The organism is Geodermatophilus marinus (assembly GCF_003428645.1).
GTDB lineage: Bacteria > Actinomycetota > Actinomycetes > Mycobacteriales > Geodermatophilaceae > Geodermatophilus.
In genome coordinates this window covers 1-55705 of sequence record NZ_QVQH01000002.1, presented here as the reverse complement: position 1 = coordinate 55705, position 55705 = coordinate 1, and the positions used below count along the sequence as shown (strand labels likewise).

The 55705-nt window shown below is 75.7% G+C and carries 56 protein-coding genes, 3 tRNA genes and 1 pseudogene (1 of these 60 cut by a window edge); 24 read left to right on the top strand and 36 right to left on the bottom strand.

Features of this window, described 5'->3' with window-relative positions:
- The 6 genes from D0Z06_RS02605 to D0Z06_RS02580 form a co-directional block, all read right to left on the bottom strand.
- A protein-coding gene (locus tag D0Z06_RS02605) for a sugar transferase (protein WP_117376081.1) crosses the window boundary here: on the bottom strand, nt 1-625 show its start. It extends 824 nt beyond the left edge of the window; the window shows 625 of its 1449 coding nt (coding positions 1-625); the start codon lies at nt 623-625; the stop codon falls past the left edge of the window.
- Between the two features lie 201 nt (nt 626-826).
- The gene (pth, locus tag D0Z06_RS02600; RefSeq protein ID WP_117375829.1) at nt 827-1414 is read right to left on the bottom strand and encodes an aminoacyl-tRNA hydrolase; all 588 of its coding nucleotides are present in this window, start codon (nt 1412-1414) and stop codon (nt 827-829) included.
- A 62-nt stretch (nt 1415-1476) separates the two neighbouring features.
- Nucleotides 1477-2184 (bottom strand): 50S ribosomal protein L25/general stress protein Ctc, encoded by a 708-nt coding sequence (locus tag D0Z06_RS02595; RefSeq protein WP_117375828.1) that lies wholly within the window; start codon nt 2182-2184, stop codon nt 1477-1479.
- A gap of 624 nt (nt 2185-2808) precedes the next feature.
- Nucleotides 2809-3789, bottom strand: a complete 981-nt coding sequence (locus tag D0Z06_RS02590) for a ribose-phosphate diphosphokinase (protein ID WP_117375827.1) — start codon at nt 3787-3789, stop codon at nt 2809-2811.
- 47 nt (nt 3790-3836) lie between these two features.
- Entirely contained in the window at nt 3837-5312 is a 1476-nt protein-coding gene (gene glmU, locus D0Z06_RS02585) for a bifunctional UDP-N-acetylglucosamine diphosphorylase/glucosamine-1-phosphate N-acetyltransferase GlmU (protein WP_199522085.1), read from the bottom strand.
- Between the two features lie 77 nt (nt 5313-5389).
- A tRNA-Gln gene (locus D0Z06_RS02580) sits at nt 5390-5462 on the bottom strand.
- Between the two features lie 210 nt (nt 5463-5672).
- On the opposite strand from D0Z06_RS02580, the gene D0Z06_RS02575 reads away from it, so the two are divergent.
- The gene (locus D0Z06_RS02575; protein ID WP_117375826.1) at nt 5673-6653 is read left to right on the top strand and encodes an acyl-CoA desaturase; all 981 of its coding nucleotides are present in this window, start codon (nt 5673-5675) and stop codon (nt 6651-6653) included.
- Between the two features lie 70 nt (nt 6654-6723).
- Here the strand turns inward: D0Z06_RS02575 and D0Z06_RS02570 are convergent, their stop codons facing one another.
- The 7 genes from D0Z06_RS02570 to D0Z06_RS02540 all read right to left on the bottom strand — a co-directional run bounded on the left by D0Z06_RS02570 (nt 6724) and on the right by D0Z06_RS02540 (nt 14261).
- Nucleotides 6724-7689: a 4-(cytidine 5'-diphospho)-2-C-methyl-D-erythritol kinase gene (locus tag D0Z06_RS02570; protein WP_117375825.1), complete on the bottom strand. Its 966-nt coding sequence runs from the start codon at nt 7687-7689 to the stop codon at nt 6724-6726.
- Complete coding sequence (rsmA, locus tag D0Z06_RS02565) at nt 7686-8417, bottom strand: 16S rRNA (adenine(1518)-N(6)/adenine(1519)-N(6))-dimethyltransferase RsmA (RefSeq protein WP_233517403.1); 732 nt, start codon at nt 8415-8417, stop codon at nt 7686-7688. Before rsmA ends, D0Z06_RS02570 begins: the two co-directional genes overlap by 4 nt.
- Nucleotides 8418-8559: 142 nt before the next feature.
- On the bottom strand, nt 8560-9669 hold the full coding sequence (locus tag D0Z06_RS02560) for a resuscitation-promoting factor (protein ID WP_117375823.1): 1110 nt from the start codon (nt 9667-9669) through the stop codon (nt 8560-8562).
- Nucleotides 9670-9995: 326 nt separating this feature from the next.
- Nucleotides 9996-10835, bottom strand: coding sequence for a hypothetical protein (locus D0Z06_RS02555; protein ID WP_117375822.1), 840 nt, complete (start codon nt 10833-10835; stop codon nt 9996-9998).
- An 85-nt stretch (nt 10836-10920) separates the two neighbouring features.
- The gene (locus D0Z06_RS02550; RefSeq protein WP_117375821.1) at nt 10921-11802 is read right to left on the bottom strand and encodes a TatD family hydrolase; all 882 of its coding nucleotides are present in this window, start codon (nt 11800-11802) and stop codon (nt 10921-10923) included.
- Complete coding sequence (gene metG, locus D0Z06_RS02545; RefSeq protein ID WP_117375820.1) at nt 11799-13601, bottom strand: methionine--tRNA ligase; 1803 nt, start codon at nt 13599-13601, stop codon at nt 11799-11801. Before metG ends, D0Z06_RS02550 begins: the two co-directional genes overlap by 4 nt.
- Nucleotides 13602-13622: 21 nt before the next feature.
- On the bottom strand, nt 13623-14261 hold the full coding sequence (locus tag D0Z06_RS02540) for a hypothetical protein (RefSeq protein WP_117375819.1): 639 nt from the start codon (nt 14259-14261) through the stop codon (nt 13623-13625).
- 182 nt (nt 14262-14443) lie between these two features.
- Between D0Z06_RS02540 and corA the strand changes: the two genes are divergently transcribed.
- Complete coding sequence (gene corA / locus D0Z06_RS02535) at nt 14444-15565, top strand: magnesium/cobalt transporter CorA (RefSeq protein ID WP_117375818.1); 1122 nt, start codon at nt 14444-14446, stop codon at nt 15563-15565.
- Nucleotides 15566-15632: 67 nt separating this feature from the next.
- On the opposite strand, the gene rsmI is transcribed toward corA, so the two are convergent.
- Entirely contained in the window at nt 15633-16472 is an 840-nt protein-coding gene (gene rsmI, locus D0Z06_RS02530) for a 16S rRNA (cytidine(1402)-2'-O)-methyltransferase (protein ID WP_117375817.1), read from the bottom strand.
- A 105-nt stretch (nt 16473-16577) separates the two neighbouring features.
- On the opposite strand from rsmI, the gene D0Z06_RS02525 reads away from it, so the two are divergent.
- Both D0Z06_RS02525 and D0Z06_RS02520 read left to right on the top strand, forming a co-directional pair.
- Nucleotides 16578-18104, top strand: a complete 1527-nt coding sequence (locus D0Z06_RS02525) for a dolichyl-phosphate-mannose--protein mannosyltransferase (protein WP_117375816.1) — start codon at nt 16578-16580, stop codon at nt 18102-18104.
- Between the two features lie 12 nt (nt 18105-18116).
- Nucleotides 18117-18941 carry an enoyl-CoA hydratase/isomerase family protein gene (locus D0Z06_RS02520; RefSeq protein WP_233517402.1) on the top strand — a complete coding sequence of 275 codons (825 nt, stop codon included), beginning with the start codon at nt 18117-18119 and terminating at the stop codon, nt 18939-18941.
- 50 nt (nt 18942-18991) lie between these two features.
- On the opposite strand, the gene D0Z06_RS02515 is transcribed toward D0Z06_RS02520, so the two are convergent.
- The 5 genes from D0Z06_RS02515 to D0Z06_RS25190 form a co-directional block, all read right to left on the bottom strand.
- Complete coding sequence (locus D0Z06_RS02515; RefSeq protein ID WP_147331969.1) at nt 18992-20029, bottom strand: hypothetical protein; 1038 nt, start codon at nt 20027-20029, stop codon at nt 18992-18994.
- A gap of 125 nt (nt 20030-20154) precedes the next feature.
- Nucleotides 20155-21816 carry a GGDEF domain-containing protein gene (locus D0Z06_RS02510; protein WP_117375814.1) on the bottom strand — a complete coding sequence of 554 codons (1662 nt, stop codon included), beginning with the start codon at nt 21814-21816 and terminating at the stop codon, nt 20155-20157.
- Entirely contained in the window at nt 21813-22811 is a 999-nt protein-coding gene (locus D0Z06_RS25635; protein WP_199522084.1) for a hypothetical protein, read from the bottom strand. Before D0Z06_RS25635 ends, D0Z06_RS02510 begins: the two co-directional genes overlap by 4 nt.
- Before the next feature lie 199 nt (nt 22812-23010).
- On the bottom strand, nt 23011-23727 hold the full coding sequence (locus D0Z06_RS25195) for a signal peptidase I (RefSeq protein ID WP_158579856.1): 717 nt from the start codon (nt 23725-23727) through the stop codon (nt 23011-23013).
- A complete protein-coding gene (locus tag D0Z06_RS25190) occupies nt 23724-24383 on the bottom strand; it encodes a hypothetical protein (protein WP_158579855.1) in 660 nt (219 codons plus the stop codon). The genes D0Z06_RS25195 and D0Z06_RS25190 overlap by 4 nt, the downstream gene beginning before the upstream one ends.
- Nucleotides 24384-24634: 251 nt before the next feature.
- Between D0Z06_RS25190 and D0Z06_RS02495 the strand changes: the two genes are divergently transcribed.
- A complete protein-coding gene (locus D0Z06_RS02495) occupies nt 24635-25510 on the top strand; it encodes a PRC-barrel domain-containing protein (protein ID WP_117375813.1) in 876 nt (291 codons plus the stop codon).
- A 111-nt stretch (nt 25511-25621) separates the two neighbouring features.
- On the opposite strand, the gene D0Z06_RS02490 is transcribed toward D0Z06_RS02495, so the two are convergent.
- From D0Z06_RS02490 to galU, 5 genes are all read right to left on the bottom strand, one after another.
- Nucleotides 25622-25695, bottom strand: a tRNA-Ala gene (locus tag D0Z06_RS02490).
- A gap of 166 nt (nt 25696-25861) precedes the next feature.
- Nucleotides 25862-26602 (bottom strand): hypothetical protein, encoded by a 741-nt coding sequence (locus tag D0Z06_RS02485; protein WP_117376077.1) that lies wholly within the window; start codon nt 26600-26602, stop codon nt 25862-25864.
- Between the two features lie 156 nt (nt 26603-26758).
- On the bottom strand, nt 26759-27379 hold the full coding sequence (locus tag D0Z06_RS02480; protein ID WP_117375812.1) for a GNAT family N-acetyltransferase: 621 nt from the start codon (nt 27377-27379) through the stop codon (nt 26759-26761).
- The gene (glp, locus tag D0Z06_RS02475) at nt 27379-28776 is read right to left on the bottom strand and encodes a molybdotransferase-like divisome protein Glp (protein ID WP_233517434.1); all 1398 of its coding nucleotides are present in this window, start codon (nt 28774-28776) and stop codon (nt 27379-27381) included. The genes D0Z06_RS02480 and glp overlap by 1 nt, the downstream gene beginning before the upstream one ends.
- 40 nt (nt 28777-28816) lie before the next feature.
- A complete protein-coding gene (gene galU / locus D0Z06_RS02470; RefSeq protein ID WP_117375811.1) occupies nt 28817-29734 on the bottom strand; it encodes a UTP--glucose-1-phosphate uridylyltransferase GalU in 918 nt (305 codons plus the stop codon).
- Between the two features lie 43 nt (nt 29735-29777).
- On the opposite strand from galU, the gene D0Z06_RS02465 reads away from it, so the two are divergent.
- The 6 genes from D0Z06_RS02465 to D0Z06_RS25625 all read left to right on the top strand — a co-directional run bounded on the left by D0Z06_RS02465 (nt 29778) and on the right by D0Z06_RS25625 (nt 35529).
- Nucleotides 29778-30371 carry a 5-formyltetrahydrofolate cyclo-ligase gene (locus D0Z06_RS02465; protein WP_233517401.1) on the top strand — a complete coding sequence of 198 codons (594 nt, stop codon included), beginning with the start codon at nt 29778-29780 and terminating at the stop codon, nt 30369-30371.
- Between the two features lie 52 nt (nt 30372-30423).
- Complete coding sequence (locus tag D0Z06_RS02460) at nt 30424-31806, top strand: SLC13 family permease (RefSeq protein WP_117375810.1); 1383 nt, start codon at nt 30424-30426, stop codon at nt 31804-31806.
- An 81-nt stretch (nt 31807-31887) separates the two neighbouring features.
- Nucleotides 31888-33078: a CaiB/BaiF CoA transferase family protein gene (locus D0Z06_RS02455; RefSeq protein ID WP_117375809.1), complete on the top strand. Its 1191-nt coding sequence runs from the start codon at nt 31888-31890 to the stop codon at nt 33076-33078.
- Nucleotides 33075-34610 (top strand): carboxyl transferase domain-containing protein, encoded by a 1536-nt coding sequence (locus tag D0Z06_RS02450; protein ID WP_117375808.1) that lies wholly within the window; start codon nt 33075-33077, stop codon nt 34608-34610. The genes D0Z06_RS02455 and D0Z06_RS02450 overlap by 4 nt, the downstream gene beginning before the upstream one ends.
- A 197-nt stretch (nt 34611-34807) precedes the next feature.
- The gene (locus D0Z06_RS25630; protein ID WP_199522082.1) at nt 34808-35137 is read left to right on the top strand and encodes an AAA family ATPase; all 330 of its coding nucleotides are present in this window, start codon (nt 34808-34810) and stop codon (nt 35135-35137) included.
- Nucleotides 35110-35529, top strand: a complete 420-nt coding sequence (locus tag D0Z06_RS25625; protein WP_199522081.1) for an AAA family ATPase — start codon at nt 35110-35112, stop codon at nt 35527-35529. The genes D0Z06_RS25630 and D0Z06_RS25625 overlap by 28 nt, the downstream gene beginning before the upstream one ends.
- Here the strand turns inward: D0Z06_RS25625 and D0Z06_RS02440 are convergent, their stop codons facing one another.
- From D0Z06_RS02440 to D0Z06_RS02425, 4 genes and pseudogenes are all read right to left on the bottom strand, one after another.
- Nucleotides 35530-36270 carry an MsnO8 family LLM class oxidoreductase gene (locus D0Z06_RS02440; protein WP_233517400.1) on the bottom strand — a complete coding sequence of 247 codons (741 nt, stop codon included), beginning with the start codon at nt 36268-36270 and terminating at the stop codon, nt 35530-35532. It lies immediately after the preceding gene.
- Between the two features lie 43 nt (nt 36271-36313).
- Nucleotides 36314-36799: a MarR family winged helix-turn-helix transcriptional regulator gene (locus D0Z06_RS02435; protein ID WP_117375807.1), complete on the bottom strand. Its 486-nt coding sequence runs from the start codon at nt 36797-36799 to the stop codon at nt 36314-36316.
- Between the two features lie 56 nt (nt 36800-36855).
- The gene (locus tag D0Z06_RS02430; RefSeq protein ID WP_117375806.1) at nt 36856-37764 is read right to left on the bottom strand and encodes a dioxygenase family protein; all 909 of its coding nucleotides are present in this window, start codon (nt 37762-37764) and stop codon (nt 36856-36858) included.
- Between the two features lie 72 nt (nt 37765-37836).
- Nucleotides 37837-38538 (bottom strand): annotated as a pseudogene (locus D0Z06_RS02425) (TIGR04222 domain-containing membrane protein); the annotation flags it as partial.
- A gap of 341 nt (nt 38539-38879) precedes the next feature.
- On the opposite strand from D0Z06_RS02425, the gene D0Z06_RS02420 reads away from it, so the two are divergent.
- From D0Z06_RS02420 to mscL, 7 genes are all read left to right on the top strand, one after another.
- Complete coding sequence (locus D0Z06_RS02420) at nt 38880-39071, top strand: hypothetical protein (RefSeq protein ID WP_117375804.1); 192 nt, start codon at nt 38880-38882, stop codon at nt 39069-39071.
- A gap of 75 nt (nt 39072-39146) precedes the next feature.
- Nucleotides 39147-39467 (top strand): TraR/DksA family transcriptional regulator, encoded by a 321-nt coding sequence (locus D0Z06_RS02415; RefSeq protein WP_117375803.1) that lies wholly within the window; start codon nt 39147-39149, stop codon nt 39465-39467.
- 86 nt (nt 39468-39553) lie between these two features.
- Nucleotides 39554-41407, top strand: a complete 1854-nt coding sequence (locus tag D0Z06_RS02410; protein ID WP_199522080.1) for an NAD(P)/FAD-dependent oxidoreductase — start codon at nt 39554-39556, stop codon at nt 41405-41407.
- Nucleotides 41338-42219 (top strand): PucR family transcriptional regulator, encoded by an 882-nt coding sequence (locus D0Z06_RS02405; RefSeq protein ID WP_199522079.1) that lies wholly within the window; start codon nt 41338-41340, stop codon nt 42217-42219. The genes D0Z06_RS02410 and D0Z06_RS02405 overlap by 70 nt, the downstream gene beginning before the upstream one ends.
- Nucleotides 42220-42440: 221 nt before the next feature.
- Nucleotides 42441-42794, top strand: coding sequence for an FmdB family zinc ribbon protein (locus D0Z06_RS02400; RefSeq protein ID WP_117375802.1), 354 nt, complete (start codon nt 42441-42443; stop codon nt 42792-42794).
- A gap of 85 nt (nt 42795-42879) precedes the next feature.
- A complete protein-coding gene (cpaB, locus tag D0Z06_RS02395; RefSeq protein WP_117375801.1) occupies nt 42880-43497 on the top strand; it encodes a Flp pilus assembly protein CpaB in 618 nt (205 codons plus the stop codon).
- 88 nt (nt 43498-43585) lie between these two features.
- Nucleotides 43586-44023, top strand: a complete 438-nt coding sequence (gene mscL, locus D0Z06_RS02390; protein ID WP_117376074.1) for a large conductance mechanosensitive channel protein MscL — start codon at nt 43586-43588, stop codon at nt 44021-44023.
- A 1-nt stretch (nt 44024) separates the two neighbouring features.
- Here mscL and D0Z06_RS02385 read toward each other — a convergent pair whose 3' ends face one another.
- Nucleotides 44025-44729 carry a YbaK/EbsC family protein gene (locus D0Z06_RS02385; RefSeq protein WP_117375800.1) on the bottom strand — a complete coding sequence of 235 codons (705 nt, stop codon included), beginning with the start codon at nt 44727-44729 and terminating at the stop codon, nt 44025-44027.
- An 87-nt stretch (nt 44730-44816) separates the two neighbouring features.
- Here D0Z06_RS02385 and D0Z06_RS02380 point away from each other — a divergent pair, with 87 nt between their 5' ends.
- Together D0Z06_RS02380 and D0Z06_RS02375 are read left to right on the top strand one after the other, a co-directional pair.
- Entirely contained in the window at nt 44817-45176 is a 360-nt protein-coding gene (locus D0Z06_RS02380) for a VOC family protein (protein ID WP_199522078.1), read from the top strand.
- Entirely contained in the window at nt 45173-45583 is a 411-nt protein-coding gene (locus tag D0Z06_RS02375; protein WP_117375798.1) for a PaaI family thioesterase, read from the top strand. Before D0Z06_RS02380 ends, D0Z06_RS02375 begins: the two co-directional genes overlap by 4 nt.
- Before the next feature lie 4 nt (nt 45584-45587).
- Here the strand turns inward: D0Z06_RS02375 and D0Z06_RS02370 are convergent, their stop codons facing one another.
- From D0Z06_RS02370 to D0Z06_RS02350, 5 genes are all read right to left on the bottom strand, one after another.
- Nucleotides 45588-46508 carry an MSMEG_6728 family protein gene (locus tag D0Z06_RS02370; protein WP_117375797.1) on the bottom strand — a complete coding sequence of 307 codons (921 nt, stop codon included), beginning with the start codon at nt 46506-46508 and terminating at the stop codon, nt 45588-45590.
- Between the two features lie 70 nt (nt 46509-46578).
- The gene (locus D0Z06_RS02365) at nt 46579-47478 is read right to left on the bottom strand and encodes an NAD-dependent protein deacetylase (RefSeq protein WP_117375796.1); all 900 of its coding nucleotides are present in this window, start codon (nt 47476-47478) and stop codon (nt 46579-46581) included.
- A 68-nt stretch (nt 47479-47546) separates the two neighbouring features.
- On the bottom strand, nt 47547-47996 hold the full coding sequence (locus tag D0Z06_RS02360; RefSeq protein ID WP_117375795.1) for an SRPBCC family protein: 450 nt from the start codon (nt 47994-47996) through the stop codon (nt 47547-47549).
- A 19-nt stretch (nt 47997-48015) separates the two neighbouring features.
- Complete coding sequence (locus D0Z06_RS02355; RefSeq protein ID WP_233517399.1) at nt 48016-48411, bottom strand: DUF2695 domain-containing protein; 396 nt, start codon at nt 48409-48411, stop codon at nt 48016-48018.
- A gap of 98 nt (nt 48412-48509) precedes the next feature.
- Nucleotides 48510-48884, bottom strand: a complete 375-nt coding sequence (locus D0Z06_RS02350; protein WP_117375794.1) for a hypothetical protein — start codon at nt 48882-48884, stop codon at nt 48510-48512.
- A gap of 111 nt (nt 48885-48995) precedes the next feature.
- Here D0Z06_RS02350 and D0Z06_RS02345 point away from each other — a divergent pair.
- Nucleotides 48996-49068 (top strand) — tRNA-Arg (locus D0Z06_RS02345).
- A gap of 16 nt (nt 49069-49084) precedes the next feature.
- Here the strand turns inward: D0Z06_RS02345 and D0Z06_RS02340 are convergent.
- Nucleotides 49085-50230: a tyrosine-type recombinase/integrase gene (locus tag D0Z06_RS02340; protein WP_117375793.1), complete on the bottom strand. Its 1146-nt coding sequence runs from the start codon at nt 50228-50230 to the stop codon at nt 49085-49087.
- A gap of 666 nt (nt 50231-50896) precedes the next feature.
- Between D0Z06_RS02340 and D0Z06_RS27040 the strand changes: the two genes are divergently transcribed.
- The 3 genes from D0Z06_RS27040 (at nt 50897) to D0Z06_RS25055 (ending at nt 54594) form a co-directional block, all read left to right on the top strand.
- Complete coding sequence (locus D0Z06_RS27040; RefSeq protein WP_199522076.1) at nt 50897-51094, top strand: helix-turn-helix transcriptional regulator; 198 nt, start codon at nt 50897-50899, stop codon at nt 51092-51094.
- A gap of 80 nt (nt 51095-51174) precedes the next feature.
- A complete protein-coding gene (locus D0Z06_RS02330) occupies nt 51175-52662 on the top strand; it encodes an AAA family ATPase (protein ID WP_158579854.1) in 1488 nt (495 codons plus the stop codon).
- A gap of 207 nt (nt 52663-52869) precedes the next feature.
- A complete protein-coding gene (locus D0Z06_RS25055) occupies nt 52870-54594 on the top strand; it encodes a hypothetical protein (RefSeq protein WP_147331968.1) in 1725 nt (574 codons plus the stop codon).
- Nucleotides 54595-54827: 233 nt separating this feature from the next.
- On the opposite strand, the gene D0Z06_RS02325 is transcribed toward D0Z06_RS25055, so the two are convergent.
- Complete coding sequence (locus tag D0Z06_RS02325; protein WP_233517398.1) at nt 54828-55058, bottom strand: helix-turn-helix domain-containing protein; 231 nt, start codon at nt 55056-55058, stop codon at nt 54828-54830.
- Between the last annotated feature and the right edge of the window lie 647 nt (nt 55059-55705).

Genomic DNA, 55705 nt, shown 5'->3' with positions numbered 1-55705 from the left:
CGTCCAGCCCGCCCACCGGGAGGCCCGCGGTCTCGGCGACCCGCGCGCGGTCGGCGGGGGTGACGCAGGCGGCGACGACGTCCAGGCCGGCGTAGCCCTCCCGGCGCAGCCGCGCGGTCAGCTCGAGCACGGCCGAACCACGGCCGACCACCACGACGCGCCTGGTGCACAGGCCGCGGGCCCGCAGGCCGCGCAGCGCGCACCGGGCCGCGTAGCGCAGGGCCAGGGTGGCGACGGCGAGGGCGGGGATGGCGCCGACGACCAGACCCCGGGAGAGGTCGAGCCGGGCGGCGTAGGAGACGAAGCCGGCGGCGGCCAGCAGGAGGAAACCGGCGCGCAGGACCGTGCGGTACTCGTCGCTGCCGGTGCCGAAGACCCGCTCGGAGTACGCCCCGCACGCCCACAGCAGCACCGGCCACAGCACGACGAGCGCGGCGGCGGCTGTTGCCAGCGAGGCCGGCGCGTCGTCGCGCACCAGCAGGACGGCGGCGGCGGCCAGCGCGGCGGCCACGGCCTCCCCGGCGACGAGGGCCACGACGTAGCGGCCCGCCCAGCTCGTCCCGACCGGGCGCGTCACGGCCGCGGCGGCGCCGACCGGGGACGTCGTCGTCCTCAGTCCGGCCATGGTGTGGTCCAGCAGCACGGTTCCCCCCGAGCATCACGGTGCGTGGTCGGCCGGGGGGCGGATCCGGGGTGCCCGAGGCGCACTGCCTGGACTTTTCCCCGGCCGGACGACCCGGCGACCGGGCAACACTCACACTGCGTGACGAGAGGCGTCAACGCGGAACACGGTCGGGTCACCCGATGAGGGGGGCCGCCGTCCCTCTCAGGTGCGGGGGTGGACGACGTTCTGCGCGGCCTCGAGGCCGCGGGCGAGGAGCTCCTCGGTGGCGTCGGCCGCCTCGGCGACGAGGAGGGCGAGCTCCTTGCGCTCGGTCGCCGAGAAGTCCCGGAGCACGAAGTCGGCGGGGTCCTGCCGGCCGGGCGGGCGGCCGACGCCCACGCGCACCCGCAGGTAGTCGCGGGTGCCGGTGGAGCGGGAGACCGAGCGCAGCCCGTTGTGGCCGCCCTCGCCGCCGCCGCGCTTGAGCCGCACGCTGGCGAAGGGGATGTCGAGCTCGTCGTGCAGCACGACGAGCTCGGTGGCGGGGATCGAGTGGTAGTCGAGCAGGCCGCGGACCGGGCTGCCCGACTCGTTCATGTAGGAGGTGGGGCGCGCCAGCACGACGCGGCGGCCGGCCAGCCGGCCCTCGCCGACGAGGGTGCGGGCGCGCTTGCCCTTGCCGGGCGAGAGCCGCACCCCGGCACGGCCGGCCAGCTCGTCGAGGACCATCGCCCCGACGTTGTGCCGGTTGCCCGCGTAGGCCGGCCCCGGGTTGCCCAGCCCGACGACGAGGTAGGGCCCCTCGGGCACGACGACGGGGGCGCCGGCTGCGCCGGCGCCCCCGCGGGTCGCGTTCTCGCTCAGGACGTGCCTCAGCCGCTCTTCTCGGCGGACTCCATCGACTCGCCGCTGCCCTGGTCCAGGGGCTCGGGGACGACGTCGCCCTCGCCGGCGCCCTCCTCGGCCTCGACGGACTCCTCGCGCTCGATGCCGGCCTCGGCCTCGGCCTCGGCCAGCTCGGCCTCGAGGGCCTCGGCGGTCGGGGCGGCCATGACGTTGACGACCAGCGCCTCGGGGTCGGTGAGCAGGGTGACGCCGGAGGGCAGCGACAGCTCGCTCGCGTGCACGCCCTGACCGGCCTCGCGGCCGGTGACGTCGACCTCGACGGTCTCGGGGATCGAGGTGGCGGGGGCCTCGACGGACACGGTGTTGAGCTCGACGCTCACCAGCGTCTCGGGGGCGGCGTCGCCGGTGACGTGGACGGGGATGTCGACGGTCACCTTCTCGCCGCGGCGGACGACGAGGAGGTCGACGTGCTCGTGCACGCGGGTCAGCGGGTCGCGCTGGACGGCCTTGGTCAGCGCCAGCTGCTCCTTGCCGTCGAGGACGATCGTCAGCAGCGCGTTGGAGCCGCCGTTGCGCAGCACCGCGGCGAACTCGAGGGCCGGCAGGGACAGGTGGACGACGTCCTGGCCGTGCCCGTACAGGACGGCGGGGACGCGGCCGGCCCGGCGGGTGCGGCGGGCGCTGCCCTTGCCGAACTCGGTGCGGGCCTCGGCGACGAGGCGGAAGTCAGCCACGGTGGTGTGCTCCTCGGGAGGTGGATCCGGGTCTGCAGCCGGCACGCGACGCGGCACACCTCGGGACAGGCACACGCACGTCGATCACGGAGTACGGCGGACCGTCTCCCTCGCCGGGCAACTCACCCAGCGTACCCGACCGTCGGGGAGCCACCTGCCGGGCGTCGCGGTCGGGAGCCGCGGGTGCCGCGGTCGGGGGCCGCGGGTGCCGCACCGGCATCGTCGTCCCCCTGCCGGACATCTCTCCACCCGGAACGGCCGCTCCAGGGACGACGTGACCCCGAGCGCCTCGACGAAAGCCGGGACCGGCACGTGGCCGCGGGCGGGTGCCCGGGAGGAGCGGGGCCCGCAGGGTCCCCGACGAGCGGAGCGAGCGCACGGCTCAGCGCACGCCGGGAACGGCACGTGGCCGCGGGCGGGTGCCCGCGAGGAGCGGGGCCCGCAGGGTCCCCGACGAGCGGAGCGAGCGCACGGCTCAGCGCACGCCGGGAACGGCACGTGGCCGCGGGCGGGTGCCCGGGAGGAGCGGGGCCCGCAGGGTCCCCGACGAGCGGAGCGAGCGCACGGCTCAGCGCACGCCGGGAACGGCACGTGGCCGCGGGAGGAGGCCGGTAGGCCGACAGATCACCCAGCACCGTCGAAGAGGCTCGTGACCGAGCCGTCCTCGAAGACCTCCTTGATCGCCCGCGCCAGGAGCGGGGCGATGGAGAGCACGGTGAGCTTGTCGAACTGGCGGGCCGGCTCGATGGGCAGCGTGTTGGTCACGATGACCTCGCTGACCCGGCTGTTCTTGAGCCGGTCGACCGCCGCGCCGGAGAGGACGCCGTGGGTGGCGCAGACGATCACGTCGGCGGCGCCGGCCTCGAAGAGCGTCTCGGCGGCCTTCACGATGGTGCCGCCGGTGTCGATCATGTCGTCGACCAGGATGCAGACCCGGCCCTCGACCTCGCCGACGACGCGGTTGGCGACGACCTCGTTGGGCCGCAGCGGGTCGCGGGTCTTGTGGATGAAGGCCAGCGGGGCGCCGCCGAGCTTGTCGCTCCACCGCTCGGAGACCCGCACCCGCCCGGCGTCCGGCGACACCACCGTGATGTCGCGGTCACCCCAGCGCGCGCAGACGTCCTCGACCAGCAGGTCGAGGGCGAACAGGTGGTCGACCGGCCCGTCGAAGAAGCCCTGTATCTGCGCGGTGTGCAGGTCGACGACCATGAGCCGGTCGGCACCGGCGGTCTTGAACAGGTCGGCCACCAGGCGGGCGGAGATGGGCTCGCGGCCGCGGTGCTTCTTGTCCTGGCGGGCGTAGGGGAAGAACGGGGCGACGACGGTGATCCGCTTGGCCGACGCGCGCTTGAGCGCGTCGACCATGATCAGCTGCTCCATCAGCCAGGTGTTGATGGGCGCGGTGTGGCTCTGCACCACGAAGGCGTCGCAGCCGCGGACGGACTCCTCGAACCGCACGAACAGCTCGCCGTTGGCGAACTCGTACGACGCGGTCGGCGTCGGCGTGACCCCCAGGTGCCCGGCGATCTCCTCGGTCAGCTCCGGGTAGGCCCGGCCGGAGAACAGCATCAGGCTCTTGCTGGTGGTCTGCCGGATGGCGCTCATCGGCTCTCGCCCCTACGTGTCGTCGTCGCTGGTGCCGGCCGCCCGCCTCACCCGGCCCCGGCCGTCCCAGTGTCGGCCTGCTCGGCCGCCTCCGCCGCGCGGGCGGAGGCCGTTCCCGGTCGACGGCGGCCGACCCAGCCTCCCACATTGCGCTGCTTGGCCCGCGCGACGGCCATGGCCCCCGGTGGGACGTCGGACACGATGACAGACCCCGCGGCGGTGTAGGCGCCGTCCCCCACGGTGACCGGCGCGACGAGCATCGTGTCGGAGCCGATCCGCACGTGGTCGCCGACGGTCGTGCGGTGCTTGGCGATGCCGTCGTAGTTGACGAAGACCGTCGCCGCGCCGACGTTCGACCCGCGGCCGATGGTGGCGTCGCCCACGTAGGAGAGGTGCGGCACCTTCGACCCCTCGCCCACCTCGGCGTTCTTGGTCTCGACGAAGGCACCCACCTTGGCCCCGCGCCCGAGCCGGGTGCCCGGGCGCAGGTAGCTGAACGGCCCCACCGAGGCGTCCGGGCCGATCTCGGCGCCCAGGCAGTGCGAGCGCACGACGGTGGCGTCCTCGGCGACGGCGCAGTCGACGAGGGTGGTGTCGGGGCCGACCACCGCGCCGGTGGCCACGGAGGTGGCGCCCCGCAGGTGCACACCGGGCTCGAGCAGCGCGTCGGGCTCGACGGTGACCGTCACGTCGACCCACGTGGTGGCCGGGTCGACGACGGTGACACCGGCGCGCATCAGCTCGTCGAGGACGCGGTCGTTGAGCGTCCGGCGGCGGGCGGCCAGCTCGCGGCGGTCGTTGCAGCCCAGGACGTCGACCGGGTCCTCGGCGGGCGCCCCGCCGACCGGGTCGCCGTCCCCGGCCAGCAGGGCCAGCACGTCGGTGAGGTACTGCTCGCCCTGGTCGTTGTCCTCGCCGAGCCGGCCCAGGGCACGGCGCAGCGCGGCGGCGTCGCCGACGTAGACCCCGGCGTTGATCTCGCGGACGGCCCGCTGCTCCGGGGTGGCGTCGCGCTCCTCGACGATCGCCTGCACCGCGCCGTCCTCGTCGCGCACGATCCGGCCGAGGCCGGTGGGGTCGTCGACCACGGCGGTGAGCACGGTGAGCGCGTGCCCGGCGGCCACGTGCGCGTCGACCAGCGCCCGCACCGTCCCCGGCCGCAGCAGCGGGGCGTCGCCGTTGACGATGAGCACGGGCCCGTCGAGGTCGGGGACGGCGGCCAGCGCCACGGCGGCCGCGTGCCCGGACCCGCGCTGCTCCTCCTGGACGACGGGCAGCGCGGCCGGCGCGACCTCGGCCAGGTGCGCCTCCACGGCCGCCCGGCCGGCGCCGACCACGACGACGGTCGAGCGCGCGCCCAGCGGCGCGGTCGCGGCGAGGACGTGGCCGAGCATGCTGCGCCCGCCGAGGGCGTGCAGCACCTTCGGCGTGGACGACCGCATGCGGGTGCCCTGGCCGGCGGCGAGCACGACGACGCCGGCGACCCCGCCCTCGGGGCCGGTCTGCGGCAGGGATGCGGTCACGGGTCTCCTCCGTACGGGGGCGGTGCGCCGGCCCGAGCGGGCGGTCGGGACCGGCACGGCTGCGATCGGTGCGTCTGCTGGGGGACTCGGACTCGAACCGAGACTTCCCGGCTCCAAAGGCCGGCGGGCTGCCGATTACCCCATCCCCCACCCGGGTGCCGCCGGTGCGGGCGGCACCTGCGACGCGGTCGGCGTCCCCCGGAGAGTAGGCCGTCGCCGGCCGCCGCCCGCCGGCACCGCGCGGCACGGCGCCGGGGCCCGCCGCGCGAGCCCCTCCACGGTGACGTAGGTTACGCACCCAGCAGCCCCGGGTGCCCATCGACCGGCAGTCTCCGGGCCTCCCCCACCTCTGGAGACCGCGTGCCCGCCCCTGCCCTCACCCGCCCCACCGCGCCCCGGCCGGCCGACCCCGACGCCGGGCTCCCGGCCACCGCCCTCGGCAAGGAGAAGGGGCACCTGGAGCAGCTCACGCTGTACGTGTTCGTCGTGGTGCCGTTCGTGGCGCTGGCGGCGGTCGTCCCGGCGGCGTGGGGGTGGGGGCTGTCCTGGCTCGACGTCGGCCTGGCCGTCGGCTTCTACTTCCTCACGCTGCTGGGCATCACCGTCGGCTACCACCGGCACTTCACCCACGGGTCGTTCAAGGCCGCCCGGCCGCTGCGCATCGGCCTGGCCGTGGTCGGGTGCATGGCGATCCAGGGACCGGTCGTCCAGTGGGTCGCCGACCACCGCCGGCACCACGCCTTCTCCGACCGCGAGGGCGACCCCCACTCGCCGTGGCGCTACGGCAGCGATGCCCGCGCCCTGCTCAAGGGCATGTGGCACGCGCACCTCGGCTGGCTGTTCGACCGGCGGCAGACCAACCCCGAGCGCTACGCGCCGGACCTGCTCAAGGACGCGACGCTGCGGCGCGCCAGCCGGCTGTTCGTCGTCTGGGCCTTCCTGAGCCTGGCCCTGCCGGCCGCCATCGGGGGCGTCGCGACCGGCACCTGGGCCGGGGCCTGGACGGCGTTCTTCTGGGCGGGCCTGGTGCGCGTGGCGCTGCTGCACCACGTCACCTGGTCGATCAACTCGGTCTGCCACGTCGTCGGCAACCGGCCGTTCGCCTCGCGGGACCGGGCCACCAACTTCTGGCCGCTGGCGATCCTCAGCGCCGGCGAGTCCTGGCACAACCTGCACCACGCCGACCCGACCTGCGCCCGCCACGGGGTGCTGCGCGGGCAGGTCGACATCAGCGCCCGGGTGATCTGGGCCTTCGAGAAGCTGGGGTGGGCGCACTCGGTGCGCTGGCCCGACCCGGTCCGGCTGGCCGCGCGGCGGGCTCCCGCACCGGCGCCGTCCTGACGCCCGGCCCGGCCTCCCGCCGCCCGGCGAGCCGGCCGCCCGCGCGGGGCACGTGCCGGCCGGCGCCTGCTCAGCCCACGAGGCGGGCGCCGTGCACGGGGCCGTGCACGGCGCGCACGGTGCGGTAGACCCCCTCGCCGGCCAGGGTGGCGGCCAGCCGGACGGCGGCGTCGGCGTCCTCGACCAGCGCGGCCACGGTGGGCCCGGAGCCGCTCACCAGCGCCCCGACCGCGCCCGCCGCGGTGGGCGCCCGCAGCGCCCGCCGCAGGTCGGGGCGCAGCGACAGCGCGGGGGCCTGCAGGTCGTTGGCGAGCGCGGCGGCCAGCGCCTCCACCGGCCCGGACCGCAGCGCGGCGATCACCGGCTCGGCGGGGTCGAGGTCGGTGCCGGCGGGGACCCGGCCGTCGGCGCGCAGCCGGTCGAGCTCGGCGTAGACGGCCGGCGTGGACAACCCCTCCCCGGCGATGCCGAGCACCCAGTCCCACCGGCGCCGGGCCAGGACCGGTGAGAGCTGCTCGCCGCGGCCCGAGCCCAGGGCCACCCCGCCGTGCAGGCTGAAGGGGACGTCGCTGCCCAGCCGGGCGGCCAGCCCGGCGAGGTCGCCGCGGGTGGCGTGGGTGCCCCACAGGGCGTCGAGCGCGACGAGCGCGGCGGCGGCGTCCGCGCTCCCCCCGGCCAGCCCCGCGGCGGCGGGGATGGCCTTGTCGATCGCGATGGCGGCGTCCGGTGCCACGCCGGCGTGCTCGGCGAGCAGCTCGGCGGCCTGCCAGACGAGGTTGCGCCGGTCGGTCGGGACGGCGCCCGCTCCGACCGCCGTACGCCCCTCCCCGGTGACGGCCAGCGACAGGCCCCGCCCGCGGCGGACGGTGACCGTGTCGAACAGCGACACCGCGAGGTAGACGGTGCGCAGCTCGTGGAACCCGTCGGGGCGCAGCGGGCCGACCGCCAGGTGGACGTTCACCTTGGCCGGGGCGCGGGCGGTGACGGCGCCGTCGCCGGTGATGCGGCCCGGCCCCCCGGAGGTCGCCCAGCTCACGGCCGGGCCTGCCCCGCGACGGCCGCCAGGCGGGCGAAGTCGGTCACCGAGAGCTGCTCGCCGCGCGTGGCCGGGTCGATCCCGGCGGCCCGCAGCCGCTCCTCGGCCGCCGCCGGGCCGCCCGCCCAGCGGGCCAGCGCCGCGCGCAGCCCCTTGCGGCGGGTGGCGAAGGCGGCGTCGACGACCGCGAACGTGGCCGCGCGGTCCCCCGGCGGCGGGGGCCGCCGGTCGAGGGCGACCAGGCCGGAGTCGACGTTGGGCTCCGGCCAGAAGACCCGCCGGCCGACGTTCCCGGCGCGCCGGACCTCGCCGTACCAGGCGGCCTTCACCGATGGGACGCCGTAGGCCGGGGACCCCGGCGCGGCCGCGAGCCGCTCGGCGACCTCGGCCTGGACGAGGACCAGCGCACGGCGCAGCGAGGGCAGCAGCTCCAGCAGGTGCAGCAGCACGGGCACGGCCACGTTGTACGGCAGGTTGGCCACCAGCGCAGTCGGGAGCGGGCCCGGCAGCTCCCGCAGCCGCAGCGCGTCGGCCTGGACGACGGTGAGCCGGCCGACGAGGTCCGGGCGGCGGGCGGCCACGGTGCCGGGCAGCAGCGCGGCCAGCCGCGGGTCGATCTCGACCGCGGTCACCGCGGCGGCCTCGGGCAGCAGCCCCAGCGTGAGCGAGCCCAGCCCCGGCCCGACCTCGAGGACGACGTCGTCGGCCCGCAGCTCGGCGGTGCGCACGATGCGCCGGATCGTGTTGGCGTCGTGCAGGAAGTTCTGCCCGAGGGTCTTGGTCGGGCGCAGGTCGAGCTGCTGGGCCAGGTCGCGGATGGCGGCCGGGCCCAGCAGCCCGTCGGACGGCGTGCCGGTCAGGAGGAGCCGATCAGCTGAACAGCCGGGGGCCGCAGTGCGGCCACTGGCCGGCGCCGGAGCGCTGGTAGAGCAGCTGCGCGCGGTAGGTCTGCTCGTCGGCGGAGGCCGCGGCCGGGTCCCCGGTGCCCCCGACCGAGTTCCAGGTGGCCTGGGAGAACTGGTACATGCCGCGGTACTTGCCCGTGGAGCTCACCGCGTTCGGCCGCCCGCCGGACTCGCACTGCGCGAGCGCCGCCCAGTTCAGGCCGTCGGCGCTGGGGCTGTTGCCGGAGGACGCGGGGGCGGCCGGTCGCTCCTTGGTGCCCACGCTCACCAGCTCGTCGACCGGCTGGCGGGTGACGGTCCGGGAGAGCTGCTCCCGGCCGGTCTCGACGCCGTCGGTCACGGTGACCCGGAGGACCGTGGTCTGCTCGCCGTCCACGCCCTGCTGGGTGACCGCCTGGTCGCCCTCGAAACGTGCCGGGTCGGCGGTCTCGACGGTGGCGTGCGGGATCGCGGCGACCTCGGTGACCTCGGTGACCTGGACGCGGAAGACCTGCAGCCGCATCCGGTCCAGCAGCGCCTGCTCGGGGTAGAGGCTGGTGCGGTCGGTGGGGGCGAGCGCGATGCCCTGCTCGGCGAGGAGGTCGCCGGCGGTCGGCGCGGTGGTGGTGACCACCTGCTCGGTCCCGTCGACGACCAGGGTCACGTCCTTGGGCGTGGTGATCGACAGGGCCATGCCGTCGAGGGGCAGCCGCTCGCTGCGGCTGGCCGAGAGCACGATGTCCTCGGCCCGGTAGCCCAGCTGCTCGAGCGCCTCGTCGACCGACAGCGCGGTGACGTGGACCTCGCTGGAGACGCCGTCCACGGTCAGCTGCAGCGGGCGGGCCCGGTTGAGCACCACGGTGTCGCCGTCGGCCACCGGCGCCGCCGGGTCCGGCAGGACGACGTCGTGCGCCCGGGGCTGCAGGCCCTCGTCCTCGAGCACCTCCGCGACGGTCGAGGCGTAGGTGCTGACCTCGCGGGCCTGGCCGTCGACGGTGAGCGTCACCGACTTCTGCGCGGCGAAGTAGGCGAGGGAGCCGCCCACCAGTCCGCACAGGACGAGGGCGAAGAGGGCGAGCTTGAGCGTTCGGGCCACGGCACTTCCAGGGGTCTCCGGACCCGGGCAGAGGACCGCTTCCAGCACCCGCGCGGCAGCCGATGAGGAGTGGGGACTCCAGGTCGGTGGACGCCGCCCGAGTCGATCCCCACCCCGGCTGGTCACGACACGTTAACGGACTCGATGCACCCGACAACGGTGCGCAGCGAGTGAACCAGGGCGACGATGTGTCGACTCGTGGACGCGCCGACACGGAGAGTGAACGGCGCGCCGCGTGGGACGGGTGTGACAGGTGTGCAGCGTGGGGTGCGCGGGGTGACGAGGACGACAGCGCGCTGCCCGGGACCGGGCCGGCGCGGGGTGGTTCAGCCGGTCAGGGCGCGGTCGCCGGGGCGGACCGGCCGCAGCCAGGTGACGAGGAACCCGGCCACCGCGAGCCCGGCGGCCAGCCCCGCGAAGCCGCCGGCCACCAGGGCCACGGGCACCAGGTCGGCGCCGTCGGTGACGCGGTCACCGAGGGCGATGCCGGCGGCCAGCAGCAGGGTGCCCAGCGGCAGCAGCGCCAGCACGCTCACGGCGGCGGTCACCAGGTGGGCGGTCCAGGTGCGCAGCGCCTCGTCGACGGGGACGTCGGCGCCCTCGGCCGGCAGCGGCCGGACGAGCGACCGGAGCAGGGCGACCTCGGCCAGCACCCAGGCCAGCAGCGGGACGGTCAGCGCGACCCAGGCCACGGAGTCGGGCAGCTGGTCGCGCTGCCACATGAGGACGGTGGCGACGGCCTCGGCGGCCACGACCGCGCGCATCGTCCACAGCAGCGCCAGGGAGATCTGGTCGCCCTGCCGCGGCCGGCGGGCCGGGGAGCTGGCGCGCCAGCGCGGGCGCGGGCGGGTGGTCTCGGCCAGCACCACGCCGAGCAGCAGGCCGACGACGAGGGCCGGCGCCCAGAGGAAGACCGACGCCTCCGCGAAGAGCACGACGCTGGCGACGATGCCCACGATGCCCAGCAGCAGCCCGAGCCGGCGGACCCGGCGGCCGTGCACGGCCTGGCGCCGGAGGGTGGCGGTGCCCTCGGGCGTCGGCGTCGCGAACTCGACGGCCGCGGAGGCGACCGCGCGGCGCCCGGCGGCCAGCCACCAGGCGCGGGCGAGCAGGACCCCGGGCACCAGGACGGCGATGAACAGCACGACGGCGATGAGGCGGCCCACGACAGCCAGTGTCCCCCGGTTCGGCGCCCCGGGGGCGACCGGTCACGGGACCGTCAACTCCCGCAGGCCGCGCCCCCGCGGGGGATCACACCCCCCACGGGCCGAAGACCCGCTCGGCGTTCCGGGTGAGCGCGGCGCACAGCTCCTCGACCTCGACCCCGGTCACCTCCGCCAGGGCCCGCACCGTGTGCGGGACCAGCCGCGAGGCGTTGGGCCGCCCGCGGTGCGGCACCGGGGTGAGGAACGGCGCGTCGGTCTCCACCAGCAGCTGGTCCAGCGGGGTCAGCGCCGCGGCCTCCCGGAGGTACCCGGCGTTGGCGAAGGTCAGCGTCCCGGCGAAGGAGAGCACGTGCCCGCGGGCCGCGCAGGCCCGGGCGAACGCGGCGTCCCCGGAGAAGCAGTGGAAGACCGTGCGCTCCGGCGCGCCCTCGTCGTCGAGCACCCGGAGGACCTCCTCGTGGGCGTCCCGGTCGTGGATGACCAGGGCGACGCCGTGCTCCTTCGCGATCCGGACGTGCGCCCGGAACGAGGCCTCCTGCGCCGCCCAGCCCTCCGGGCCGGTGCGGTACCGGTCCAGCCCGGTCTCCCCCACCGCCCGCACCCGCGGCAGCGCGGCGAGGCGGTCGATCTCGGCCAGGGCGGCGTCGTCGGCCTCACCGGCGCCGGCCGCGTTGGGGTGCACGGCGACGGCGGCCAGCACGTCCGGGTGGCGGGCCGCCAGCTCGGCCGACCAGCGCGAGGACGCGACGTCGACCCCGACCTGCACCAGCCGGGGGACGCCGACGGCCACCGCGGCCGCGATCTCGGCGTCGACGTCCGCCTCCGCCGGCGGCTGCCCGTCCTCGGGGCGGAACCCGGTGAGGACGATGTCGAGGTGGGTGTGGCTGTCGACCGCCGGCGCCGGCAGCGGCTCCGGGGACGGTGGCGGGCCGCCCCGCCGGTCGGCGCGCGCGGCCGACCGGGTCACGCCGAGGTGCCCTTCTCCTCCAGCCGGGCCAGCTCCTCGGCGACGATCGACTCGTCGAGCTTCTTGAACACCGGGGTGGGCGGTGACAGCGGCGTCCCCGGCGGGAGCGGGCGGGAGGCCCACACCGCCTGCCCGTCGTCGTAGTCGCCGGTGATGACCGGGTACGGCGAGCCGTCGTCGAGGTCGGTGACCTCCTCGACCCGCGGCGCCGGCGACCACACGCCGGTGCCGCCGAGCAGCTCGTGCACCTTCTGCGCCGAGTGCGGGAGGAAGGGGGTGAGCAGCGCGTTGCAGTCGCTGACCGCCTGCAGCGCGGTGTGCAGCACGGTGTCCCGGCGGGCCGGGTCCTCCTTGAGCTTCCACGGCGCCTGGTCGGACAGGTACTTGTTGGCCTCGCCCACGACCCGCATCGCCTCGGCCGCGGCCGCCTTCTGCCGGTTGCGGGACAGCAGGTCGCCGACCGGGCCGAACGCCCCCGACGTCGCCGCCAGCAGGGCGCGGTCGGCGTCGGTCAGCTCGCCCGGCGTGGGGACGGCGCCGACGTTCTTGGCCGCCATGGAGACCGAGCGGTTGACCAGGTTGCCCCAGCCGGCGACCAGCTCGTCGTTGTTGCGCCGGCGGAACTCCGCCCAGGTGAAGTCGGTGTCCTGGGTCTCCGGCCCGGCGGCGGCGATGAAGTAGCGCAGCGCGTCGGCGTCGTACCGGGCGAGGAAGTCGCGCACGTAGATGACGACCTGGCGCGAGGAGGAGAACTTGCGCCCCTCCATGGTCAGGAACTCGCTGGAGACCACCTCGGTGGGCAGGTTCAGCCGGCCCAGGGACCCGGGGGAACCGCCGCGGTCCCCCTCGCCGTCGTAGCCGAGCAGCTGCGCCGGCCAGATCTCGGCGTGGAAGACGATGTTGTCCTTGCCCATGAAGTAGTAGGCCTCGGAGTCCGGGCTCTGCCACCACTGCCGCCAGGCCTCGGGGTCACCGGAGCGGCGGGCCCACTCGATGGAGGCCGACAGGTAGCCGACCACCGCGTCGAACCACACGTAGATGCGCTTGTCCGGCCGGTCCCGCCAGCCGTCCAGCGGCACCCGCACACCCCAGTCGATGTCGCGGGTGTAGCTGCGCGGCTTGAGGTCCTCGAGCAGGTTGACGCTGAAGTTGAGCACGTTGGGCCGCCAGCTCTTCCGCGACCCGAGCCACTCGCCCAGGGCCCGGGTGAAGGCCGGCAGGTCGAGGAAGTAGTGCTCCTCCTCGACGAACCTCGGCGTCTCCCCGTTGATCCGGCTCACCGGGTTGATCAGGTCGACGGGGTCGAGCTGGTTGCCGCAGTTGTCGCACTGGTCGCCGCGGGCGCCGTCGTACCCGCAGATCGGGCAGGTGCCCTCGATGTAGCGGTCGGGCAGCGTGCGCCCGGTCGAGGGGCTGATCGCGCCCAGGGTCTTCTGCGGGAAGACGTACCCGTTCTTCAGCAGGCCCAGGAAGATCTCCTGGCTGACCCGGTGGTGGTTGACCGTCGAGGTGCGGGTGAACAGGTCGTAGCTCAGCCCGAGGCTGGCCAGGTCGTCCACGATGATCCGGTTGTTGCGGTCGGCGATCTCCCGCGGGGTCACCCCCTCGGCGTCGGCCGCGACGGTGATCGGTGTCCCGTGCTCGTCGGTGCCGCTGACCATCAGCACCCGGTTGCCGGCCATGCGCTGGTAGCGGCTGAAGACGTCGGAGGGGACGCCGAAGCCCGAGACGTGGCCGATGTGCCGCGGGCCGTTGGCGTAGGGCCAGGCCACGGCGGTCAGGATGTGCCGATCACTCACGGGTCGAGGGTACGGACCTCGTCAGGGGGTCCCGGTGACCCCGGCCGGCGCCGGGCCGTCCCCGCGGTCCGCGGGCGCCGGTGTGGTGAGCGCGACGCCGACCAGCAGCAGGCCGATGAGGCCGACGGTCACCGCGCGAGCCCGGGTGCGGACCGGTTCCGGGGCGGGCCGGGGCACCGCCGCCCGCCGCTGCTGCCCGCTCCAGGCCACCGCCGAGGGGGCGCCGGCGAGCAGCAGCTTGCCCACCGGGACGGCCAGCGCCGTCAGCGCCAGCGCCGGCAGCGGCAGCGCGACCGGAAGCGGGTCCAGCAGCGGGGTGAGCAGGCCGAGGGCGAGCAGGCCGAGGGCGAGCAGCAGCTCGGCGCAGGCCACGCCGGTGAGCAGCCGGGCACCGGACCCGTCGACGAGCAGCGCCGCACCCCCGGCGCAGAGCACCACCCAGGTGGCCAGGAGCAGCACGACGGCCCCGAGCAGCAGGCCCGGCGGGCGCACCGGCGCGGCCAGCAGCCCGTCCAGGCCGGTGAGCGCGCCGGCGACCAGGGCGACCGCCTCCAGCGCGGACGCCGCCGCGGCGCCCAGCACGGCCGCCGGGGGGAGCCGCCGGAGGGGCACCGGGCTGCCGGAGCCGATGAGGGGGCGGTCGAGGACGGTGCTCGCCACGGGGCTGCTCTCCCTGGCCGGGGACGACGGTCACCGGTCGGGTCGGCGGGTCCGTCCGGCGGCTGGACCCCCGCCCGGGGCGCCCTCACCCGTCGGGGGGAGTCGGCCGTGCTGCCGCCGCGGCCTTCGCCGGCCCGGCCCCGCCTACGCTGACGCGGGCACCCGGCCGGAGAGGAGCACCGATGACCGCCTCGGACACCCCCGCGGGGGCCGGCGGCGCCCGGCCCGCGGCCCCGTCCGCGCTGCGCCCGCGCCCGGCGGGCCCACCCGGCCGCCCGCCGGAGCGGACCACGCCGGCCCGCCCCGAGGGCGTGCCCCCGGTGGTCGACTGCGGGGTCTACGTCGACGGGGTCCGCCAGGAGCCGGCCGAGCACGCGCAGGCGCTGCGCCAGGCCACCGAGCAGGGCGGCTTCGTCTGGCTGGGCCTCTACGCACCGCGGGAGGAGGAGCTCGCCGACGTCGCCGCGCAGTACGGCCTGCACCCGCTGGCCGTGGAGGACGCCGTCTACGCCCACCAGCGGCCCAAGCTCGAGCGCTACGACGACGGCCTGTTCATGGTGCTCACCACCGCGACCTACGTCGAGCACGACCGGCTGACCGCGACCAGCGAGGTGGTCGACACCGGCGAGGTGATGGTCTTCCTCGGCGACCACTACGTCATCACGGTGCGGCACGGCGAGCACGGCTCCCTCGCCGACCTCCGGCAGAGCCTCGAGCAGCAGCGCGACCTGCTCTGCCTGGGGCCGGCCGCCGTCCTGTACGCGGTGGCCGACCGGGTGGTCGACGACTTCGTCGACGTGGCCGCCGCGGTGGAGGAGGACGTCGACGAGCTCGAGGCGTCGGTGTTCAGCCCGGAGCGCACCGACGACATCGGCCGGCTGTACCAGCTCAAGCGGGAGCTGCTGTCGCTGCGCAAGGCGGTCTCCCCGCTGCTGGTGCCGCTGCAGAAGCTCGCCGAGCGGCAGGTGGACGCCGTCCCGGAGGCCACCCGGTCCTACTTCCGGGACGTCGAGGACCACGCCATCCGGGTCCGCGACCAGATCGCCGGCCTCGACGAGCTGCTGACCTCGATCCTGCAGGCCTCGCTGGCCCGCACCTCGCAGGCCGACAACGAGGACATGCGCAAGATCAGCGCGTGGGCCGGCATCATCGCCGTCCCCACCGCCATCGCCGGGATCTACGGGATGAACTTCGAGTACATGCCCGAGCTGGGGTGGCGGTTCGGCTACCCGCTGGTGCTCCTGGTCATCCTCGGCGCGATCGTGCTGCTCTACCGCGGCTTCAAGCGCAACGGCTGGCTGTAGCGGCCCGCGTCAGTTGCTGCGGCGGGTCCCCGGGACCGTGCTCGACGGCTGCATCGGGCTTCCCGGGTCAGGACCCCTTGGCGGCCACCACCGCGTCGTAGACGGTCCGGCGCGGCAGCCCGGTGCGGACGACGACGGCGCGGATGGCGTCCTTGCGGGTGGCACCCGCGGCCTCCTCGGCGGCCACCTCCGCCGCGAGCTCGGCCGGGGACGCCGACACCTGCCGCGCCGGCGCCCCGCCCACGACCAGCGTGATCTCGCCGCGCACCCCCTCGGCGGCCCAGGCGGCCAGCTCGCCCAGCGACCCGCGCCGGACCTCCTCGTGGGTCTTGGTGAGCTCCCGGCACACCGCCGCGGGCCGCTCCGCGCCGAAGGCCGTCCCGGCGTCAGCGAGCGCGTCGGCCAGCCGGTGCGGGGACTCGAAGAACACCATCGTGCGGGGTTCCCCGGCCAGGCCCACCAGGCGCGACCGCCGCTCCCCGGCCTTGCGCGGCAGGAACCCCTCGAAGCAGAAGCGGTCGACCGGCAGCCCGGAGACGGCGAGGGCGGTGGTCACCGCCGACGGCCCCGGCACCGAGGTCACCTCGACGCCGGCCTCGACCGCCGCCCGCACCAGCGTGTAGCCGGGGTCGGAGACCGAGGGCATCCCCGCGTCGGTCAGCAGCAGCACGGTCGCACCCGAGCGCAGCGCGTCGAGCAGGCCGGGCAGCCTCGAGCGCTCCACCGACTCGTGGAAGGTCACCACCCGCCCGGCCGGGGTGACCTCGAGGTCGGCGGCCAGCCGGTGCAGCCGCCGGGTGTCCTCGACGGCGAGGACGTCGGCCGTCGCGAGGGCCGAGCGCAGCCGCGGGCCGACGTCCCCCGGCTGGCCGAGGGGGGCACCGCCGAGCACGAGGCGACCGGTCATGGGTCTGAGCCTGTCACGGCGGGGTCCCCGGCCGGCCCGCCTGCGGGGCCCGGCGCGAGCGCCCGAGCGGCGGGGGCGGGCGGGTCCTTTCACTACCCTGCCCCCATGGCGGTGCTGGCCCCCGAGCGGACCGACCGGGACCCGTACGACGCGGCGCCGCGGGCGGCCGGGCGTCGGCGGCCGCCCCGGCCCCGCCGGGACACCACGCCGCCTCTGCCCGGGGACCGCCGCCTGGCCTGGGTGCTCACCGGGCTGCTCGGGCTCGGCGCGCTGGGCCTGCGCCTGTGGGGCATCGGCTACCCGTCGGACCTGCTGTTCGACGAGGCCTACTACCCGCCCGAGGCGGCCGAGCTGCTGCGCTGGGGGTACGAGTACAACCGCGGCTACACGTTCATCGTCCACCCGCCGCTGGGCAAGTGGCTGATCGCCGCCGGCATCGAGGTGTTCGGCTACGACAGCGTCGGCTGGCGGGTGCCGTCGGCGGTGGCCGGGAGCGCCGCGGTCGTCGTCCTCACCCGGCTGGCCCGGCGGTTCACCGGCTCGACGCTGCTGGGCCTAGTCGCCGGGCTGCTGATGGCCGTCGACGGGATGTCGTTCACCCTCTCCCGGATCGGCCTGCTCGACGTGTTCCTGCAGCTGTTCGTCGTGGCCGCGGTGGCCTGCCTGGTCGTCGACCGCGACCGGGTGCGGGCGCGGGTCCGGGCGGCCGCGGAGGTGGGCGCCGGCGGGTTCCGGCTCGGCCCCCGGGGGTGGCGGATCGCCGCCGGGGTGCTGTTCGGCTGCGCCTGCGCGGTGAAGTGGAGCGGGGTGTGGTTCCTCGCCGGCTTCGCCGTCCTGTCGCTGTTCTGGGACCGCGCCGCCTGGCGGGAGGCCGGCGTCCCCCGGCCCACCGCCGTCGCCGCCCGCCGGGGGCTGCCCGGGGCGCTGTGGGCGCTGGCCGTCGTGCCGGTGCTGGCCTACCTGGCCGGCTTCACCGGGTGGTTCCTCGGCGAGACCTCCCAGGGGCGGCACTGGGCGCAGCGGAACCCGGAGACGGCCTTCCCCTGGATCCCGGACGCGCTGCGCTCGCTGTGGCACCAGCACGCCGAGTGGCTGCGCTTCCACAGCGGGCTGTCCAGCCCGCACCCGTGGGAGTCCGGGCCGTGGACCTGGCTGGTCAACGGCCGCCCGATCCTGCTGTGGAACCCGCAGGGGCTCACCGACAGCGCCGGCGACCAGGTGGTCCGCTACATCCTCATGGTCGGGACGCCGACCCTCTGGTTCGCCTTCGCCCCGGCGCTGGTCTGGGTGGTGTGGCGGCTGGTCGCCCGCCGGGACCCGGCCGCCCTCCTGGTCGCCGTCGCGGTCGCCGCGGGGTGGGGCACGTGGTTCCTCAACCCCGAGCGCACGATGTTCGCCTTCTACACCGCCCCGGTGGTGCCGTTCCTCGTGCTCGCCGTCGTGCTCGTCCTGCAGGACGTGCTGGGCCCCGCGGGCGCGCCGCCGTGGCGCCGGCAGCTGGGGCTCGGGGTGGTCGGCCTCTACGTCGGCGTGGTCGTGGCCACCTTCGCCTTCTTCCACCCCGTGCTCACCGGGTCGCCGCTCTCGCACGCGGAGTGGCTGGACCGGATGTGGTTCCCCTCCTGGTTCTGAGCGGACCCTACGGTGGCCGCACCGGCACCCGAGGGGACGACGATGACCGACGAGCAGGATCGCCCGCACGTGCGCACCGACCTGGACGGCGACGTCCACCGCATCACGCTGGACCGGCCCGCGACCGGCAACCCCGTCGACCTCGCGATGACCGCCGGGTTCCGCACCGCGCTCCGCGACCGGCCGGAGGCAGCCCGGGCGGTGCTGGTCCTGGCGGAGGGGCCGCGCTTCTGCGTGGGCGGGGACGTGCAGGGCTTCGCCGCGGCCCCGGACCCGGCCGCGCACATCGCCCGGCTGGCCGCGGCCTGGCACGAGGTGGTCCGGGCGCTGGTGACCTGCCCCGTCCCCGTCCTCGCCGGGGCGCACGGCGCGGTGGCCGGCGCCGGGGTCGGGCTCATCGGCGCCTGCGACCTGGTCGTCTGCGGCAGCTCGACGAAGATCCGCCCGGCCTACGGGGCGATCGGGCTCTCCCCGGACGGCGGGACGTCGTGGGCGCTGACCCGCGCGCTGGGGGCACCGCGGGCGCTGGACCTGGTGCTGACCAACGGCACGCTCACCGCGGCCGAGGCGCACGCCTGCGGCCTGGTCGCCCGTGTCGTGGCGGACGAGGAGGTGCACGACGCGGCGATCACCCTCGCGCACCAGGTCGCCGCCGGGCCGGTGCGGGCCGCGGTGCGCACCCGGGCGCTGGTCCGCCAGGCGGCGGTGCGCACCCTCGACGAGCAGCTCGACGAGGAGGCCCGGCTGATCGCCGAGTCCGCCGCCGATCCCGAGGGCCGGGAGGGCGTGCGCGCCTTCGTGGAGCGGCGGCCGCCGGACTTCCGCGGCGCCGGCTGAGTCTGAGTCCGAGCTGACCCCTCCGGGGACGCCCGGTCGGGAGGACGTGGTCAGCAGGACGTGGTCAGCGTGCGGGTCACGTCGGCGGAGACCCAGGAGCCGCGGTAGGCCCGGACCCGGTAGGTGTAGGTCGTGCCGTTCGCCAGGCCGGCGTCGGCGGCGGTCGTCGTCCCGTACGGCACGGCGCTGGTCGCCTGGACCACGCCCCCGACGACCCGCTCGCCCCGGTAGCCCTCGGCCCAGGTGCTGGGGCTCGCCGTCCAGGACAGGGTCGCGCCGACGTGCTGGACGGCGGGGCGCAGCACGACCGTCTGGGCGGTCCACGCGGTCGTGGCGCCGGACGTCGTCGAGCTGCGCTGCGGGACGGTGCCGGGCCCGGCGAACGGCTCGTCGGCCGCGGTGACGGTCTCGCTGTCGGAGCCGAGCGTCCAGAGCTGACCGGTGCCGGACGGGGCCGGGGGGTGCCCGGCGTTCCTGGCCAGGAGGTGGACGACCACCACGCCGGGCACCTGGGTGGTCAGCGCCGGCGTCGTCGCGGTCGCCCCGGAGCCCGTCTGCCCGTCGGCGACCGGGGCGCCCGGTCTGACCCCGCGGTACGCGACGATCCCGCCCACCATGTCGCCGACCTCCCCGTTCGGGCGGGCGAAGGTCGCGGCCGGCTCGCTCGCGGCGGCGACCTTCCAGTACACGGCCGAGGTGACGACCCCTCCGCTCGAGTCCGCCCGGACGAGTTGCCACCCGCTGGACGCCGTGAGGGGCGAGGTGCCGTCGTAGGCCACCTGCGCCACCAGCACGTCACCCGGCTGGGTCGCGGTCGGGACGCCGAGCGCCAGCGGCGTGCTCGCCGTCGAGGCGAGCGCCCCCCGCAGCGCGGTGGTCGCGTAGCTGCACGTCTGCGTGGCGCTCAGGGCGGGCGGCGGGCTCAGCCGGTCGGCGGCCAGGGAGTTGCCGGGGGTGCTCGTCGTCGCCGAGAACGCCGCGTGCACCGTCGGGAGCGCCAGGACGGCGGCGAGCAGCCCCAGCACGACCACCACACCGGCCGGGCGCGTCCCCGGGACCCGCCGGGGACGCCGGTGCGGCCCGCCCATCGTCGTCTCCCCTCGTCCGGCCCCGCGCGCCCGCGGGCGCTCCCTCCCCGTGATCGGCTCCGGCCGGTCCCGGCTTGAGCCGCGGCGGGCCCGGCTCCCCCGGAGGGGCAGGCCTCGGCCACCGGTCAGCGGACCGCCGGTACCCCGGCCGGCCGGGGTACCGGCGGGACACCGGCCGCGAGCGGGGCGTCGTCGGCGGCACCGGTGACCGGCCCCTCCGCACCGGCGAGGCGGGCCTGGTCGCGCCCGCCGGCCTTCGACTCGTACAGGGCGGCATCGGCGGCGGCGAGCAGCTCCGCGCCCGACGATGCGGCACCGCGCTGGACGGCGATGCCGAGGCTCGCCGTGATCGGCCGCGGGGCGGCGACACCCCGGAGCTCCGTCCGGATGCGGCGCGCCACCGCGACGGCGTCGTCGGCGGTGGCGCCGGGCATGACCACGGCGAACTCCTCGCCGCCGTACCGGGCCACGAGGTCCCCCTGCCGCATGCAGGACCGCAGCGCCGCGCCGACGCCCCGCAGCACGTCGTCGCCGGCCTGGTGACCCCAGGTGTCGTTGAGCTGCTTGAAGTGGTCGAGATCGACGATGACGACCGCCACCGGCGCGTCGGTGCGGGCCGCGAACGTGAGCTCCCGCTCCAGAGCGGCGTCGAAGGCCCGGCGGTTGGCCACCCCGGTGAGGCCGTCGGTGAGCGCGCTGCGCTGCAGGCGCTCCAGCAGCGCGACACGGGCGAACGCCGTCGCGGCGTGCGCGACCGCCTGCTCCGCGACGGTGACCCGGCGCCGTTCGATGCGTGACCCGCTCCGGGCGTCGCACTCGAAGGTCAGGGCACCGCTGCCCTGGCCGTCGAGGCCGAAGGGGACGGCGACGACCCGGCGGGCGCCCCCGAGCACGCCGTCGACCCACGGGTCGGGCCCCCGCATGGCGGCGAGGACCGTGCTGCGGCGCCTCGCGGCCTCCGCGAGCAGCGATCCGGGCGCGGGCGCACCCGCACCGCGCAGCACCTCGGCCCCGCCGTCCCCGCGCCGGCGGACGACGAGGTCCACCGCGGGGCCGGCCGGTCCCTCGGGCACGTGGCAGTGGACGGCGGCGATCGAGGCGTCGGCCGCGTCGACGGTGAAGTCGAGCAGCGCCTCGGCGACCTCGCGACCGGTGTCGGCCTCGTGCAGCGCCGCCGCCAGGCGCCGCAGCACCTCCTCGTCGTAGCGGCGCCGCCGCAGCTCACGCTCGTTGACCGCCCCGAGGCCGGCCGTCGTCACCGCGGCGACCCAGACGACGGTCAGGAAGACGCTGTAGTCGAGCGGGTCGAACCCCTCGACCCCGCCACGGGCGGGCAGGTGACCGGTGGTCACGCCCTCGAGCACGCACATGACCACGAGCGAGTGCCACAGCGCCAGCTTCACGCCGCTGCGGAAGGAACCCAGCAGGGAGACCGCCATGACGTGCAGGACGATCACGTACACCACCGGTCCGGAGAGGCCCCCGGTGACGTAGAGCGCCCACCCCAGGTAGGCCGCGTCGAGGATGACGGGCACCGTGATGGCGGCGACCGCCCAGCGACGTCCCCGGGGCGAGAGCCGGTGCAGCACCAGCCCGGTCGCCAGCAGGAGGGCTCCGGGGACGACGAGGGCCTGCACCGGGAGGGTCTCCGGCGTCCGGGTGATGCCCCAGGCAGCCAGCGGCAGGGCGAGGACGACGCCGACGCGGACGGCGAGCAACCAGCGCAGCCGGTCGGCCAGGGGCAGGACGTCGAGGGATCCCTGCGGTGACGCGGTCGTCTGGGTCATGTGCGGGTCGTCCTCGGCCTCTCGGGGAACTCGGTGAAGTCGTCGAGGTCCTGGCGCACCGGGGCGTGCGCCAGCTTCGGGTCGCGCCGGTCGAGCCGGCCCTGCAGGAACAGGAACCCGACCACACCCACCGCCAGCGCCGTGGGGAACTGGCCGTCCTCGGCCACGGCCACGGCCGTCTCGCCGACCGCCGAGGCCGCCTCGGTGACCGCCGTGGCCAGCTCCTCGACCACCGCCACCACCTGGTCGACCGTCGACCGAGGGGCCTGCAGCGGCTCGGCCCGGACGACGTCGCCGTCCCCGGGCGGTCGCTGCGCCGGCTGGTCGACCGGCGGCACCGGCGTCGGGCTCGGGGGTGGGGTCTCCGGGGGGAGGGCCGGCTCGGGCGCCGGCGTCGGGACGGCGCCCGCCGTGGGCGGCGTCGTCGGTGCCGGCACGGGCGTCGGTGCCGGCACGGGCGTCGGCGAAGGCGTCGGCGTCGGCTCGGGGATCGGCGTCGGCTCGGGGATCGGCTCGACGTCGAGGGCCCAGACGAAGGCGGCCGCGGCCCGCAGGCCCTGCGCCCGGGGGTCGTCGAGGACGGTGACGCTGACCCGGTAGGTCGTCGAGGTCGAGGTCCCCGGCCGCCAGCCCGTCGGGATCCCCGCCGCGGCCGTGCGGGGCAGCTGCGCCAGCGTCCCGCTCCAGGCGGGGACGCCGGTGAACGACGCGCACCGCGCCGGGTCGCCGAGCGTGCCCCGCTCCACGGTGAGGAACAGGTAGGGCGCGAGGGCGTCCTCGGTGAGCTCGGCGCTGAGCGTCACCTGGCCGGTCGACCCGGGCGTGCCGGTCACCGAGAGCGCCACGCAGGCGGTCTCCGTGGCACCCGGGCGCAGGCGGGTGGAGGTGAACAGCGCCGCGCCACCGCGGTCGTCGACCAGGCTCACCGCGCTGGTGGCGGCCGCGGCCGGCGCGACCGGCAGCTCGGCCCACCCGGCCGCCAGGGCGGCGAGCACGGCGGCGCCGGCCAGCCAGGCAGTGCCTCGGCTCCCGCGCCCGCGCGGGCGACCGGGGCTCGGGCGGGCGGGACGCGGGAACGGACGCACGCCGCTCCTCTCCCCGCCCCCTCCGAGGCCGTGGCCCGGCTGCCGGAACCGATCCGGCTCGCTCATGTCTTCGGCGGCGCGCAGCGGATGTTGAGCAGGGCGGCGCCGGTCACCAGGCGGGGCCACCGGCCGCGAGCGGGATCCGGCCCCGCGCACCGCTCCCGTGCCGGTCGGGGGCGGGGACGGGGGGCAGCCCGACCAGGCGCACGACGCGGTCCGCGACCGGTGGGGTCGCGAGCCGGTCGGCGCTGGTGCGGCCCCGCGGCCCCCCGGCCCGGCCGCCCGACCCGCGGACGGTGACGGCGGTCGCCGCCGCCAGCGAGACGGCGAGCAGGCCCAGGTGGCCCCACTGACCGGTCAGCCGCCAGTACGCGGGCAGCCCGACGGAGGGCACCCGCAGCTGCGCCGCGCCGAGCACGCTGGAGGCCGGCACGTGGGTGCTGTCGTTGCTCCGGTTGGCATCGCCCCGCGTGACGAGGTCCCCGCGGTCGTCGAACGAGACGAGGCGGTGGAGCACCAGCCGGTCGGCCCCCTCGGGATCGGGGAAGAGCAGCACCTGCCCGGGCCGCAGGTCCTGCGGGCGCACCGGTCGGGTCAGCACCACGTCGCCGACGGAGAGGCGCGGCTCCATCGAGCCGGAGACGACCACGTGGCCCTGGAAGCCCACCAGTCGCGGCGCGAGGGCGAGGACCACCAGGCCGGCCAGGGCCACCAGCACGGTGGCGACGACCACGCGGGACGCCGAGCGCAGCGCACCGCCCCGCCCGAGGGGCGTGCGGGGCGGGCGGTACCGCCTGGAGCCGCCGCCCGGGGGGTGCGCGGTCACGGCTGGGTGCTCCGGGCTTCCCACGTGAACGTGGCGTCGGACCGCGTGCCCTGCGCCGCGTTGTCGTCCCGGACCGCGTAGCTGATCCGCAGGGTGAGGTACGTGCCGGGGGCGGTGGACGCGCTCACGACCAGGCCGCTCGCGTAGTCCGGGTGGGTCGCCTTGAGGTGGGTCAGCGTCCGCGAGGGATCTGCCCCCGCCGCGTCGGCTCGCGCGGTGTTGTAGAGGAACGTCGGTGTGGCGGTCGGGGTGAACCCGGTGCAGTCGGCCGCGACAGGGGTCGTCGAGCTGACGTCCGTGCCCCGCTCCACGCTCATCCCGAGGTAGGGGTCCAGCGTGGTCCCCCCGCTGGTCGGCGTCCCGACGTACATGCGGATGTCCGCGTCCAGGGTGCCGGTGTAGTCGACCCGGATGCACCGCGACCGGGTCGAGCCGGGCCGCACGGAGCCGTCCCCGGCGCTGGTGAAGAGAGCCGAGCCGCTGTCGCTGTCGGCGAGCACGACGGTGCCGGCCTGCCAGGAGTTGCCGGCGTTGCCGGTGCTCGCGGTGAAGGCCGCGTGGGTGGAGCCCCAGGTCACGGCCAGGCTCATCACCAGGCCCACGGGCACCGCGACGGGGAGCACGGTGCGGCGGGCCCGGGCGACGCGGTGGTGCACGGCGGCTCCTCGGACGACGGTGGGACGCAGCGGCCCGCGTCCTCGACACCGAGGGCATCGGCCTCGCCGCCGCAGGCCTGAGCGCCGGGCGGGGGGCCCGTCACCCGATCGGGTGGTGGACGTCGACCACGCTCCCTCCCGGCGCGGGCGCCGGGAGGCCGACGGCCCGGTTCCGGAGCGCCGTCCGGGGTACCCGGGTTCCCCGTGGCGGAGCCCCTCCGCCGTCGTCGCCGCAGCCCGAGGAGGAGACCATGGACCTGCCCGACCGGGACGAGGCCCGCACCTGGGTCGGACTGACCGTCGTGGACCGCGAGGGTGCCGAGATCGGCCGGTGCACCGCGGTGTTCGCCGACGAGGCCACCGGGCGACCGGAGTGGGTGTCCGCCGACCTCGACGGTGCCACCGTCGTCGTCCCCGTGGTGGACGCCACCGAGCAGGCGGGGCAGGTGCGCGTCACGGTCACCCGGGACGCCGTCGCCGCCGCGCCCGTCCGCGACGCCGGGCCCCGGCTCAGCGAGGCCGAGGAGGCGGAGCTCTACCGCCACTACGGCATCCGGGCGTCGCGGGAGGCCTCGGAGACCCTGCTCCCCGCCGGTGCCGGCGAGGGCGCTCCCGGCGAGCACGGGGAGCAGCCGGCCGGGACGCCCGTGGCCCCGGTGCCGGCGAGCGGCGCGGCAGGTACCCCCACCACCCCGGCCGGGGGCCGGGACACCGCCCGGGCCACCCGGAAGAGCCGGCTGCCGGCCGCCCTGGGGGCGGCCGCGGTCCTGGCCGCCCTGGTGGCCGCCGTCCGGGCCGCCCGGCTGCGGGCCCGCGCGCCGTGGGAGCGGCGGCTGGAGGCGCGCCCGCCGTGGGAGCGGCAGCTGCACGCCCGCCCGCCGTGGGGGCGGCGGCTGCGGGCGCGCCGGCCGTGGGAGCGGCGTCCACCGACGCCGGCCGAGCGGGTGTCCCGCGGGGCGCGGACGGCGTCCGGCGCGGCCCGGCGGGGCACCCGGAAGGCCAGCGCCGTGGCGGTGCCGGCGGCCGCGACGGCCGGCGCCCTGGCCCGTCGGGGGACGCGGGCGGGCACCGAGGCCGGCCTGCGCGCGGCCCGGGCGACCAACCGCAGGGTGAAGCGCCGCCGCTGACTCCGCGGGGTGCGGCGCGGCGCCCGCCCGCACCCCGGGGCCCGGTTGCCGGCCCGGGGACGACCGACGCCGCCGGGGCTCGGGCCCCGGCGGCGTCGGTGTCGTGCTGGGTGGAGCTGAGGGGATTTGAACCCCTGACCCCCTCGATGCGAACGAGGTGCGCTACCGGTCTGCGCCACAGCCCCTGACGAACGGCAAGACTACCGCCCGCTCCGCCCGGTTCCGCCACCGGGGGGCGGTCGGCCCTCCCACAGGGCCCCCGCCGCGGCCCCGTCCGGGCCCCACCCCGAGCGTGCGAGGGGTGGGGCCCGGACGGGGCCCTTCCCCGGCGGGGGGAGGAGGGTCCTGCTGTCAGCCGCCGACGACCCTGCGCGGCTGGTAGACGTCGATGTCGGCGAACCCGATGTCGTCGTCGTCCAGGCCGACCACCGCGCTGTCCTGCCAGCCGGCGGGCGCGGCCGCGCGGGCGGCGACGACCCGGCCGGGGCGCAGCGGGTGGACCGGCGCCAGCGGCAGGCTCGGGTGCGGCAGGTCGACGGTGTGGTGCACGACCTCCTCGGCCGCGACCTCCTCGGAGAGCTCCTCCGCGACCGGGGCCGGACGGGGGGCCGGCACCGGGCGCGCGGCCGGGCGGGCGGCCTCCCGGGCGGCCCGGTCGCGGGCGACCCGCGCCGCGGCGCGGGCGGCGCGCCGGGCGGCCAGCCGCTCCCGGCGGGCGACCCGGCGCAGCACCAGCAGGTAGGCGACCAGGGCGGCGTCGAGGACGCCCTGGGCGATCCACACCCACGGGCTCCAGGACAACGCGCCGACCAGGGCCAGCACGGTGAGGGTCAGCAGCACGCCGAGGGTGCGGCGGCGGGCGGCGTGCACGTCGACCCGGAGCTCCCCCGAGTCCCGCAGCGCGCCGCGGTCGACCGCCACCCGCTCGGTGGCCGCGTGCACGGTGGGGTCGACGCTGCGCCGGCGCTGCAACGTGCGCCCCGCGTCGACCGTGGCCCGCTCGGTGCGGTCACCGCCGCGGGTCACCACCATCGGCACCAGCACGACGAACCACAGCACGACCAGCGCGGCCAGCAGGACGCCCGATCCCATCGAGAACACCACCCGTCACAAGAGTCACTCGCCGGGCGAAGCTACGGCCTGACCCCACCCGGACGAGGGAGGCGCGCGGGCGTGTCACTGAGCTGTTGTGTGACGGGAGTGCCGTCGGGGCGGCGTGTCGACACGGCGACCCGCGTCGGGCGACCCTCAGCGTGGTATGCGGGAGCGCCACCGGGCGAGCACGCCCTCGGGCGCCTCCTCGGCCAGGAGCGCGTAGCAGAGGTGGTCGCGCCAGTCGCCGTCGATGTCCAGGTACCGGCGCAGCACCCCCTCCTGACGGAACCCCAGCCGCTCCACCAGCCGCCGGCTGGCCCCGTTCTCGGGCCGGATGTCGGCCTGCAGCCGGTGCAGCCCGGCCGGGCCGAACGCGTGGTCGCAGACCAGCGCGACGGCCAGCGAGGCCAGCCCGCGCCCGGCCACGGAGCGGTCCACCCAGTAGCCGAGGCTGCCCGAGCGCAGCGCCCCGCGGACCACGTTGTCGACCGTCACCTGGCCGGCCAGGCGGCCCTCGACGCGCAGCACGAACGGCAGCGTCTGCCCCGCGGCGGCCCGGCGCAGCAGCGAGCGGCGCATGACGCGGTAGGCGGCCGGCGAGTGCCGCGACGACCAGGCGACCGGGGCGGTCGGCTCCCACGGGGCCAGCCACGCCTCGTTGGCCAGCCGCAACCGGCTCCACTCCTCGGCGTCGCGGCGGCGCGGCGGGTGCAGCTCGACCGGGCCGGCCGAGAGGAGGGCCGGCCACCCGGGCCGCTGGGCGGGGTCGGACATCAGCCGCCGAGCAGCAGCGGCATCACCGTGACCAGCCCGCCGGCGGCGACCTCGGTGACGTCCTCGTCGACGACGACGAGGCAGTTGGCGCGGGCCATGCGGGCCAGCAGCGCCTCCTCGCCGTCCCCCAGCGGCTCGACGACGTAGCCGCCGTCGGGGTGGCGCATGACCTGGCCGTGCAGGTACTGCCGGTAGCCCAGCGGGGAGAGCAGCCGCTCCGCGGCGATCGCCTGCACCGTGCGGCGGAACAGCTGCCGCTTGCCCAGCATCATCCGGATCGCCGGGCGGACGAACACCTCGAACGCCACCAGCGCCGCCACCGGTTCACCGGGCACGCAGATCACCGGGACGGCGTCGTGGCCCAGCCGGCCGAAGCCCTGGACGGTGCCCGGGTGCATCGTCACCTGCGAGAAGCGCATGTCGCCGAGACCGGTGAGCACCTCGACGACCGGGTCGTCCCGGCCGGCGAGCGTGCCGGCGATGACGACCAGGTCGCTGCGCAGCAGCTGGGACTCGACCACCTCGCCCAGGCGCCGCCGGTCGGCGGGCAGGACCCCCCAGCGGTAGGCGTCGGCGCCGGCATCGCGGGCCGCGGCGGCCAGCGCGTAGCTGTTGACGTCGACGACCTGGCCGGGGCCGGGCGGGGTGGTGATGTCGACCAGCTCCGGCCCGGCGGAGAGGACGGCGACCCGCGGGCGGGGTCGCACCAGCACCCGGTCGCGGCCGACGGCGGCCAGCAGGCTGATCTGCGCCGGCCCGATCGGCGTCCCGAGGCCCACGGCGGTGGTGCCGGGCGCGACGTCGTCGCCGGCGCGCCGCACGAAGGACCCGGCCTCGGGGCCGGCCTGCACCGCGACGGTCACCACGCCCTGGTCGGTCCACACCGCCGGGACGACGACGTCCGCGCCGGCGGGGAGCATCGCGCCCGCGGTCACCTTCTGCGCCATCCCGGGGCCGATGCCGGACGGGCCGCTGGGCCCGGCGACGGTCTCCCCCACCACGGACAGCGTGGCCGCCTCCTCGGGCGTGGCCCCCTCGACGTCGAGCGCGCGGGCGGCGTAGCCGTCGAGCGCGGCCTGGTCGAAGGCCGGCAGGGCCCGCTCGCTGACCACCTCCTCGGCGCACAGCAGCCCCTGCGCGTCGAGGACCGCGAGCTCGATCGGCTGCGGCTGCGGCACGGCCGCGAGGATCTCGTCGAGGTGCTGCTCGACCGGGCGCGGCGGGGCCGGCTCGGGCGCGGCCGGCGGCGGGGGCACCGCGCCGCGGTCGATCTGGGTGGTCTCGTGCACGGGTGCGGCGGGCGCCGGGACCCCGCCGCGCCAGGTCGTCCCCTGGGCGAGGTCCATCGCGGTGGTGTCCCGGTGCACCGGGGTCACCGTCTCGCCGTCGTCGGTCATGCGCACCACGGGGGTCGATGCTGCCCCTCGCGGCCCGCGGTCAGGCCTGCGACGCGCCCGTCCCGGGCAGGTCGGCCACGAACTCGGCGAGCCAGGCGCGGAAGTCCGGACCGAGGTCCTCGCGCTCGCTGGCGAGCCGGACGACGGCCTTGAGGTAGTCCAGCCGGTCGCCGGTGTCGTAGCGGCGGCCGGAGAAGACCACGCCGTGCATCGGGTCGCCGCGCTCGATGAGGGTGGCCATCGCGTCGGTCAGCTGGATCTCGCCGCCCCGGCCGGGCGGGGTCTCCCGGAGGACGTCGAAGACCTCGGGGGCCAGCACGTAGCGGCCGATGATGGCCAGCGTGCTGGGCGCCTCGTCGGCCGGCGGCTTCTCGACCATGCCGGTGATCGCGACGACGTCCTCGCTGCCGCCGGGCTCGACCGCCACGGCGCCGTACTTGTCGATGTTCTCCGCGCCGACGTCGAGCAGCGCCACCACCGAGCCGCCCTTCTCGGCCTGCACGGCGAGCATCTGCTCGAGCAGGTGGTCGCGGGCGTCGATGATGTCGTCGCCGAGCAGCACGGCGAACGGCTCGTCGCCGACGAAGGCGGCCGCCTGCAGGACCGCGTGGCCGAGCCCGCGGGCCTCGCCCTGGCGGACGAAGTGGACCTGCGCCACCTCGGTCGACTCGTGGACGGCCGCCAGCCGGCCCTCGTCGCCCTTCTTCTCCAGCGCCGTCTCCAGCTCCGGGTGCCGGTCGAAGAAGTCCTCGATCCCCGCCTTGCCGCGACCGGTGACCATCAGCACCTCGCCGAGGCCGGCCCGCGCGGCCTCCTCGACGATGTACTGCAGCGCCGGGCGGTCGACGACCGGCAGCAGCTCCTTGGGCACCGCCTTGGTGGCCGGCAGGAACCGGGTGCCCATCCCCGCCACGGGGATGACGGCCTTCCGGGTCGGGCGGGGGCTCTGCGTCGGCATGCGAGGGAGCCTAGCCAGGGACCCGCGGCTACCCTCCCCCGGCGTGCCGGACCCCGAGGACGTCGCCGCCGCCAAGGCCGCGCTGCGCCGGCGGCTGTCCGCCCGGCGCGCCGCCCGCCCGGGGCCGGAGCGGGCGGCGGCCGCCGGCGCGGTCGCCGCCGCGCTGGGTGCGGGGGTGCCGGCCGGGAGCACGGTCGCCGCGCACGTGCCGGACCCCGCCGAGCCCGGCGCCGGCCGGCTCCTCGACGCCCTCGCCGCCGCGGGCCGGCGGGTGCTGCTGCCCGTGGTGCCGGTCACCGGCCGGACGCTCGCGTGGGCCGAGCACACCGGTCCCCTCCTCCCCGGCCGGTTCGGGCTGCTGGAGCCGGCCGGGCCGCGGCTGCCCGGCGAGGCGCTCGCCGACGCCGCGGTCGTGGTGGTGCCCGCCCTGGCCGTGGCCCGCACCGGCGCCCGGCTCGGGCGGGGGGCGGGCTTCTACGACCGGGCGCTGCGCTCCGCCCGCCCCGGCGCGCTCCTGGTGGCCGTCGTCTTCGACGACGAGCTGCTCGACGCCCTGCCGACCGGGCCGCACGACCGGCCGGTCACCGCGGTGGTGACCCCCTCCGGCGGCTGGCAGGCGCTACCGGCCGGTCACTGAGACGCTGACCCCCGGCTCGTCCACGCCGTCCTCTTCCCCCGCCGGAGCCCCCGTGTCCCCCGAGATCGTCACCATCCTGGCGCTGGTCGCCATCTTCGCGATCGCCACCTTCCTGCCCATCAACATGGGGGCGCTGGCGTTCGTCGCGGCCTTCCTGGTGGGCACCCTGTCGGTGGGCCTGTCCACCGACGACATCCTCGCCGGCTTCCCCGCCGAGCTGGTCGTGACCCTGATCGGCGTCACCTACCTGTTCGCCATCGCGCAGAGCAACGGCACCGTGGACCTGCTGGTGCGGGTCGCCGTGCGGCTGGTCGGCGGGCACGTCGCGGCGATCCCCTGGATCATGTTCGGGGTCACCGCGCTGCTCACCGCGATCGGCGCGCTCTCCCCCGCCGCCGTCGCGATCATCGCCCCGATCGCGCTCACCTTCGCGGCCCGGCACGGGATCAACCCGCTGCTCATGGGGATGATGGTGATCCACGGCGCGCAGGGCGGCGGGTTCTCGCCGATCAGCGTCTACGGCGTCACGGTCAACACGATCGTGGAGGGCGAGGGCCTGCCCTCCAGCCCGGTCACCGTCTTCCTCGGCAGCCTGCTGTTCAACATCGCGATCGGCGTGGTCCTCTTCCTCGCCCTCGGCGGCCGGCAGCTGGTGGGCCGGAAGGTCGCCGCGCAGGTCCCGGCGCACGCCGGGCACGGTGGCGATCCGGTCGTCCGGGGCCACGGGGCGGCGCCCGGTCCCGCGGTGGGCGGCGGCGGCGGTGCCGTGGGCGGCGGCGGTGCCGTGGGCGGCGGTGCCGGGGACGCGGTGGACGACGGGACCGGGGCCCCGCCGCGGGTCACCGCCGACCAGGTGCTGACGCTGGTCGGGCTGGCCGCGGTCGCCGTCCTGGCCCTGGTGTTCGACCTCGACATCGGCTTCGTGTCGATCACCGTCGCCACGGTGCTGGCGCTGTTCGCCGCGGCCCGCTACAAGGGCGCGGTCAGCCAGATCAGCTGGTCCACGGTGCTGCTCATCGCCGGCGTCCTGACCTTCGTCTTCGTGCTGCAGGAGGCCGGGACGATCGACTACGTCGGCGAGGCGGTCATCGGCCTCGGCGTCCCGCTGCTCATCGCGCTGCTGCTCTGCTACATCGGCGGCGTGGTGTCGGCCTTCGCGTCGTCGACCGCGATCATCGGGGTGGCCATCGCGCTGGCCGTGCCGTTCCTCGAGACCGGCGAGATCGGCGCGGTCGGGGTGGTGGTGGCCCTGTCGGTGGCCTCGACCATCGTGGACGTCAGCCCGTTCTCCACGAACGGCGCGCTCGTCCTGGCCAACGCGCAGGACGTGGACCGGGACCGCTTCTACAAGCAGATCCTCGGCTACGCCGCGATCGTCGTCGCCGTCGGGCCGTTCCTCGCCTGGCTGGTGTTCGTCGTCCCCGGCTGGCTCTGACATCCTGGCCGGAGATACCTCAGCGCTGAGACACTCCACGGACGCCACCGCCCGCGTGGCCACCGAGCGAGGGAGAGCACCGTGTCCGGACCCCTGGACGGCATCCTGGTCGTCGACCTCACCCGCGCCCTCGCCGGGCCGCACGCCGGCATGATGCTCGGCGACCTCGGCGCCCGGGTCATCAAGGTGGAGAGCCCCGGCACGGGCGACGACACCCGCGGCTGGGGGCCGCCGTTCGTCGAGCCGGAGGGTGGGCAGGCCGACCGCGAGTCCACCTACTTCCTCTGCACCAACCGCAACAAGGAGTCGATCACCCTCGACCTCAAGGACGACGGCGACAAGGAGCTGCTGCGCGAGCTGGTGCGCCGCGCCGACGTGCTGCTGGAGAACTTCCGGCCCGGCACGCTGGCCCGGCTCGGCTTCGGCACCGACGTGCTGGAGCAGCTCAACCCGCGGCTGGTCACCCTCGCCATCTCCGGGTTCGGGCACGACGGGCCCGAGGGCGGCCGGGCCGGCTACGACCAGATCGCCCAGGGCGAGGCCGGGCTGATGTCGCTGACCGGCCCCGGCCCCGACGACCCGCAGCGGGTCGGCGTCCCGATCGGCGACCTGCTGGCCGGCATGTACGGCGCCTACGGCGTGCTGGCCGCGCTGGTGGAGCGGGAGCGGACCGGCCGCGGCCAGGTCGTGCGCACCTCGCTGCTGGCCGCGATCGTCGGCGTGCACGCCTTCCAGGGGACGGCGTGGACGGTGGCCGGCCAAATCGGCCGGGCGCAGGGCAACCACCACCCCTCGATCGCCCCGTACGGGCTGTTCCACTGCAAGGGCGGCAGCGTGCAGCTGTCCTGCGGCAACGAGTCGCTGTGGCGGCGGCTGTGCGCGGAGTTCGGCCTGGACCCCGAGGCGCCCGGCATGGCGACCAACGGCGACCGGGTGGGCAACCGGCCGCAGGTGATCGAGCTCCTCGAGCGCACCTTCGCCGACATCGCGCCGGAGGAGCTGCTCGCCCGGCTGGCCGCGGCCGGCATCCCGGCGGGCAAGGTGCGCAGCATCGACGAGGTCTACACCTGGGACCAGACGCTGTCGCAGGGGCTGCTGGTGGACGTCGAGCACGCCACCCTGGGCCCGCTGCAGCTGCCCGGCCCGCCGCTGCGCTTCTTCACGCCCGGCCCGGAGGGCGAGACCGAGACCACCCGCCGCGACCACGCCGCCCCGCCGGTGCTCGGCGCCTCGGACGCCGCCGTCCGGGCGTGGCTGGCCGGGGACCGGTGAGCGCCCGGCTCGACGCCCGGGCGCTGCGCGACCTGGTCCTGGACCCCGGCTCCTGGCAGTCCTGGGACACCCCGATCGAGATCGGCGCGGACGTCCCGGCGTACTACGCCGAGGAGCTGGCCTGGGCGGCGGAGAAGACCGGGCAGGACGAGGCGGTCGTCACCGGCGAGGGCCGGCTGCGCGGCCGACGGGTGGCCGTGGTCGCCGGCGAGTTCGGCTTCCTGGCCGGGTCGATCGGCGTCGCCGCCGCCGATCGGCTGATCCGGGCGGTGGAGCGGGCCACCGACGAGGGGCTGCCGCTGCTGGCCGCCCCGGTCTCCGGCGGCACCCGCATGCAGGAGGGAACGATCGCCTTCCTGCAAATGATCGGCATCACCGCGGCCATCGCCCGGCACAAGGAGGCCGGGCTGCCCTACCTGGTCTACCTGCGGCACCCGACGTTCGGCGGGGTGCTCGCCTCCTGGGGGTCCACCGGGCACGTGACCATCGCCGAGCCCGGTGCCGCCATCGGCTTCCTCGGCCCGCGGGTCTACGAGGCGCTGTACGGGGAGAAGTTCCCCGAGGGCGTGCAGACCGCCGAGCACCTGGCCGAGCGCGGCATCGTGGACGCCGTCGTCCCGCCGGAGGAGATCGCCGAGCTCGCCGACCGCGCGCTGCAGGTGCTCTCGGCGCGCCGCACCTGGCACCGGGACGTCGCCGACGCCGAGCGCCCGACCCCCGAGGACGGCACCGAGGCCGGGCTGGTCGGGGCGGACGGCGCAGACGGGCGCACCGCCTGGGAGGTGGTCACCGCCTCCCGCCGCGAGGACCGGCCCGGCGTGCGCCGGCTGCTGCGCACCGCGGCCACCGACGTGGTCGGCCTGTCGGGCACCGGCGTCGGCGAGAAGGACCCCGGCCTGCTGCTGGCCCTGGCCCGCTTCGGCGGGGCGCCCTGCGTGGTGCTCGGCCAGGACCGGCGCGGCCAGTCGACGTCCGCCCCGCTCGGGCCGGCCGCGCTGCGGGAGGCCCGCCGCGGCATGCGGCTGGCCGCCGAGCTGCGGCTGCCGCTGGTCACCCTCGTCGACACCCCCGGCGCCGCGCTGTCGGTGGAGGCCGAGGAGGGCGGGCTGGCCGCCGAGATCGCCCGCTGCCTGCAGGACCTGGTGATGCTGCAGGCGCCCACCCTGGCGGTGCTCCTCGGCCAGGGCACCGGCGGCGGGGCGCTCGCGCTGGCCCCGGCCGACCGGGTGCTGGCCGCGGCCAACGGCTGGCTGGGCCCGCTGCCCCCGGAGGGCGCCTCGGCGATCGTGCACCGCACCGTCGACCGCGCCGACGAGATGGCCGCCGACCAGGGCGTGCGCGCGACCGACCTGTGGCGGGCCGGCATCGTCGACCGCGTGGTGCCCGAACGCCCCGACGCCGCCGACGAACCGGTCGAGTTCTGCCGCCGGCTGGGTCGGGTACTCGGCGAGGAGCTGGCCGGGCTGCTGGGCCGGGACGACGGTGAGCGCTTCCGCAGCCGCCTGCACCGGTACCGCCACCTCGGCCGCTGAGCGGGCCGCGCCCGGCCTCCGATGATCAGCTGAGCTGGTCATTGCCGGTCCTGGCTCACCACCGGTGGTGAGCCAGGACCGGCAACGGTGAGCCAGGACGGGGCGCCGGCGGTGATCGCCGCCCTCGCCGCGCTGCCGCCGCCCCCCGCGCACGGTGCGGACGGCGGGTGTCGGCGGGGTCGGCCAGGATCGGCCGGGTGGACCGTCGACCCGTCCGGCGCTTCCGGCCCGACCCCGGCGCACCCCGCCCACCCCGGGATGCCTGGCCCCTCACCGTTCCGGCGATCGCCCAGGTCCTGCGCGAGGGGCTGACGCTGCCGGCCGGGGCCACCGTGCTGGTCGGCGAGAACGGGTCGGGGAAGTCGACCGTGCTCGAGGTCCTGGCCGCCGCGCTCGGGCTCAACGCCGAGGGCGGCTCGGTCGGCACCCGGCACGCGACGCGCCGCAGCGAACCGGGCTCCCTCGACCTCGTCGTGGAGCGCAGCCCCGGCGCCGACCGGTGGGCCTACTTCCTCCGCGACGAGTAGAAGGACCCCGTCCTCCCCGCCCTTCGCACGCTCAGGGCGGTGCCCTGGACGGGGCCTTCCACGAGCTGTCCCACGGGGAGGGGTTCCTCGCCCTGCTCGGCAGCCGGGCCACGCGCCGCGGGTTCTACCTGCTCGACGAGCCGGACGCCGCCCTGTCGTTCACCGGCACCCTGTCCCTCGTGGTGCGGCTGACCGAGCTCGTCGCGGCCGGCGCACAGGTGGTCGTCGCCACCCACTCCCCCGTGCTGGCCGCGCTGCCCGGCGCGCACCTGGTCGAGGTCGGCCCCTGGGGCCTGCGCGAGACCGCGTGGGCCGAGCTGGAGCTCACCGCCGCCTGGCGGCAGTTCCTCACCGACCCGGCGTCCTTCGTGCGGCACCTGACCGGAACGTGATCAGGACCCGGCGGTCAGGCGGCCGGGCTCGGCCGCGGTCCCGGCGGCCAGCACGTTCGCGGTGACGATCGCGTACGGCCGCTCGAGCACCGGCGAGAGGCGGAAGCTGTCGCGGTAGAGCCCCACGGCGGTCACCGTGTGCGGGCCGCCGAAGTGGTGGGCGAAGGCGAACGGCAGCCCGAGCTGCCCGGCGAGCTGCGCGGAGAAACCGCTGGAGCCCAGGAGCACCACCTGCGGTGCCGAGACGGCCGCCGGGGTGGCCCGGAAGCGCTCGGCGAGGCCGCCCTCGACGCGGGGGTCGCCGAGCAGCCCGAGCAGGTCCAGCAGGTGCTGGGGGAAGTCGTCGGCCGACAGCGCCGCCGGGTCGCGGCGCAGCGCGAGCGCGGTGTGCGCGTCGGTGCCGGGGGCGCGGCCGATGCCCAGGTCGATGCGGCCGGGGTGCAGCGCCTCGAGCAGCGCGAACTGCTCGGCGACGACGAGCGGGGCGTGGTTGGGCAGCATGACCCCGCCCGAGCCGATGCGCTGCCGCTCGGTGACGCCGGCGAGGTGCGCCATGAGCACCGGCGGGCTGGTGCTCGCCACCGCCGGCATGTTGTGGTGCTCGGCGACCCACAGCCGGGTGAAGCCCGGCCGGTCGGCGGCCCGGGCGACGGCGGTGGTGGCGGCCAGCGCGTCGGCGGTGGACTGGCCGGAGCCGACCGTGGCCAGCTCGAACGCGGAGAGGGGCAGCGGCTCGGACATCACCGGCCGCAACGCCCGCGCCGGCCGGGGCTTCCCGCGCCCGTCAGCCGCCGGAGGGGTCGAGCCGGAGGACGTGGTCGGGGTCCAGCGCCTCGACGACGGCCTCGAGCGCCTCCCCGAGGACGCGGGCCTGCTCCTCGGTGAGCGGGTCGAACAGCGCCGTCCGGACGGCGTCGACGTGGCCGGGGGCGACCGAGCGGACGACGCCCCACCCGGCGTCGGTGAGGACGGCGACGTTGCCGCGACCGTCCTCGGCCGAGCGCTCGCGCCGGACCCAGCCGCGCTCCTCCAGCCGGGCGACGGTGTGCGACAGCCGGCTCTGGGTCTGGTTGGCCCGCCGCGCGAGGTCGCTCATCCGCCGGCTGCGGCCGGGCGCCTCGGACAGCATGGCCAGGACGACGTAGGCCGCGTGGGTGATCCCGGCGTCGCGCTGGAGCTGGGCGTCGAGCGCCCGCGGCAGCAGCTCGGCGGCCGTCAGCCACGCCCGCCAGGTCCGCTGCTGCTCCTCGTCGAGCCACCTCTGCGCCACGGCAGGGAACGGTACGTCGGGCGCCGGGGCGGCGGGCCGGGTCGGCCCCGGCCGGGTCAGGCCGCCTGGAAGGACCGCCGGGACAGCCCCAGCGCGTAGCCGTCCAGCGTGGTGGTGACCGGGGCGGCCGGGTCGGTGGCGGCACCGAGGGCGACGAACAGCGGGGTGAAGTGCTCGACGGTCGGGTGCGCGTAGGGCATCCCGGGTGCGGCGCTGCGGAAGCGGGCCAGCTCGGCGACGTCACCGCGGGCCAGGGCCTCGGCGGCCCAGGCGTCGAAGTCGGCCGACCAGCCGGGCACGACCCCGCCGGTGAGCACCTCGCGGGTGAGGAAGGGCAGGCCGTGCGTCATGTGGCCGGACCCGACGACCAGCACGCCCTGCTCGCGCAGCGGGCGCAGCCGCATCCCGAGCGCCAGCAGCCGGTCGGGGTCGTCGGTGGGCAGGGAGAGCTGCAGCACCGGGACGTCGGCGCCCGGGTACATGATCTTCAACGGCACCCAGGCCCCGTGGTCCAGGCCGCGGCGGGCGTGCTGGTGCGGCTGCCCGGCGTCCGGCAGCAGCGCGGTGACCTGCCGGGCGAGCTCGCCGGCGTCCGGGGTGTCGTAGCGGAAGCAGTGGTAGATCGGGTCGAAACCGCCGAAGTCGTAGACCAGCTCGGCGGGCCGCGCGGCGCTCAGGGCCAGCGGCGCGGACTCCCAGTGGGCGGAGACGACCAGCACCGCGCGCGGCCGGGGCAGGGCGCGGGCCCAGTCGTGCAGCGGCGCGAGCCAGGCCGGGTCCTGAAACGGCATCGGCCCGCCGCCGTGGCTGAGGTACAGGCTCGGGAGCGGCCCGTCGTCGGACGTCCAGGCCCGGTGCGGGCCGGCGGCCGCGGTGCGGCGGAGGTGGGCCGCGAAGGGGTGCGCGGCGGGGATGCGAGCGTCGGCGGCCGCGGTGGCGCTCGGGACTGTGGTGGGCGCGGTCACGGGAACTCCTCGGCGGTGGGGTGTGCCGGACCGACGCTACGCCGAAGTGCTTGAGACTTCAAACAATCCCGATCAGGCCCCGCCGTCGCCCCCTCCCCCGCCGCCGTCCCCGACCCCGGAGACGTCCCCGCCGCCCGCGTCCACCCCGAGGCCGAGGACGCCGCCGCCGACCGCCGTCGCCCAGGTGCGCTGCGCCGCGGTCGCGGGGTCGGACTCGGCCAGCCGGCGCAGCGCCTCGCGGTCGGCCCGGCGGCTGACGTCGGCGGTGGGACCCGACGGGTCGATCGCCGCGCGCAGCCGCTCGTCGCGGGCCGCGGCCGGCCCGTCGAGCGCCACCCGCCAGACGTCGTCGCCCGCGTGCTGGGTGCGCAGCGCGGCGATCACGCGGCGCCCCTCCCGGGTCGGGACCTCGGCCGGGGCGTCGCCCCGCCGCGCGGCGGGGGCCAGGCGGCGGCGGAGGAGGCCCTGCTCCTCCAGCCGGTGGGCCAGGCCGGTGATCCGGGGGTCGGCGACCAGCCGCCACCGGACGGTGTCGATCGACCGGTGGCCCGCGGTGCCGATCCCGTCGAGGACGGCGGCCTCCACCGGTTCCTGCCGGGCGGGGGCCGCCGCCGCGAGCTCGCCCGGAGCGGTCACCCGCACCCGGCCGGCGCGCACCAGCGCCGCCACCGCGGCGTCGACCACCCGGGCGGGCCCGCCGGTGAGGTAGGCGGCCTCGTGGACGCCGATCACCGTCCCGGAGCGGTCTGCCGTGGTGCTCATGTCGGACTCCCTCCGGCGGGTCCCCCTGGCGCGGAGGGTCCCACGGCTCCGACCCCGGGTACAGGGCCGCTCGGCCTGCGCCCCGCCTCCGGGGCCGGGGAGGTCGGGGGCGGGCGGCCACGGGTCCGCTCGTCGACCGCGTGCTGCCGGTCACCGGCAAGCAGTCGAGGCCTCAAGTTGACCGACCGCTGCCGTGGACCGGCCAGGACGTGCGAGGCATGGTCGGTTCAGATGGAGGACCACCTCGGCCGGCGGCGAGCCCGTCGGCGCCGGGCTGCCGTGCGCTCCGCGCTCCGGCCGGCCGGGTCCCGTGGCCCCCACCGACCCGCGACACCGAGAGAGGGGGAACCGGGGTGGACCCGCTGCCCGTGCCGATCACCCGTCCGGCCGGGGTCGCCGCACCCACCGGGTCGCTCGTCCCCCGATCCGCACCGGTGTCCGGTGGCGAGCTGCTGGCCCTGGCGACGGGCCTCCGGGCCCGGGGGCTGCGCGGCCTGGACGTGCTGCGACGCAGCCAGGACCGGGCGCCACCGGCGAGCCGCTGACCCCTCCGGCCCCCGTCTCGTCCTGCGCGCCCCGCTCCGCCGGGGTGCGCTGCTCACCGTCCCTGGAGAACCCCCATGACCACCCTCGCCACCCCCGCCACCATCGCGTCGCCGGACTGGGCACCGTTCCGGGCGGCGCTCGAGGACCAGCGGGCCGACTGCGTCCGGCAGCGCGAACTCGCCCTGGCCGAGACGGCCGCGCCGGTGCAGGACCCGGTCGCGGTCAACCGCGCCGCCACCCTGCTCCGCACGATCGAGGAGATCGACGCAGCGCTGGCGCGGATCGCCGCCGGGACCTACGGCACCTGCGTGCACTGCGGCGCCGCCATCCCCGTCGAGCGGCTGGAGTGCCGGCCGTTCGCGGCCGGCTGCGTCACGTGCCAGCAGGCGCGCTGAGCCCGCGCCGTCGTCCCCCTCGGCACGGGCCCGGTCCTGGCCCGTCGCCCCTTCCCGGTGGCACGAGCACCGGGGAAGGAGCAGGCATGCCCTCGTCCCGTCAGCACCGCCCGGCGCCCGCCTCCGGCTCGCCGCGGCAGGTCGCCGTGATCGGGGCCGGCATGGTGGGCCTGTCCTGCACCTGGTTCCTGCAGGAGGCCGGCGTGCAGGTCACCGTCTGCGAGCGCGCCTCCGCCGGGGCCGGCGCCTCCTGGGGCAATGCCGGTTGGCTGGCCCCCGCGCCGACCGCGCCGCTGCCCGAGCCGTCGGTGCTGCGCCACGGGCTGCGCGCGGTGGTCAGCCCCCGCTCGCCGGTGTACCTGCCGCCGCGCGCCGACCGGACGCTGCTGCGCTTCCTCGCCGGCTTCGTCGCGCACAGCACCCCGCGGCGGTGGCGGGCCGGGATGGCCGCCTACGCGCCGGTGAACGCCCGGGCGCTGGAGGCCTTCGACGTCCTCGCCGCCGCCGGGGTGCCCGCGAGGACACGTCCGGCCCGACCGTTCCTGGCGTGCTTCCGCCGCGCGCGCGAGGCCGAGCGGCTGTGCGCCGAGCTGGAGGCCGTCCGCGCCGCCGGGCAGGAGGTCAGCGGCCGCCCGGTCACCGGCCGGCGTGCCCGCGAGATGGAGCCGGCGCTGACCGATCGGGTGGGCGCGGCGGTGGACATCCGCGGCCAGCGCTCCCTGCACCCGCCGGAGCACGTCCGGGCCCTGGCCGCCGCGGTGCGGCAGCGCGGCGGTGAGCTGGTCGAGGGCAGCGGGGTGGCCGACCTCGGGCAGACCCGTGGCGGGGTCACCGTCGTCACCGCCGCCGGGCAGCACCAGCGGCACGACGCGGTCGTCGTCGCCACCGGCGCCGAGCTCGGCCGCCTGGCCGGGCGGTTCGGGGTGCGGCAGCCGGTGCAGGCCGGCCGCGGGTGCAGCTTCAGCGTGCCGGTGGACCGGATGCCGCGCGGCCCGCTGCACTTCCCGGCCCAGCGGGTGGCCTGCACGCCCATGGGCGACCGGCTGCGGCTGGCCGGGATGATGGAGTTCCGCCGCCCGGGTGACCCGCTCGACCCGCGTCGCACCGCCGTGATCGTGGACGCCGTCCGCCCGTTCCTCGCCGGCGCCGACCTCGACGACCGGTGCGACGAGTGGGTCGGCTCGCGCCCGTGCACGCCGGGCGGGTTGCCGCTGCTCGGCGCCACCGCCTCCCCGCGGGTCTTCGTCGCCGGCGGCCACGGCATGTGGGGCATCGTGCTCGGCCCGGTCACCGGTCAGCTGGTCGCCCGGACGGTCCTCAAGGGGAGGCGCCGCCGGAACCCGCACCGTTCGACCCGCTGCGCTGACCCCCACCCACCCGCCGGCGACCACCGGCGGGTGGCGCCGCCCTGCCGCGGGTCGGCCCGCGCTGCCCACCCGCGCCTCCGGCCGCGGGTTCGCCCGCTCGGATGGGGCACGCTGGCGCGCGTGCCACCGAGCCCACCGCGGGTACGGCGGGATGAGAGGAGCGCACATGCCCGACGCCGGACGTCCGCCCACCGGCCGGCCGGCCGCGGCCTCGGAGGAGTGGCTCGCCTCGGTCGGGCAGGCGGCTGCGGCCGCCGTGCAGGCTCCGGCCGAGCTGCTCGGCGAGTACCTGCCGCTGCTGGCCGACGCGGCCGTCCGCGGACGGCGCGCCCAGGCGTGGGAGCTCGACGCGGTCCGCGAGCTCGGCCGGAGCGCGGCCGCGCAGGGCGTCGGCGCGCCGTGCGGTGGACCTGTACCTGTCCGCCGCGTGGCGGCTGTGGCGGCAGCTGCCGGTCGTCGAGCGCTCCCGCGATCCCGACAAGGTCCGTGCCGCGGCCGAGGCCGTGCTGCGCGTCCTCGACGACGCCGTCGGCGTGCTCGTCGACGGGCACCAGGCCGAGCGGCGGGAGCTGATCCGCCGCGAGGAGGCGCTCCGCGCGGAGTTCGTCGACGACCTGCTCCGCGGTGACGCCGACGTCTCCCGGATGGTCGAGCGCGCCGAGCCGTTCGGCGTCGACCTGGGCAAGCCGCACCACGTCGCGCTGGTCGCCCCGCGCGACGCCGGCGGCCGCATCGACCGGGCTGCCACCGCGCTGGAACGTGCCGTGGTGGACCGCTTCGGCGACCGGGAGGTGCTGGTCGCCGTGAAGGACGGCCGCATCGTCGTCGTCCTGCCCAGCGCCGCGACGCCCGCGGGCGCCGCAGCGCGCGGGACCGACATCGGCACGCTGCTGCAGCAGGACCTGCGACGGCTGAGGGTCGCCGGCCGATGGCGGGTGGCCGCCGGGCGGGCCTTCCCCGGCGTGTGGGGCGTGCCCCGCAGCTACGAGGAGGCCCGCGAGGCGCTGGGCGTCGCGGACCGGCTGGGCCTGGACGCCGACGTGGTGCACGCCCGCGACCTGCTGGTGTACCGGGTGCTCGGTCGCGACCAGGCGGCGATGGTGGACCTGGTCCGCGACGTGCTCGGCCCGCTGGAACGGGCCCGCGGCGGAGCCGACGTGCTGATCGGCACCCTGCAGGCCTACTTCGACGCCGGGGACGTCGCCACCGAGGCCGCCCGGCACCTGCACGTCTCCGTCCGGACGGTGACCTACCGGCTGGCGCGGGTCGCCCAGCTGACCGGGTGCCGCGTGTCGCGGCCGGACCAGCGGTTCTCGCTGCACGCCGCCGTGCTCGGCGCGCGACTGCTCGAGTGGCCCACCCGCCCACTGCCCGCCGACTCCTGAGCGCCGGCGGGCGCACCAGGGCCTCGCGCCCCGCGGGTGCTCGGCGACGGGGGCCGTCGCGTGCCCCGCCTCGGGGCGGGCGACCCGCGGTCGCGTTCGTGGAGCGCGCGGACGTGTCGCTCGCCGGCAGGAGATGGACGGACGGCCGCGTGGCGCGCATCATTGGCAGTCACCGGGTGAGAGTGCCAACCCGGCCCGTCCCCACGAGGAGTGCTCCCGCCGTGCCCACCTACCAGTACGCCTGCACCAACACCGACGGCAGGCACGAGTTCGAGGTCGTGCAGTCCTTCACCGACGCCCCGGTCGCCGAGTGCCCGACGTGCGGCAGCACGGTCCGCAAGGTGTACGGCTCGGTGGGCGTGGTCTTCAAGGGCTCCGGCTTCTACCGCACCGACAGCCGCACGACCGCCTCGTCCGACAACGGCAAGGCGTCCACCTCCTCGTCGGGCGGGGACTCGGGCGGGTCGTCGTCGACGTCGTCCTCGGGCACGTCGTCGAACGCGTCGTCGTCGGGGTCGAAGACGGCCGCCTCGTCCTCGTCGCCCAGCTCGTCGAGCAAGGCCGCCTCGGCCTGACGGCGGCCGGTCCACAGGCCGGCCGCCCCTCCACAGCCCCGCTCCCGCGCCCCCGCGCCGGTCCTCGTCAGGCCAGCGTGGGGGCGTGGTCCGTCTGCGCCGTCCCCGTTCCCTGCGGTACGCCGCCCGCCAGGTGCTCGCCGCCCTGCTGGCCGGTGCCGCGCTGGTCCTCGCGCTCCGCCCCGCACCGCCGCCCGGGGGCGCGCCGGGCCCCGCGCCGGTCCCGGTCGTCGTGGCCGCCCGCGACCTGCCGCCCGGGACGCTCCTGGGCGCGGCGGACCTCACCGTGGCCCGCTGGCCACCCGGCCTGGTCCCGTCCGGGGTGGTGGCCGCCGCCGAGGTGACCGGCCAGGTGCTGGCCGCCGGCCTGCGCGCGGGTGAGCCGGTGACCGACGTCCGCCTCGTGGGCGGCGGGCTGACCGCACTCCTGGCCGAGGGGCAGGTCGCCGCGCCGGTGCGCCCGGCGGACCTCGCGGTCAGCGCGCTGGTCTCCCCCGGCGACCGCGTCGACGTGCTGGCCACCGCTCCCGGCGAGGGCCGGGCGGCGGTCGTCGCCGCCGGTGCGCTGGTCCTCGCCGCGCCGCGGCCGGAGGGGGCCGCCGAGGGGCTGCTGCTGCTCGCCGTGGACGCCGGGACCGCCGCCGACCTCGCCGCGGCGGCGACGGCGGCCACGCTGACCCTCAGCCTCCCGCCGCCGGCGTGAGCGGGCGCCGCCCGGCGTGATCGACCCACCGCCCGGCGTGATCGACGCAGCGTGGACGGGTCCGCACGAGGTGTGGCTGGATGGGGGCATGCTGAAGGGCTTCAAGGACTTCCTGCTGCGCGGCAACGTGGTCGACCTCGCGGTCGCCGTCGTCATCGGCACCGCCTTCACCGCGGTGGTCAACTCCTTCGCCGAGTCGTTCCTCACCCCGCTGATCGGCCTCGTCGGCGGCGGCGGCGAGCTCGGCGGGACGTTCACCGTCAACGGCCAGACGTTCACCTGGGGCGCGTTCGTCAGCCAGGTGATCACCTTCGTGCTGACCGCGGCCGTCGTGTACTTCCTCGTCGTGCTGCCGATGAAGGCGCTCATCGAGCGGCGCCGGCGCGGCGAGGAGGCGGGGCCGGCCGAGCCCACCCAGGTGGAGCTGCTGGCCGAGATCCGCGACCTGCTGCGCTCCCAGCAGGGCCTCGGCGGCGGCCCCGACCGGTCCGGCCCGGGCACGACGACCCTGCCGGGGCAGCTGTAGCTCAGTCGCTGCCCCAGTGCGGGGGCCGGTCCTCCAGGTAGCGGCGGTCGTCGGCGGCGAGCTCCTCGGGCCGCTCCCCCCAGCCGACGTCGCGGTCGTCGGGGGCCGGGCCCCCCGCTGGGCCCGGCGGCGACGCCGCGGCCGGCGGAGCGGGGTCGGCGTCCACCGGGCGGCCCAGGCCCTCGAGCACCTGGACGGCGGGCAGCGCCCCCAGCACCGCGCCCGGGACGGCCAGCTTGCTCCCGCGCGTGCCGGAGCCCACCACGACGAGGTCGGCGGCGACCACGGCCGGGTCGACCAGCAGCGGCCAGCTCTCCGGCAGCCCGATCGGCGTGATGCCGCCGTAGGCCATGCCGCTCTCGGCCACGGCGACGTCCTGCGGGGCGAAGGACGCCTTGCGGGCGCCGAGGTGCCGCCGCACCAGGCCGTTGACGTCCGCGCGCGTGGTCGCCGGCACCAGGCAGGCCGCCAGCGCGGTCTGACCGGCCCGCCGGGTCGCCACGACGACGCAGTTGGCCGAGACCTCCAGCGGGACGCCGTAGGCCTCGGTGAAGGCGGCGGTGTCGGCCAGGGCGTCGTCGATCTCGGCCACCCACGCCGGTCCGGCCAGCCCGGGGAGGGCGGCGGCCACCTGCGGGCCGAGCAGCTCGGGCCGGTCGGTCGCGGGGACCCAGGTCAGCGAGCCGAGGGTGGGCGTCGGGTGCACGGAGCCGATCCTCCCCCGCGGCCCCGGGCGCCCGACGAGGGGTCCGCGCTGGTGCGCGGCCCGGGCCGCCGCTGCAGGATGACCGCCATGATCGGCCAGCTGCACTCCGTCGTCATCGACGCGCCCGACGCGCACGCGCTCGCCACCTTCTACGCCGGGCTGCTCGGGATGGAGGTGTCGAAGGGCGGGCCGGGCGACGACTGGGTGGTGGTGACCGGCCAGGGGTACCGGTTGGCCTTCCAGCAGGCGCCGGACCTGCAGCCACCGGACTGGCCCGACCCGGCCCGTCCCCAGCAGTTCCACCTCGACGTCCGGGTCGCCGACGTGGAGGAGGCCGAGCCGCGGGTCCTCGCCCTCGGCGCCCGCCGGCTGCCCGGCGAGGGCGGCGACTTCCGCGTCTACGCCGACCCGGTCGGGCACCCCTTCTGCCTGGTGTGGAACGCGTGAGCGGCCCCGAGGGCCTGCGGCGGCCGAGCCGGTTCGTCGCGGCGTCCGGCTTCACCGTCGGCGAGGTGAGCGGCACGCGGGTGACCGGCACGGTGGAGCTCGGGCCGGACCAGCACACCCCGTGGGGCGTGGTCCACGGCGGCGTCTACTGCACGGTGGTGGAGTCGGCCGCCAGCATCGGCGCGAGCGCCGCGGTCGCCGACCGCGGCCAGTTCGCCGTCGGGGTCAACAACAGCACCGACTTTCTCCGGCCGGTGACCGCCGACCGGCTCGACGTCCTCGCCGAGCCGGTCCAGCAGGGCCGCACCCTCCAGCTGTGGCTGGTCACGCTGACGCGGGCCTCGGACGGCAAGGCGGTGGCGCGCGGGCAGGTCCGGCTGCAGAACGTGCCGCTGCCGGGGGCGTGAGGCCTCAGCCGCCGGGGACGTGCGCGGGGTCGAGGACGACGCGGAAGAGGGCGCGGGGGTCCTGGAGCGTGGCCGGGGGCAGGGCCGCGGCCCGCGGCACCACCCGGTCGAAGCGGGCCGGGCGCCGGTGCGGCAGCAGTTCGCGCCCCTCGAACCGGTAGCCGCCCACGACCTCGCCGAGCAGCAGCCCGGCCCCCCGCTCGACGGGCAGGCCCACCCGGTCGCCGGGCCGGACCTCGTCGAGGAAGGCGGACAGCTGGCGGAGGTCCTTGGCCGGGCGGCGGCCCGAGACCTCCCGGGCGAGGGCCCGCAGCTCCGCGGGGGTCAGCCCGGTGGCGTCGACGTCGATGCCCGACTGGGTCCCGAGGCCCACCACGCCGGCGGCCAGGAAGGCACCCAGCTCGGTGTGCGCGCGGGGCCGGACGACCCACACCGCCACCCCCTCGGGGGGCGGTGCCGGCGGCAGGTCGTCGGGCTCCGGCCAGACGTAGGGCAGGTCGTCGGGCTCCGGGCCGAACAGGGGGACGAAGCGCTCGCGGTAGAACCCGGGCTCCTTGGCCAGCAGGTTGGACCGGTGCGAGCGGTGCAGCGCCTCGTCGCCGACCCACGTGGGCAGCAGCCCGGCGCGGGCCAGCTCCTCCTGGGCGACCCCCACCACGTCGGGGGCGAACTCCGCGATGAGGCTGTGCGTCGTGTCGGCGAACCCCCGTTCCCGCCACCCCCGGACCACCGCCAGCCCGTAGGCCACCAGCGCGGGCGTCCGGCCGCGCCACATGCGCACCACCGGGTGGGAGGTCCAGCCGTAGTCGGGCAGCTCCAGGGCCCGCAGCACCTGGAGCGTCTCGACGCGCTGCTTGCCCAGGCGGGGCGAGTCCAGCAGCCGGGCGCTCTCCTCGAAGTCGGCGACGGGCAGGAAGGTCTGCATCGCGCCCGATCCTCGCCGAGGCCGACGCGGCCCGCCCGGTCAGCGGGGGCAGGCCCGGCCGCGGGCGCGCTCAGGCCGGGCGCGGGGCGGCGCGACGGGCCAGCTCGGGCAGCACCGTGCCGAGCGGGGCGTCGACGCGGACGGCGACCTTCGCGTCGCCCCGGGTGGGCCCGAGGTTGACCAGCCCGACCGGGATGCCGAGCTTCTCCGCCCGCAGCACGAACCGGTAGCCGCTCATGACGGTCAGCGAGGAGCCGAGGACCAGCAGGGCGGCGGCGTCCTCCACCATGGCGAAGCAGCGGTCGACCCGGTCCCGCGGCACGGTCTCGCCGAAGAAGACGACGTCGGGCTTGAGCGGACCGCGGCCGCAGGCGCGGCAGTCGACCATGACGAACCCGTCGAGCACCTCGTCGGGCAGCTCGGCGTCGCCGTCGGGGTTGACCTCCTCGGCGTCCGGGCCGAACGCCGGGTTGGCCGCCCGGAGCCGGGCGTCGAGCTCCCAGCGGTCGGCGAGGTCCCCGCAGGCCAGGCACACCGTGCGGTCCAGGCCGCCGTGCAGCTCGAGGACGCCGGCGGCACCGGCCGCCTGGTGCAGGCCGTCGACGTTCTGCGTGATGACGCCGGAGAGCAGCCCGGCGCGCTGGAGGTCGGCGACCGCCCGGTGCCCGCCGTTGGGGCGGGCGGCCGCGATCCGCGGCCAGCCGACGAAGCTGCGCGCCCAGTACCGGTGCCGGCCGCGCGGGTCGCGGAGGAACGTCTGGTACGTCATCGGCGTGTGCCGGCGCAGCGACCCGGTGGCGCCCCGGTAGTCGGGGATGCCCGAGTCGGTGGACAGCCCGGCTCCGGAGAGGACGACGACGTCGCCGTCGCCGACGAGCTCGGCCAGCGCGCCGAGAGCGGGCTCGTCCACGGTCGGGGCCGCGGCCGCGGGCGGCCCGGGGAGCGCGTAGGTCGCGGGGACGGCGGTCACCCCGCCATGGTCCCCCGCGATCCGGTCGCGCGCCGCCGACCCGCCCGCGGCCCCACCGGCGCCGGGCGTCAGGCCGCCGGGCCCAGCTGCCGCTCGAGCCGGCCGAGCAGGTCCTCGTGCACCCGGCGCAGCCCCCTCGGTGCGAAGGTGCGCTCGAAGAAGCCGCCGACGCCGCTCGCGCCGTCCCAGGTGGTGCGCACCCGGACGGTGGTGCTGCCGGCATCGGTCGGGTGGACGGTCCAGGTGGTCACCATCGACGAGCGGGTGTCGCGCTCGACCAGGGTGTCGGCGTCGGGCTGCGAGACCTCGACCAGCTGCTCGCGGACCCGCTTCGAGGTGGCGGCGAACCGCCACGCGACGCGGGTGCCCGCGCCCTGGCCGCCGGCCTCGACCCGGTAGTCGGAGAACTGCTCCGGCAGCGCCTCGCGGCGGGCGCCGGTGTAGTCGGCGAGCCCGGAGCGGACCCGGTCGGCCGGTGCCCGGACGACGCGTTCAGCGGTGGCGACGACCTGTCCCATGGCCCCATCCTGCGCCCCGTCACCAGCGGGCCCCGCGGAGGGGGACCCAGTTGGCGCACGGCTGCGCCGACCGGGGACCAACGCCGGCGCAGGACGGGTGCACCGCCGGCCAGTCGGGTTCGCCGTCCTCGCCGACCGCCTGCAGGTCGTCGCGGTAGGTCCAGCCGTTGAGGAACACCTCGCAGTCGCAGCAACCGCCGCGCGACGCCAGCCGGCGCTCCAGGCCGGCCGCCCGGGGCAACCGCAGATCCCGCCAGCGGCCGGCCCAGCGCAGGGTGCCGTCGCAGCCGAAGGCGTCGAGCATGCGGTCGACGTAGCAGAGGACGCACTCGGCGTCCCGCGGTCCGGTCAGGGCTCCGGCCAGGGAGCGCAGGTGCTGCTCGAGCTCGGCCGGCGTCGGGGTGGGGGTGTCCACGGTGTCTCCCTCGGGTCGGGGAGGACACCGTCACGACGGCCGACGACGCCGGCCCGCCCGCTGTCCCCAGGGGGTCCGAGCGTCCACAGCGGGCCGGATCAGGCCCCGTGCTCCTCGTTGTTGAGGTAGGTGCACCGGAAGCGCGCGCCGGCCATGGCCTCGGTGAACCGGGCCTCCCACGCCGGGTCGTCGGCGGGGAAGTCGGTGAAGACCCGCTCCTCCAGCAGCACGGGCAGCCCGTCGAGCCCGGTGTAGGACCGGCGCAGCAGCACGCGGGTCCGGCCGTCGACCTCGTCGTGCGCCGGCGTCCAACGCGCCGCGGCCACCGCGTCGGCCAGCAGGGCGCGCTCCCGCGGCGGGAGGGCGGCCTGGCGACCGGCCGACAGCCGCGCCCGCCGGTCGGGCGAGGCGACCCACACCACGACGACGGCCAGAACGGCGACCAGGACCAGCGCCGCCAGCAGACCCGTCATGTCCCGACGGTAGTGCGCCCGGGGCGTCCGGGCCGCCGCCCGGCTCGGGGAGGGAAGGGGTGGGCCGATACCCTCCTCGCCGTACGCCCCGGTCGGCGCGGCTGCCGACGAGCCCCCGTAGCTCAGGGGATAGAGCATCGGTTTCCTAAACCGTGTGTCGCAGGTTCGAATCCTGCCGGGGGCACTCACATAGCGGCTGGTCAGCGCCCTGCCGCGTGATCCGCCAAGGTCGTCACGGTGCCCTGGGGGCACAACGGGGGCACAGCCCTCCGCTCACGGGCCTCGTGGAGGCGGTCGGCCACCGACTCCAACTGGTCGTCAAAGAGGTGCGAGTAGCGGTCCAAGGTCATGGCGGCACTAGCGTGCCCCAGCATCGACTGGACGGCTTTCACGTTCGCTCCGGAGGCGATGGCTAGGCTGGCGGCGGTGTGGCGCAGCTCGTGCGGGACGAGGCCCACCAGCCCCACACCGGCGGTGGCCCGGTCGAACCTGGCGCGACGGAAGTTCCCGACCCGTAGAACCTCGCCCTTCGGCGAGGTGAACAGGAGGTCGTCGGGCGACTTCCCGGCCATCACCGCGGAGATGTCATCCCGGAGGAACCCGGGGATCGCGACCCACCGATCGGCGTGCGTCTTCGGGGAGCCGAACACCGCCTTGCCGTCGACCTCGGTCATGGCCTCCTCGATGTGGATGCGGCGCACCCCCGGAGCGACGCAGCGCACGCGGATCGCGGCCAGCTCACCCCAACGGATGCCGGTGTAGGCGAGCATCAAGACGATGATCCCGTCCTCCCTGCAAGCGTCGGCCAAACGGCCGACCTCCTCGTGCGACAGGTAGCGCCTGGACTTCCGCGGGAGGCGGGGTAGTTCCACGCCGGCCGCCGGGTTCATCGCGAGCCGCCGCCCCTTAACCGCCTGGTCGAGCATGGAAGTCAGCAGCTGGTAGGCCTGCCGCGTCGTCGACGGCGAGAGCGCCGTCGACATCTCCGCCACCCAGGCGGCCACGTCCTCGTAGGTCACGCGGTCAAGGCGGACGCCCCCCCAGCGAGGCAGGACGCGATTGTTCAGCAGCGTCCGGTACGAGGCGATGGTCTTCGGCTTGAGAGCGGTCCTGCCCCCCATCCACTGCTCGGCGTACGCGCCGACCGTCACACGGGCGCGCGTGGGGTCGACGTAGCCACCCGTGAGCAGGCTGGACTCGATCGACGTCTTGTAGCGCTCCGCATCGGACTTCTTCCTGAAGGAGCGCTTCCTCTGCCGGCCGTCCGGCTCGCGCCAGCGGGCCTCGTAGGTGACCAAGTCAGGCTTGCCTGCTCGTGGACGAACTCTCCTGTAGACCTTCGCCATCCCTCCGCCTCCATCCGGGAAGCCCGACCGCCGGGCACACGTGTTCGACCGAAACGCTGGAGCCCGGCGAGAGGCGACCGGTCCTGCACCGGCACGGACTAGCCCGAGCCCGGATCGACCTCTCTCCGCCGCGGCTGCGAGAGCCTGCCCCAAGGGCATCGACAGAGCGCAGGGGAAGGCGCCTCGTCACTCGAGGTGACTCGTCAGACAGTCGCCGTCGCGACTGCATCTTGTCCGAACACATGGAATGTGCGCAAGTGAGTAAATTCACATCGACTAGAAGCCGGCGAGGAGTGGGGTCGAGACCTAGAAGGCAACGGCGGCCAGGAAGTGCCTTTCCTGATGCAGCCGTGCGGCCTGGAGGGCCTGACACCCCGCCCCGGGCCCATCACCCTCGGGAGCCCGTCAAGGCGCCTTTACCCCATTTCACTCGGGTCCGTCAGCGCCCACGAACGAGGCGGCTGAGCCCTGCTCTGACTCCCCGAAGGCCGTACTGAGCAGCAGCTTTGCATGTCCTCTGAGCACGCGGAGCAGTTCGTCGACTGGCTCATTGGGCGCCTCGGCCCAGGCTGCCCGAGAGGCGCGGAGTGCTACTGGCAGTAGCCGGGCGGTTGCCGTACGGTGCCATTCGTCGCCAAGCGAAGGCGACACAGGAACTGCTCAGGAATGGCGTTGATGAACGACAGAATGCTCTCGGTCAATGACGTTGCGGAGTACCTCGGCATCCCCAAGGCGACACTGCATGCTTGGTCGAGTCGCGGCCTCGGCCCCAAGCGCTACAAGGTGGGAAAACACCTGCGCTATCGGCGGACAGACGTGGACGTCTGGCTCGAGACGCAGGCACAGGAGGCATCACAGTGGTGACCTCCGTCGTCCCCCTGTCGCCCTCGACGGACCGGTCCTGGGCAGCCCTATCCCCCTACGGTGTCAGGACCCCGGCCCAGGTGCTCGACGAAGAAGGCGACCGCGACCTGTTCCTGATCGACGGCATCCTGCACTCGGGCCTGACCCTCCTCTACGGAGAGAGCGAGATTGGCAAGAGCTACCTCGTCGTCTCGGTGACCGGGGCGGTGTGCCAGGGCCGCGACTGGATGGGGCACCGCACCAACGGAGGCCCGGGGAAGGTGCTGGTTCTGGCTTCCGACCCCGGGGATGTCTTGGAGTACTCCCGCCGCTTCGGCGCCACGGACACCGAGTTCGTGGGTGTTGCCCGCCCACCGGGACCGGACGACGCCCCACAGTGGGCCGACCTCGCCACCCGGTGCCAGGGCGCGGGCGTGCGGATGGTCGTCCTCGACAACCTGTACTCCTACGCCCCGGGCAAGGACGTCAACAGCAACGCCGACATCGGCCTCGCCCTCTCCCGCCTGGACCCCCTGACCGACCGAGGTATCGCCGTCCTCCTGGTGCACCACACGCCCAAGGACAGGCGCAAGACCCCCGCCGGCGCCCACTCGATCCTGGCCAAGGCCAGGCACGCCATCGCCCTGACCGCAGACTCCATGACCGTCCACGGCAACACCGTCCCCAGGACCGAGTACCCGGTCTGGCGAGAAAACGGGCGCGTGGTGGGGATCGGTGAGGCCGTCGTCTCCACACCGAAGGAGAAGAGGCCCAAGAAGCCGCACCAGAAACGCGCCGACCGAGCCGCCCAGCAGAGGGAAGCCCTGGCCTTCCTAGCCACCTTGCCGGAACGCGACTGGTCGGGACGGGGCCTGGCCAAGTTGTTCATCGGCCGGATCGACCGCATCGACAGCCCAGGTCAGGGTCGGGAACTGGTCGAGTACTTACGCCGGGAGGACGCACTGGCGTCGCTCGACCTGCCGACCTGCGAGGTGGCGTACACCTTCGCGCCGCTGGATGCCCCGCGCCAGCGGCAGCTGCAGGCCACCGCCCGCATCCGGCACTCCCTGGCCCGCCACCAGGCGCAGGAGAGGATCGCCCGGGGCAACGTGCACTTCTCGGCCGGGGCGAGCGCGGCCGCGCGCAGCATCTGGGGATGGTTGCGGGACGACCCCGCGCTCAAGGTGCTGGTGATCGGCGAATCGCTGGACGAGCTGGCCGCGCTGGAACAGCGCCTCTCCGAGTGGGGCATCCCCTCGGTGACGATCACCGGCGAGAGCTCGCAGAACACCCGGGGCGACGCGATCGCCGACTTCCGCGACAGCCGCGACGTCCGGGTGCTCATCGGGTCCGTGGTGCTCCAGGAGGGCTTGAACCTGCAGTTCTGCCGAATCCTGGTGTCCCTGGGCCTGCCCGACAACGAGGCCGGCGTCGACCAGCGGCAGGGACGCATCGTCCGTCCGGGCTCCCCGTTCACCACGGTCCGACACGAGGTGATCCTCACCGACACACCCGTCGACCGCGGTGCGGTCCGGCGTGTGCAGCGCAAGGCCGGTGAAGCCGACAAGCTGCTCGACGGCGCCGCCTGACAGCACCGTCCGACACAGATACCGATCCCTGGTGCACCGGAAAACGTTTCGAGCGCTGAAGACCCGCCCCGGTCGATGACCTAGGGCTGGCGCATCACAGGCGCGGAAGGACTTGCCAAACAGTCGGCGAGCCCGGTCCACAAGGCCGGGCTCGCCGGCCGTATGCGGGAGGCGCCGCCCGCGATCGCCAGCAATAGACTGGAGCACGTGAGCATGCCAACCGTTCCTGGATTCCTTGAGCCATCGCCAGCAAACACGCTTGCCGATCTATGGAACAGACCGACGAACCTGCCAGGCGGCCTTTGGCCCCTCGACGATCTCCGCACAGTTGCCCGGACTCCCGCGGGTTGGTTGGTCCTAGAAGAGCACTTCTTCACGGAAGACAAGCACGGTGGCCGAGGGTGCGTCACAGTGAAGATTGATCAAACTGCAGAGGCCTTGCGGGAGACAACGTGGATTGGCCGAGACCTCGGAAAGGTCAGCATTTGGGGTGATGGCACGTTCGAAGGTGGACTTGCAGCAATAGAGGGCGATATCGAGGTCCGTTTCTTCGCTCACGCTCGGAGGCCTAGTGGCGCCCCATTGCCTGTCATTGAGATCAGCCACACGTTTTTGTGGTACTGGGACGCTTTCCCGACGAGCGCTGGATGGAAGTACCTAAATAGAGCTGGACGAGAACAGGATCTCCTTCGATGGGAACTGACGGAAGACAGTTGGCGGGTGGAGGTTCGGGCCCTAGAGATGCGACAGTACCTAAGCGCCGCCGGCCTTAGCGCCGTTCTTCAGCTCGACTACATCAACAAGACGGACGGCCCAGAGATCGAAAGAGTGGACGACGTATTCGTTGACGAGTGGGCCCACTTTCACTTCTATGCGGACCACGACACGACCATGGGCGACAGGCCGGTCACTTCGGGGATTATGGGTCAATACGTACTAACTGGTCTACGGACCTCTAAAGTGCCGCGCTTTGAAGAGCGAAGGCAGGATCGCGAGTACGCTACCTTCATCTACGGCCTTGACCCCGAAACTGGTCAACCCCTTACGCACACTTGCGACCCGGATCAGCTGGGAACGTACTACGATAGGGATGGCACACGACTCCACTACCTGACCCCGATCTACTTCAGGCGTGAAGTTCTCCAGCCATATGCGGCCGAGCCGACGCGCTATCGGCTCTCGTCATCGAGACTGACATGTCTGGACCTTTGGGGCATTGACTTGTCGTTCAACAGTATAGGACTGGTTGAGGTCTATCTAGGAGACCTTGGTCGTGATCTCCCATCCGACGAATGGGGGCATTGGCGCACATACAACGTGCCCCCCGAGGGCAAGATGGATGAGGGTCGATTCCGACGCGACTTTCTGAATCAGTTTGCCAGCTCGAGAGACGTTATGGGCGACTTGCGCCGAGCTCGTGAGTCGGCCAACGCGGCGTCGCAGCGTGTGCTTGGGGCACCGCTATGGAAGGCGCTCGATGGTGATATCAAGGCAGAGTTTGACTCACTGATTGGCCCGGTAGCCGACGATCCAGTATCGCTCGGGCCAGCGCTGCTCATCCTCACCAAATCGCTAATCGACGGGATCGATGTAGGGCCTCTGAAGGGCCACCTGAGCGCTTTCGACAAGGGTGATCAGTCGTTGCGCCTTCTACAGCGCTTCGCTAACGAGCTTGGCGACACGACTGATTGCACAGCCATCCTGCGTCACCTCCAAAGTTTTCGGTCCAAAGGCGGGGTTGCACACTTAGCTGGGTCTCAGCAAGCCAGAGCGGCGGAGTCGCTAGGTGTCGCAAATATGGCCAGCTTGGCCGCTTTCGAGTCGGTTGCTGGTCGTCTTGTCACGTCTCTTCAAAAGCTCACCGAATTAATGGTGGACGCGGTGCAGAAGAGTGAATCGGCCGCCGAAGGGGAGCCACGGGGCGACGAGTAGCGCGCTTGGGCGAGACTTCATCGTTTCAATAAGGCGATCGTCTCAGCCAGCGGGATCCCGGAACTGAGCGGTGGCCTCCCGCGATAGCTGGGCGCTTCCTCGACGCCCCCAACACAGGATGAGTCCTTGTCGCTGTCCCGAAGCCGCCTCCCCGATGAAGGACCAAGGACTGCCATGACCGTCCATATTCTCTCTCGGCGGCTGCGATTGGCGGGGGCCCTGGATGCAGGTCCTCAGGCGCCGGCTTGACGGAGCGCTTCCGCGCCAGCGCCCCGGCGGTGGACGCCGTGCCGCGTGAGGATGTTGCGGACCGCGGAGAAGGAGCGGTCGGTCAGCTCCGGGAGCTGACGCAGCGATCGGCCGGCTGCGTATTGCTCGACGATGAACATCTCCACCCGGGCCTGCGCGGCCGGGTCTGGCCGCGGACTCGCAGTGCCGACGAACTCGGGCAGCGGCTGCAGCATCGGCCGGCCCATGGATGCTACCTGAAATTTGACCTGAGCAACCGTGCAGAAGGAGACGACGTCGATACCACCGTCCCCGCTGAGCTGGGTAGGCATTGCGTCGGCGAAGCCTAGGCCGATCATCCATACGGCGGCCTGGGCCTCTGCGTCTGCGTCTGCGTCTGCGGGCGAATCAATCAAGTCAGGCATGGCGGTGAGCCCCGCCTCCAGTCTGCCGCCGGGGTCAGTGAAGGCGCACCGGGTGCGTTGGAAGGCGTGACGGCCGTGACGTATGTGCCGACGACCCACATTCGGCGTCGCTCCACGCATCGTCGAGGCCGCCGCCTTCCTGGACGGGCCTCGTGGAGAGCAGCGAACAGGTGAGTGCGACGGCCTGATCACTGCCCCAACCGGTGGCACACGGTCCTGCCTGTGACTCTTGACTAGGGGGGCGTCATGACCCCAGGCACGGCTGTACAGCCGCACCGCAAATCGCTGCGGCCCTCAAGACTCCCCCCGGCCACTGAGCCTTTCCCAGTAGTGATGGCGCTCGCCGAATCTCCCCAGGTGTGCTCACCGAAAGTCCCCACCCGGGAGCGGGGTCAGGTTAGCGGTCGTCGGGTGCCGGTGGTGGCGCGGCGGAGGGTGTCGGTGCGGGCGTGATGGTC

Excerpts from the sequence above, each read along its gene's own strand:
- D0Z06_RS02590 (WP_117375827.1), bottom strand. The coding sequence starts at position 3,789 with ATGAGCGCCATCCGGCAGACCACCAGCAAGAGCCTGATGCTGTTCTCC.
- corA (WP_117375818.1), top strand. The coding sequence starts at position 14,444 with ATGACCGCCTCGGACACCCCCGCGGGGGCCGGCGGCGCCCGGCCCGCG.
- rsmI (WP_117375817.1), bottom strand. The coding sequence starts at position 16,472 with ATGACCGGTCGCCTCGTGCTCGGCGGTGCCCCCCTCGGCCAGCCGGGG.
- D0Z06_RS02525 (WP_117375816.1), top strand. The coding sequence starts at position 16,578 with ATGGCGGTGCTGGCCCCCGAGCGGACCGACCGGGACCCGTACGACGCG.
- D0Z06_RS02515 (WP_147331969.1), bottom strand. The coding sequence starts at position 20,029 with ATGGGCGGGCCGCACCGGCGTCCCCGGCGGGTCCCGGGGACGCGCCCG.
- D0Z06_RS02510 (WP_117375814.1), bottom strand. The coding sequence starts at position 21,816 with ATGACCCAGACGACCGCGTCACCGCAGGGATCCCTCGACGTCCTGCCC.
- D0Z06_RS02495 (WP_117375813.1), top strand. The coding sequence starts at position 24,635 with ATGGACCTGCCCGACCGGGACGAGGCCCGCACCTGGGTCGGACTGACC.
- D0Z06_RS02485 (WP_117376077.1), bottom strand. The coding sequence starts at position 26,602 with ATGGGATCGGGCGTCCTGCTGGCCGCGCTGGTCGTGCTGTGGTTCGTC.
- D0Z06_RS02480 (WP_117375812.1), bottom strand. The coding sequence starts at position 27,379 with ATGTCCGACCCCGCCCAGCGGCCCGGGTGGCCGGCCCTCCTCTCGGCC.
- glp (WP_233517434.1), bottom strand. The coding sequence starts at position 28,776 with ATGACCGACGACGGCGAGACGGTGACCCCGGTGCACCGGGACACCACC.
- galU (WP_117375811.1), bottom strand. The coding sequence starts at position 29,734 with ATGCCGACGCAGAGCCCCCGCCCGACCCGGAAGGCCGTCATCCCCGTG.
- D0Z06_RS02440 (WP_233517400.1), bottom strand. The coding sequence starts at position 36,270 with ATGTCCGAGCCGCTGCCCCTCTCCGCGTTCGAGCTGGCCACGGTCGGC.
- D0Z06_RS02415 (WP_117375803.1), top strand. The coding sequence starts at position 39,147 with ATGACCACCCTCGCCACCCCCGCCACCATCGCGTCGCCGGACTGGGCA.
- D0Z06_RS02410 (WP_199522080.1), top strand. The coding sequence starts at position 39,554 with ATGCCCTCGTCCCGTCAGCACCGCCCGGCGCCCGCCTCCGGCTCGCCG.
- mscL (WP_117376074.1), top strand. The coding sequence starts at position 43,586 with ATGCTGAAGGGCTTCAAGGACTTCCTGCTGCGCGGCAACGTGGTCGAC.
- D0Z06_RS02380 (WP_199522078.1), top strand. The coding sequence starts at position 44,817 with ATGATCGGCCAGCTGCACTCCGTCGTCATCGACGCGCCCGACGCGCAC.
- D0Z06_RS02370 (WP_117375797.1), bottom strand. The coding sequence starts at position 46,508 with ATGCAGACCTTCCTGCCCGTCGCCGACTTCGAGGAGAGCGCCCGGCTG.
- D0Z06_RS02360 (WP_117375795.1), bottom strand. The coding sequence starts at position 47,996 with ATGGGACAGGTCGTCGCCACCGCTGAACGCGTCGTCCGGGCACCGGCC.
- D0Z06_RS02350 (WP_117375794.1), bottom strand. The coding sequence starts at position 48,884 with ATGACGGGTCTGCTGGCGGCGCTGGTCCTGGTCGCCGTTCTGGCCGTC.
- D0Z06_RS02340 (WP_117375793.1), bottom strand. The coding sequence starts at position 50,230 with ATGGCGAAGGTCTACAGGAGAGTTCGTCCACGAGCAGGCAAGCCTGAC.
- D0Z06_RS27040 (WP_199522076.1), top strand. The coding sequence starts at position 50,897 with ATGGCGTTGATGAACGACAGAATGCTCTCGGTCAATGACGTTGCGGAG.
- D0Z06_RS02325 (WP_233517398.1), bottom strand. The coding sequence starts at position 55,058 with ATGCTGCAGCCGCTGCCCGAGTTCGTCGGCACTGCGAGTCCGCGGCCA.